General features: G+C 58.7%; 57 protein-coding genes (1 of these 57 running past the window's edge). 28 read left to right on the forward strand and 29 right to left on the reverse strand.

The window, feature by feature from the left end; all coding sequences use genetic code 11:
- The first annotated feature begins 27 nt into the window (after positions 1-27).
- Both Q0802_RS14920 and Q0802_RS14925 read left to right on the forward strand, forming a co-directional pair.
- The gene (locus Q0802_RS14920; RefSeq protein WP_298919666.1) at positions 28-1,053 is read left to right on the forward strand and encodes a PAS domain-containing protein; all 1,026 of its coding nucleotides are present in this window, start codon (positions 28-30) and stop codon (positions 1,051-1,053) included.
- A gap of 88 nt (positions 1,054-1,141) precedes the next feature.
- Entirely contained in the window at positions 1,142-1,432 is a 291-nt protein-coding gene (locus tag Q0802_RS14925; RefSeq protein WP_298919668.1) for a GNAT family N-acetyltransferase, read from the forward strand.
- On the opposite strand, the gene Q0802_RS14930 is transcribed toward Q0802_RS14925, so the two are convergent.
- Positions 1,429-2,250 carry a lytic transglycosylase domain-containing protein gene (locus Q0802_RS14930; protein ID WP_298919670.1) on the reverse strand — a complete coding sequence of 274 codons (822 nt, stop codon included), beginning with the start codon at positions 2,248-2,250 and terminating at the stop codon, positions 1,429-1,431. The genes Q0802_RS14925 and Q0802_RS14930 overlap by 4 nt on opposite strands.
- Before the next feature lie 357 nt (positions 2,251-2,607).
- On the opposite strand from Q0802_RS14930, the gene Q0802_RS14935 reads away from it, so the two are divergent.
- The 17 genes from Q0802_RS14935 to Q0802_RS15015 all read left to right on the forward strand — a co-directional run bounded on the left by Q0802_RS14935 (position 2,608) and on the right by Q0802_RS15015 (position 19,094).
- Entirely contained in the window at positions 2,608-2,820 is a 213-nt protein-coding gene (locus tag Q0802_RS14935; protein WP_298919672.1) for a hypothetical protein, read from the forward strand.
- 147 nt (positions 2,821-2,967) lie between these two features.
- A complete protein-coding gene (locus Q0802_RS14940; RefSeq protein ID WP_298919674.1) occupies positions 2,968-3,162 on the forward strand; it encodes a hypothetical protein in 195 nt (64 codons plus the stop codon).
- A gap of 262 nt (positions 3,163-3,424) precedes the next feature.
- Positions 3,425-4,273 carry a Flp pilus assembly protein CpaB gene (cpaB, locus tag Q0802_RS14945; RefSeq protein ID WP_298919676.1) on the forward strand — a complete coding sequence of 283 codons (849 nt, stop codon included), beginning with the start codon at positions 3,425-3,427 and terminating at the stop codon, positions 4,271-4,273.
- 193 nt (positions 4,274-4,466) lie between these two features.
- Positions 4,467-5,894, forward strand: a complete 1,428-nt coding sequence (locus Q0802_RS14950) for a type II and III secretion system protein family protein (RefSeq protein ID WP_298919677.1) — start codon at positions 4,467-4,469, stop codon at positions 5,892-5,894.
- A 4-nt stretch (positions 5,895-5,898) separates the two neighbouring features.
- Positions 5,899-6,291, forward strand: a complete 393-nt coding sequence (locus Q0802_RS14955; RefSeq protein ID WP_298919679.1) for a hypothetical protein — start codon at positions 5,899-5,901, stop codon at positions 6,289-6,291.
- Between the two features lie 239 nt (positions 6,292-6,530).
- Positions 6,531-7,763, forward strand: a complete 1,233-nt coding sequence (locus Q0802_RS14960) for an AAA family ATPase (RefSeq protein ID WP_298919681.1) — start codon at positions 6,531-6,533, stop codon at positions 7,761-7,763.
- A 20-nt stretch (positions 7,764-7,783) separates the two neighbouring features.
- Positions 7,784-9,226, forward strand: coding sequence for a CpaF family protein (locus Q0802_RS14965; protein ID WP_298919683.1), 1,443 nt, complete (start codon positions 7,784-7,786; stop codon positions 9,224-9,226).
- Between the two features lie 11 nt (positions 9,227-9,237).
- Positions 9,238-10,200: a type II secretion system F family protein gene (locus tag Q0802_RS14970; RefSeq protein WP_298919685.1), complete on the forward strand. Its 963-nt coding sequence runs from the start codon at positions 9,238-9,240 to the stop codon at positions 10,198-10,200.
- A gap of 12 nt (positions 10,201-10,212) precedes the next feature.
- On the forward strand, positions 10,213-11,196 hold the full coding sequence (locus Q0802_RS14975) for a type II secretion system F family protein (protein WP_298919687.1): 984 nt from the start codon (positions 10,213-10,215) through the stop codon (positions 11,194-11,196).
- A complete protein-coding gene (locus tag Q0802_RS14980) occupies positions 11,196-11,777 on the forward strand; it encodes a tetratricopeptide repeat protein (RefSeq protein ID WP_298919689.1) in 582 nt (193 codons plus the stop codon). Before Q0802_RS14975 ends, Q0802_RS14980 begins: the two co-directional genes overlap by 1 nt.
- A gap of 31 nt (positions 11,778-11,808) precedes the next feature.
- Positions 11,809-12,660, forward strand: a complete 852-nt coding sequence (locus Q0802_RS14985; protein ID WP_298919691.1) for a tetratricopeptide repeat protein — start codon at positions 11,809-11,811, stop codon at positions 12,658-12,660.
- A gap of 13 nt (positions 12,661-12,673) precedes the next feature.
- Entirely contained in the window at positions 12,674-13,171 is a 498-nt protein-coding gene (locus Q0802_RS14990) for a prepilin peptidase (RefSeq protein ID WP_298919692.1), read from the forward strand.
- 82 nt (positions 13,172-13,253) lie between these two features.
- A complete protein-coding gene (locus Q0802_RS14995; protein WP_298919693.1) occupies positions 13,254-14,561 on the forward strand; it encodes an ATPase in 1,308 nt (435 codons plus the stop codon).
- Entirely contained in the window at positions 14,558-15,343 is a 786-nt protein-coding gene (locus Q0802_RS15000) for an NAD(P)-binding domain-containing protein (RefSeq protein ID WP_298919695.1), read from the forward strand. Before Q0802_RS14995 ends, Q0802_RS15000 begins: the two co-directional genes overlap by 4 nt.
- 162 nt (positions 15,344-15,505) lie before the next feature.
- Positions 15,506-17,935: a ligase-associated DNA damage response DEXH box helicase gene (locus Q0802_RS15005; protein ID WP_298919698.1), complete on the forward strand. Its 2,430-nt coding sequence runs from the start codon at positions 15,506-15,508 to the stop codon at positions 17,933-17,935.
- A gap of 64 nt (positions 17,936-17,999) precedes the next feature.
- On the forward strand, positions 18,000-18,662 hold the full coding sequence (pdeM, locus tag Q0802_RS15010; protein WP_298919700.1) for a ligase-associated DNA damage response endonuclease PdeM: 663 nt from the start codon (positions 18,000-18,002) through the stop codon (positions 18,660-18,662).
- 12 nt (positions 18,663-18,674) lie between these two features.
- Positions 18,675-19,094, forward strand: coding sequence for a PaaI family thioesterase (locus Q0802_RS15015; protein WP_298919702.1), 420 nt, complete (start codon positions 18,675-18,677; stop codon positions 19,092-19,094).
- Positions 19,095-19,097: 3 nt separating this feature from the next.
- Here Q0802_RS15015 and folD read toward each other — a convergent pair whose 3' ends face one another.
- The 17 genes from folD to ruvC form a co-directional block, all read right to left on the reverse strand.
- The gene (gene folD, locus Q0802_RS15020) at positions 19,098-20,000 is read right to left on the reverse strand and encodes a bifunctional methylenetetrahydrofolate dehydrogenase/methenyltetrahydrofolate cyclohydrolase FolD (protein ID WP_298919703.1); all 903 of its coding nucleotides are present in this window, start codon (positions 19,998-20,000) and stop codon (positions 19,098-19,100) included.
- A gap of 12 nt (positions 20,001-20,012) precedes the next feature.
- On the reverse strand, positions 20,013-20,483 hold the full coding sequence (locus tag Q0802_RS15025) for a hypothetical protein (protein ID WP_298919705.1): 471 nt from the start codon (positions 20,481-20,483) through the stop codon (positions 20,013-20,015).
- Positions 20,484-20,586: 103 nt separating this feature from the next.
- Positions 20,587-22,263 carry a formate--tetrahydrofolate ligase gene (locus Q0802_RS15030; protein WP_298919707.1) on the reverse strand — a complete coding sequence of 559 codons (1,677 nt, stop codon included), beginning with the start codon at positions 22,261-22,263 and terminating at the stop codon, positions 20,587-20,589.
- 147 nt (positions 22,264-22,410) lie between these two features.
- Positions 22,411-23,007, reverse strand: coding sequence for an MOSC domain-containing protein (locus Q0802_RS15035; RefSeq protein ID WP_298919708.1), 597 nt, complete (start codon positions 23,005-23,007; stop codon positions 22,411-22,413).
- 116 nt (positions 23,008-23,123) lie between these two features.
- Positions 23,124-25,049, reverse strand: a complete 1,926-nt coding sequence (gene ftsH / locus Q0802_RS15040) for an ATP-dependent zinc metalloprotease FtsH (RefSeq protein WP_298919710.1) — start codon at positions 25,047-25,049, stop codon at positions 23,124-23,126.
- Between the two features lie 80 nt (positions 25,050-25,129).
- Entirely contained in the window at positions 25,130-26,404 is a 1,275-nt protein-coding gene (gene tilS, locus Q0802_RS15045) for a tRNA lysidine(34) synthetase TilS (RefSeq protein ID WP_298919712.1), read from the reverse strand.
- Complete coding sequence (gene ybgF / locus Q0802_RS15050) at positions 26,397-27,236, reverse strand: tol-pal system protein YbgF (RefSeq protein ID WP_298919714.1); 840 nt, start codon at positions 27,234-27,236, stop codon at positions 26,397-26,399. Before ybgF ends, tilS begins: the two co-directional genes overlap by 8 nt.
- 4 nt (positions 27,237-27,240) lie before the next feature.
- A complete protein-coding gene (gene pal, locus Q0802_RS15055; protein ID WP_298919716.1) occupies positions 27,241-27,759 on the reverse strand; it encodes a peptidoglycan-associated lipoprotein Pal in 519 nt (172 codons plus the stop codon).
- Positions 27,760-27,848: 89 nt separating this feature from the next.
- On the reverse strand, positions 27,849-29,165 hold the full coding sequence (tolB, locus tag Q0802_RS15060) for a Tol-Pal system beta propeller repeat protein TolB (protein ID WP_298920144.1): 1,317 nt from the start codon (positions 29,163-29,165) through the stop codon (positions 27,849-27,851).
- Between the two features lie 11 nt (positions 29,166-29,176).
- Positions 29,177-30,328 (reverse strand): energy transducer TonB, encoded by a 1,152-nt coding sequence (locus Q0802_RS15065; protein ID WP_298919718.1) that lies wholly within the window; start codon positions 30,326-30,328, stop codon positions 29,177-29,179.
- Positions 30,300-30,800 carry a protein TolR gene (tolR, locus tag Q0802_RS15070; protein WP_298919720.1) on the reverse strand — a complete coding sequence of 167 codons (501 nt, stop codon included), beginning with the start codon at positions 30,798-30,800 and terminating at the stop codon, positions 30,300-30,302. Before tolR ends, Q0802_RS15065 begins: the two co-directional genes overlap by 29 nt.
- Positions 30,801-30,803: 3 nt before the next feature.
- Positions 30,804-31,499, reverse strand: coding sequence for a protein TolQ (tolQ, locus tag Q0802_RS15075; RefSeq protein ID WP_298919722.1), 696 nt, complete (start codon positions 31,497-31,499; stop codon positions 30,804-30,806).
- A gap of 100 nt (positions 31,500-31,599) precedes the next feature.
- Positions 31,600-31,998 carry a tol-pal system-associated acyl-CoA thioesterase gene (ybgC, locus tag Q0802_RS15080; RefSeq protein ID WP_298920146.1) on the reverse strand — a complete coding sequence of 133 codons (399 nt, stop codon included), beginning with the start codon at positions 31,996-31,998 and terminating at the stop codon, positions 31,600-31,602.
- A 36-nt stretch (positions 31,999-32,034) separates the two neighbouring features.
- Positions 32,035-32,658 carry a hypothetical protein gene (locus tag Q0802_RS15085; RefSeq protein WP_298919724.1) on the reverse strand — a complete coding sequence of 208 codons (624 nt, stop codon included), beginning with the start codon at positions 32,656-32,658 and terminating at the stop codon, positions 32,035-32,037.
- A 29-nt stretch (positions 32,659-32,687) separates the two neighbouring features.
- Entirely contained in the window at positions 32,688-33,710 is a 1,023-nt protein-coding gene (ruvB, locus tag Q0802_RS15090) for a Holliday junction branch migration DNA helicase RuvB (RefSeq protein ID WP_298919726.1), read from the reverse strand.
- A gap of 27 nt (positions 33,711-33,737) precedes the next feature.
- Entirely contained in the window at positions 33,738-34,400 is a 663-nt protein-coding gene (gene ruvA / locus Q0802_RS15095) for a Holliday junction branch migration protein RuvA (RefSeq protein ID WP_298919728.1), read from the reverse strand.
- Positions 34,397-34,903, reverse strand: a complete 507-nt coding sequence (gene ruvC, locus Q0802_RS15100) for a crossover junction endodeoxyribonuclease RuvC (protein ID WP_298919730.1) — start codon at positions 34,901-34,903, stop codon at positions 34,397-34,399. Before ruvC ends, ruvA begins: the two co-directional genes overlap by 4 nt.
- A gap of 331 nt (positions 34,904-35,234) precedes the next feature.
- Here ruvC and Q0802_RS15105 point away from each other — a divergent pair, with 331 nt between their 5' ends.
- Positions 35,235-35,453 (forward strand): DUF1127 domain-containing protein, encoded by a 219-nt coding sequence (locus Q0802_RS15105; RefSeq protein ID WP_298919732.1) that lies wholly within the window; start codon positions 35,235-35,237, stop codon positions 35,451-35,453.
- Positions 35,454-35,594: 141 nt separating this feature from the next.
- Here Q0802_RS15105 and Q0802_RS15110 read toward each other — a convergent pair whose 3' ends face one another.
- The 4 genes from Q0802_RS15110 to Q0802_RS15125 form a co-directional block, all read right to left on the reverse strand.
- Positions 35,595-35,939, reverse strand: coding sequence for a hypothetical protein (locus Q0802_RS15110; RefSeq protein ID WP_298919734.1), 345 nt, complete (start codon positions 35,937-35,939; stop codon positions 35,595-35,597).
- A gap of 104 nt (positions 35,940-36,043) precedes the next feature.
- Positions 36,044-36,919 (reverse strand): 50S ribosomal protein L11 methyltransferase, encoded by an 876-nt coding sequence (locus Q0802_RS15115; RefSeq protein ID WP_298919736.1) that lies wholly within the window; start codon positions 36,917-36,919, stop codon positions 36,044-36,046.
- Positions 36,920-37,045: 126 nt separating this feature from the next.
- Positions 37,046-38,287 (reverse strand): MFS transporter, encoded by a 1,242-nt coding sequence (locus tag Q0802_RS15120; protein WP_298919738.1) that lies wholly within the window; start codon positions 38,285-38,287, stop codon positions 37,046-37,048.
- A 124-nt stretch (positions 38,288-38,411) separates the two neighbouring features.
- Positions 38,412-40,607 (reverse strand): primosomal protein N', encoded by a 2,196-nt coding sequence (locus Q0802_RS15125; RefSeq protein WP_298919739.1) that lies wholly within the window; start codon positions 40,605-40,607, stop codon positions 38,412-38,414.
- 121 nt (positions 40,608-40,728) lie between these two features.
- On the opposite strand from Q0802_RS15125, the gene fsa reads away from it, so the two are divergent.
- The 5 genes from fsa (at position 40,729) to Q0802_RS15150 (ending at position 44,647) form a co-directional block, all read left to right on the forward strand.
- Positions 40,729-41,382: a fructose-6-phosphate aldolase gene (gene fsa / locus Q0802_RS15130; protein WP_298919741.1), complete on the forward strand. Its 654-nt coding sequence runs from the start codon at positions 40,729-40,731 to the stop codon at positions 41,380-41,382.
- 151 nt (positions 41,383-41,533) lie between these two features.
- Positions 41,534-42,241: a DUF484 family protein gene (locus Q0802_RS15135; protein WP_298919743.1), complete on the forward strand. Its 708-nt coding sequence runs from the start codon at positions 41,534-41,536 to the stop codon at positions 42,239-42,241.
- On the forward strand, positions 42,238-43,158 hold the full coding sequence (locus Q0802_RS15140; protein ID WP_298919745.1) for a tyrosine recombinase XerC: 921 nt from the start codon (positions 42,238-42,240) through the stop codon (positions 43,156-43,158). Before Q0802_RS15135 ends, Q0802_RS15140 begins: the two co-directional genes overlap by 4 nt.
- Before the next feature lie 112 nt (positions 43,159-43,270).
- Complete coding sequence (locus Q0802_RS15145; protein WP_298919747.1) at positions 43,271-43,855, forward strand: cytochrome P460 family protein; 585 nt, start codon at positions 43,271-43,273, stop codon at positions 43,853-43,855.
- Positions 43,856-43,948: 93 nt separating this feature from the next.
- Entirely contained in the window at positions 43,949-44,647 is a 699-nt protein-coding gene (locus Q0802_RS15150; protein WP_298919749.1) for a CDP-alcohol phosphatidyltransferase family protein, read from the forward strand.
- 20 nt (positions 44,648-44,667) lie between these two features.
- Here the strand turns inward: Q0802_RS15150 and Q0802_RS15155 are convergent, their stop codons facing one another.
- The 6 genes from Q0802_RS15155 to Q0802_RS15180 form a co-directional block, all read right to left on the reverse strand.
- On the reverse strand, positions 44,668-45,123 hold the full coding sequence (locus Q0802_RS15155) for a methylated-DNA--[protein]-cysteine S-methyltransferase (RefSeq protein ID WP_298919751.1): 456 nt from the start codon (positions 45,121-45,123) through the stop codon (positions 44,668-44,670).
- A 119-nt stretch (positions 45,124-45,242) separates the two neighbouring features.
- Positions 45,243-48,167: an isoleucine--tRNA ligase gene (gene ileS / locus Q0802_RS15160; protein WP_298919753.1), complete on the reverse strand. Its 2,925-nt coding sequence runs from the start codon at positions 48,165-48,167 to the stop codon at positions 45,243-45,245.
- A gap of 211 nt (positions 48,168-48,378) precedes the next feature.
- Complete coding sequence (locus tag Q0802_RS15165; RefSeq protein ID WP_298919755.1) at positions 48,379-49,995, reverse strand: cyclic nucleotide-binding domain-containing thioredoxin-disulfide reductase; 1,617 nt, start codon at positions 49,993-49,995, stop codon at positions 48,379-48,381.
- A 39-nt stretch (positions 49,996-50,034) separates the two neighbouring features.
- Positions 50,035-51,039, reverse strand: a complete 1,005-nt coding sequence (locus Q0802_RS15170) for a TIGR01620 family protein (protein ID WP_298919757.1) — start codon at positions 51,037-51,039, stop codon at positions 50,035-50,037.
- On the reverse strand, positions 51,039-51,491 hold the full coding sequence (locus tag Q0802_RS15175; protein ID WP_298919758.1) for a GNAT family N-acetyltransferase: 453 nt from the start codon (positions 51,489-51,491) through the stop codon (positions 51,039-51,041). Before Q0802_RS15175 ends, Q0802_RS15170 begins: the two co-directional genes overlap by 1 nt.
- Positions 51,488-52,903: a YcjX family protein gene (locus tag Q0802_RS15180; protein WP_298919760.1), complete on the reverse strand. Its 1,416-nt coding sequence runs from the start codon at positions 52,901-52,903 to the stop codon at positions 51,488-51,490. The genes Q0802_RS15175 and Q0802_RS15180 overlap by 4 nt, the downstream gene beginning before the upstream one ends.
- A 113-nt stretch (positions 52,904-53,016) precedes the next feature.
- Here Q0802_RS15180 and truA point away from each other — a divergent pair, with 113 nt between their 5' ends.
- On the forward strand, positions 53,017-53,784 hold the full coding sequence (truA, locus tag Q0802_RS15185) for a tRNA pseudouridine(38-40) synthase TruA (RefSeq protein WP_298919762.1): 768 nt from the start codon (positions 53,017-53,019) through the stop codon (positions 53,782-53,784).
- A gap of 39 nt (positions 53,785-53,823) precedes the next feature.
- Here truA and Q0802_RS15190 read toward each other — a convergent pair whose 3' ends face one another.
- A complete protein-coding gene (locus Q0802_RS15190; RefSeq protein WP_298919764.1) occupies positions 53,824-55,059 on the reverse strand; it encodes an acyl-CoA dehydrogenase family protein in 1,236 nt (411 codons plus the stop codon).
- A gap of 94 nt (positions 55,060-55,153) precedes the next feature.
- On the opposite strand from Q0802_RS15190, the gene Q0802_RS15195 reads away from it, so the two are divergent.
- Both Q0802_RS15195 and Q0802_RS15200 read left to right on the forward strand, forming a co-directional pair.
- Positions 55,154-56,176, forward strand: a complete 1,023-nt coding sequence (locus tag Q0802_RS15195) for a phosphotransferase family protein (protein WP_298919766.1) — start codon at positions 55,154-55,156, stop codon at positions 56,174-56,176.
- Positions 56,177-56,245: 69 nt separating this feature from the next.
- Positions 56,246-56,990 carry the 5' portion of an FAD-binding oxidoreductase gene (locus Q0802_RS15200; protein WP_298919768.1) on the forward strand. Its footprint extends 449 nt past the window's final position, so only the first 745 of its 1,194 coding nucleotides appear in the window; its start codon is at positions 56,246-56,248; its stop codon lies beyond the right edge, outside the window.

The raw sequence follows: 56,990 nt of genomic DNA on the forward strand, positions 1-56,990 counted from the left end.
TACAAGGGCCGCTTAGGGATGTCTCCAATGGCAGATACACTTCAAGGTGTCCTCATGCAGGACACGTCATTCGACGGGTTTAGCCGTACGCAGGTTTCAATGGTGGTGACCGATCCGCGCCTCCAGGACAATCCGATCGTATATGTCAATCACGCTTTCACGCGCCAGACAGGTTATGCGCGCAGCGCTGTAATCGGGCGTAATTGCCGGTTTCTGCAGGGCGAAGACACAAAGAAATCTGCTGTTGATCGCTTACGGGCCGGCGTTGAAGCGCGCGAAACCGTATCCGTCGATATCCTCAACTACCGCGCAAGCGGTGAGCCGTTCATGAACCGGCTTCTCGTCGCTCCCTTGAGTGATGAGAACGGCAATCCACAGTACTTCGTCGGTATCCAGAAAGAACTTGAAACCGGCCGTCCGGGTGAAGACCCGCAAACGATCAGCCAGCATCTTGCCGAAATTCAGGACCGTGTCGAAACCGATATGTCGATGATCATTGGCATGGTTCGGCAGCAATCGACGCAAACCGCCCAACCTTCCGAATATGCCGCCCTCACCCGTCGGATCGAAACCCTGCAATTGCTCTATGAAGAGATGAAACTTGCGGATCAGCAGTCGAATCGGGACACAATCCACATCGGCAGCTATATTTCCAGACTGGCCTGCGCCATTGGCCATGTCTACGGACGCTCCGGTATTCGACTTAACCTGCAACTGGAACCTCTGGACGTGCCGATAGAAGTCGCTTCGCGGGTCGGCCTTGTGGTCTCCGAGCTTTTGACCAATGCGTTTCAACATGCGTTCGACCGCATAGATACCGGCTTGATCGAAGTGCGTATGTCGCGGCTCAGTGGCGGCGGGCTGCGGCTGACCGTCTCTGATGACGGCGTCGGCATACCGGGTTTCATGACCTGGCCGAACCCTGAGACCGTTGGCGGCAGAATGGTGAATGGCCTGATCGAAGGCCTTGAGGGCACGCTGCAATTGGGCCGCGGTGCAGCGGGCAGTTTCATCACCATCGACGTGCCAGCGGGCGCGTCGTTGACGGAATAACAGATGCCATCCAACCAGTATCGCATCTTTGCACCAATTGCCCTGAGACCGTTTTCTCAGGCTAAAGCGCTGGGGCGGGCTACAGCGATTGTCTGAACAGGACATCAGCCGCTCTGTCCAGGGCTCCAAGGGGCAATATGTTTTGCGCGCAAATGGGCATGAGGCCGATCTGACCTATTCGATCCTCTCACCACAAACCGTTATCGCCGATCATACGGAGGTTCCCGAATCCCTTCGTGGGACAGGCGCGGGGCTTGCCCTTGTCACGCAACTGGTAAGGGATGCCAGAAAAGAAGGTTTCAAGATTGTGCCACTCTGTCCCTTTGTGAACGCGCAACGTCGGCGTCATCCAGAATGGGCAGATGCATTTAATGTCTAGTTCAATCCGACGAATACGCATCCATCCGTGATCAGCTCCGGCGGCGTCAGACAAAGGCCGCGGGCGACTTGAAATGCGGCAAGGACCTTCGGCACATAGTCTCGGGTTTCGGCAAAGGGCGGAACGCCGGCATGTGTACGAACCGAGCCCTCGCCTGCGTTGTAGCCCGCCAGCACCAAAATCGGATCGCCTGCGAATTCACCCATCAACCAATCCAGATACTTAACACCGCCTGCAATATTTTCGGATGCTGCAAGGCTGTTTTCGACACCAAAGCGATCCGCCGTATCTGGCATGAGTTGCATAAGCCCCTCTGCACCGGCTCCGCTTACAGCGTCGGCCTTACCGGCAGATTCGACGGTAATCACCGCAAGAACCAATGCTGGCGATACTTGTGTTCCAATGGTGGATTTCAGGATATCGACGCCATTTTCCTGCGCGATGGTCTGCATATGCTGCAAGCGTGGCACCGGAACATCATCCGTGCCCAGGATGATATCCATCACGTCCTGCAATCGACCGGGGCCAGAATCAAAGATGGAGGGCGAAACCTTATCCCAGAACCATGCATGGCGCCCGATGGGATTATCCGGCGCAGCATCGGGGGTCTGCGGCGTGTTGACCGAGGGTTTTGGCAATGCGGCCAGCGCCGCCTGTTGCGCCTCTGGGTCAATCTGGACACGGATTCGCTTTTGGCCCGCCTGCGGGACCGACACCCGCTTGGCCTCAAAGGTGGGATAGGGATCGGGCTCTTGCGCACCCGCGTGCTGCATCGCCAATCCCGAGGCCAATAGCCCGATCAATAGAATAGAACGCATATGGACTGCTCTTTTGTTTTGTTTGCTGCGCTATCTGCTCGCAACATCGCAGAGAAATCCCTCACAAGCCAGAAAATCCGGGACCTGATCGCGGCGATACTGCCACATTCTTCGGCCACTTTAATGAAATGTAAACAGCCGTGATTTTTTTTTCATATCAAAAACAGAAGGTTACTAATTTTCTTCGGAAATTCTCGCCCAAAACGTCAAATGTCACATTTGCCGCCAAAATCATGCCCCAATCCCTTGGCTATATAGCTCCATACCAAGTCGGACGGACCCGAACGAGAGAAACGGTTTCTGAGGACGGCAAGGTTAGTAAGTGAAAATCTAAGTGATCCTTTGGAGGGACATACAATGATGAAATTTATCAAGAACTTTCGTAAAGACGAAGATGGTGCCGTAACAGTTGACTGGGTTGTGCTGACAGCCGCCGTTGTAGGCTTGGCAATCGCCGCATACCAATCCATCGAAGACGGTGCCACCGATCTGACCGAAGCAACAGAGACGTTCCTTGGTGAGCAAGAAGTTGGCAGCATCGGCGAAGCCGCAGCACCAGCTGCGCCATAATCTCTATCCTCATCCGAACCGCAAACCTGACACCAAGACGTCCTGAGTTTGCAAGGAACTGTGAAATACCGGGGCCGCCTTCACTCGCATGAAAGCGGCCCTTTTTTTCCCGGACCGATAGAGGTTCCTCAATTGAAAGCTAAACATATGTTGCGTGCTTTTAAAAAATTTAAAGACGACGAGGCCGGGGCTGTTACTGTTGACTGGGTAGTCTTGACGGCAGCGGTTGTGGGTTTGTCCACAGCGCTTGTCATCGAATTGCGGGGGGGGTCATCCGATCTGACAGACCGGACCGAGACCTTCCTCAATACACAGGTGGTCGGCGAAATCGGAGACGATTAACGCCAGATCCTTCAGATATTGGAGCTGCTCTTATCTGATAAGAGCGGCTCCTTTCTCTGATCAATAGCTTCTGGACGCCTGCTTTGGATTATTCGGTCACCTGCCGAAGGAGCCTCCAGGCATTTTCGCAGCCCCATTGTTTCGAAAATTGGAAAAAACGCGCGAAAGCCATCCGTTGATCCTGAAATTGCCACAATCAACCGGGATATTCGTTCGAAGCGGTCCGCCATCACGTCGGATTTTGGAATAACGAGGTAACATTATGCGAATGGTATTCGGATTGGTGCTTCTGGCAGGTTTAGGTCTGGCTGGCGGTGCCGTATACATGGCAAAGAACTACATCGGCGAGTATCAGGCGCAACTCGCGCGCGCGAAAGCCAACGAGCGTGCGATTGTTCCGACGGAAACGGTCTACGTAGCGACCCGTGCGCTCAAGTACGGTGAGACGTTGCAACAAGCCGATGTCCGGGCCGTCAAGTGGCCCAAAGATGCGATTCCAGCGGGCACATTCAACGACCTCGCGGTTCTTTTCCCGGAAGGAAATGAAGAAGAACGCCTGATCGTCCGTGCCATGGAAAAGGATGAAGCGCTTCTGGAAGTGAAAATCACCGAACCTGGTGAAGACATCGGCCTGACCACGCGGCTGGAAAAAGGCATGCGCGCTTTCGCAATTCGCGTCGACGTTGCCTCCGGCGTGTCGGGCTTCCTGCGCCCCGGTGACCGCGTTGACGTCTATTGGACCGGTGCCGTAGACATCGGCGAAGGCCGTGGCGATGTCACCAAGCTGATCGAATCTGCGGTGAGTTTGATTGCCGTTGACCAAAACGACAACTCCATGAACGGCACGCGCATTGCCCGTACGGTTACCGTGGCGGTCAAGCCAGAGCAGGTGGCCGCCCTCGCCCAGGCCCAATCGACAGGCAGCCTGTCGCTGTCCTTGGTTGGCGCGGGAGACGATACGGTTCTGTCTGAAATCGAAGTTGATCAGGTCTCCTTACTGGGATTGGAACAGGCCGCACCGAGTCCGGTCGCCAAGAAAGCCCCGGTTTGCACCATCCGCACGCGCCGTGGCGCAGAGATCGTAGCGGTGCCAATTCCCTGCACAAACTAAAGCGAAACCAACGCATTACGAAGGCGTCGCGTCACTCGCGGCGCCTTTTTCTATTTTGGCGTGTTGCCATTTATCCACATAAGGTCAACAGCAGAACCCATTGATTCTTGCAAAAAAAACAAAAACAACGCAGACTGCGGGCATGCGGGCAATAAGACCCGAAACCGAGGCGTGATCAAAAAGGGCAGGTCACATGAAAATTGATGGAATGTTGAAGGCGGCCCTCTTGGGGCTGACATTAAGCGCGTCGCCGTTGGCCTTGTTGGCGCCAGCGCCGGTGCAGGCTGACACCCTGCGGGTGGTTACCAAAGGCACGAACAAGACACTGGCGGTCCCGATGAATCGCGCGGTTGTCGTTGAAAGTGAAATTCCTTTCGCAGAGTTGAGCATCGCCAATCCCGGCATCGCAGATATCTCTTCGTTGTCTGATCGCAGCATCTATGTGCTCGGTAAGACACCAGGTATGACCACGCTGACTTTGCTGGACGCAACCGGACAGCTGATCACGAATGTCGAGGTTCGGGTCGCGCCGGACGTGACTGAATTCAAAGAGCGTTTGGGGCAAATCCTGCCCGGCGAGAAAATCGAAGTGCGCACGGCAAACGACGGCATCGTCCTGTCGGGTATCGTGTCCAGCACCCAAAAGCTGCAGAAAGCTCTGGATCTGGCCCAACGGTACGCGCCTGATCGTGTCTCCAACCTCATGAGCGTCGGCGGTATCCAGCAGGTCATGCTGAAAGTGCGCTTTGCAGAGATGAACCGGACGGTTTCCAAATCCCTGAGCAGTTCTCTGGCCATTGGCGGGACCGATGCCGCAATCGGCACTGGAACAGCGGCAGCTGCGGGTTTTGCCAACCAGATTCTGGCCGGTCCGACTTTCCCAACGCTTACCGAGAACGCAGGCTCCGCAGCTGTCAGCTTCGGGCTAGGTTCCGTGCAGATTGGCCTGTTGCTGGAGGCTCTTGAGAGTAAGGGCGCCGTTCGCACGCTTGCCGAGCCAAATCTCGTTGCCCTTTCCGGACAAGAGGCCAGCTTCCTTGCCGGGGGTGAGTACCCGGTGCCGGTAGCGCAAGACAACGACTCGATCAGTGTTGAGTTCAAGCCCTTTGGTGTGGAGTTGAATTTCGTGCCGCGCGTTGTTGGCGACGATATCATCAACCTGCAGCTGTCCGCAGCCGTTTCGGACATTGACCCTTCTAACGGGGTCAGCCTGGGCGGCGGTTTCGTATTGGATGCGTTTTCCCGCCGGGAAACATCCACAACCGTTGAAATGCGGGATGGTGAGAGTTTCGCAATCGCCGGTCTGCTTGAGGACAACTTCACCGATCAGGCGACACAGTTGCCTTGGATTGGCGATGTTCCTGTGCTTGGTGCTCTCTTCCGAAGCGCCGAGTATCAACGAAGCCAGACAGAGCTTGTGATTATCATCACCGCCCATCTTGTAACGCCGACACGCGGCGAGGCGCTGGCCTTGCCGACTGACCGGATCAGGCCACCAACAGAGCAAGGCCTGTTCCTCTTTGGTCGTACCGCAAGAAATGCCAACACGCCCAGAAAGGGCGCGGCCGGGGAAGTCGCCAAGCAAGACTTCAGCGGCTCCTATGGCTATGTGATGGAGTGACAAGATGCACAGCCTAACAACACGGACTTCACGCGCAATGGCTTTATCGGTCGGATTGACGTCTTTGGTCGCCTGCGGTGAACAGGGCAGCGGCGGACAGTGGTTTCGCGAAGCAGGCGCGCAAATCGATACCGGCGAATTCGGCAACGCCACGATGATCAACATGATGGCACAGATTTGCAATCAAAGCGGTGTCGCAGGCAGCGGTCGTGGCAAGATTGGTGGGACAGCGACGGATCCACTGGTCGTCCTCGATCCCGCCAGTACCGTTGCGCAGCCTATTTTCCGGGTTCATTGTGACGGCCGCCTCGACGGCAAATATGCGCGGGTGATCTATCGCGAATATGTGGAAAGTGCGACCGAGAAGCCTGTCGTCGAAGAAGCAACTGGAGAGTAGAGCCGCCCGGCTCTGCTTTACAAATCCGCCCTCAAACACGGTTATTGTGTCTAGATACCCAACAATTGGGCGGATTAAGCCCTAATCTCGCCCAAGTTCACTGCGACTTTCCTCTCAAAGGGACACTTGTGTCCGGCCAAAAGTGCCGGGCATGGGCGGTCGCAGGGGAAGTTGGGGCACTAAAATAAATAACCCAAGCTAGCTCTGCTTCGCCCTTAAACAAAAAGGAAGACGAGGCAATGAGCACCATGCCGCAACCAGATACATCTCTTATTGTCGCCTGCACAGTCAGTCGCGACGTACAAAACTTCGATCTGCTGATCGAAGACATGGAGCTCGCACTTGGCGAAAGTTGGGGAGATCTGGGGTTTGCGGAGGCCCTCGCTTTCTTCGAACAACCCGAGTCTCAAGCCCTTGAATTCATTGCACTAGCCATTGACGAATCTGATGAAGATAACCTCGCGTTGATGGGGGAAATCATCACGCAGGCGAAAGCCCGCAACATCAAGGTCATCCTGATCGCCGAAGACGTGACACCCGCGTCGCTCCACTCCTTGCTCCGGCAGGGAGCAGATGAGTTCGTACCCTACCCCCTCCCCGAGAATGAACTGGGTGAAGCCATCGAACGCGTGCGTGCAGCTGATGAAGCCGTTCCAGCCTCTGCTGCGGCGCCAACGTTACAGTCTGATAGTCAAAAAGAAGGGGCTGTCATTGTTGTGCACGGTCTTGCGGGTGGCACGGGTGCGACGACTCTTGGCGTGAACCTCGCCTGGGAACTGGCGACCGCCGACAAGGAAAACAGCCCGAGCGTCTGTATTCTGGACCTCGATTTCCAATATGGTGCCGTGGCAACCTATCTCGACCTGCCCCGTCGCGAAGTGGTCTACGACATGCTGTCCGACACCGAAGGCATGGACGATGAAATATTCGGGCAATGTCTGCTGACCTTTCAGGACAAGCTTCAGGTGCTTACCGCACCGATGGAGATGCTGCCCCTCGACATTATCGCCGCCGACGACGTAAACCGAATTCTCGCCATGGCGCGTCGGCACTTCGACTATGTCGTCATTGACATGCCCTCAACTCTGGTCAGCTGGTCCGAAGCGGTTCTGAACGCTGCGCATGTCTATTTCGCCAATGTCGAGCTTGATATGCGATCAGCCCAGAACACCCTTCGCTTCAAACGCGCCCTTCAATCCGAAGAACTGCCTGTCGAGAAACTGCGCTACGTCATCAATCGGGCCCCTAAATTCACGGATTTGAGCGGCAAGAGCCGGGTGAAACGCATGGCCGAAAGTCTTGGCATCTCCATTGATGTTCACATGCCCGACGGCGGCAAACCGATCACACAAGGTGCCGATCATGGTCTGCCGCTGGCAATTTCGGCTCCGAAAAATCCCTTGCGACGCGAGATCGCGAAACTGGCGGCATCTATTCACGAGTTAAATACCAACGACGTTAAAGCGGCCTGATCCGGCCAAAGGAAAAGCGCATGTTCTCCAAGTATAAGAAAACCTCGGCAACGCCCCCGGCAGCCGCACCAGAAAAGGCCCCGGCAGCTGATGTTGCCGCGGTCACGCCTGCCGCGGCACCGGGGGTTACACGCAAGGCACCGCAAAAAGCGGCAGCTCAAGTGACGCCGATGGACAAGGAACGCAAGCGCAAGGAACGCATGGGAGAGATCAAGCTTGATCTGCACCGGGTGTTGCTCGACAACCTCAACCTGTCCGCCCTGGAACATGCCACCGAACAAGACCTGCGCCAGGAAATCAGCGCTATTTCCAGCGAGTTTCTCGAAGAACGCAGTATCGTTCTGAACCGTGAGGATCGCCAGAACCTTACCTCCGAACTCTATGATGAGGTCACCGGGTTGGGACCGCTGGAAACCCTCCTGAAAGACGAAACCGTCAACGATATTCTTGTTAACGGGCCGCAGCAGATTTTCGTGGAACGCGCCGGTAAACTGGAACTGACCGACGTTACTTTCAAAGACGAACGCCACCTGTTGCGTATCATCGACAAAATCGTCTCTGCCGTGGGTCGGCGCGTCGACGAATCCAACCCCTATGTGGACGCCCGCCTCAAGGATGGCTCGCGTTTCAACGCGATGGTGCCGCCCGTTGCGGTCGACGGATCATTGGTTTCGATCCGAAAATTCAAAAAAGACAAGCTGGGTATTGATGATCTGGTGCAGTTCGGCGCTTTCACCGAGGAAATGGCGGCCTACCTGCAGGCGGCGGTGGCGACGCGGCTGAATATCATCGTCTCCGGCGGTACCGGTTCGGGCAAAACAACAACGCTGAACGCCCTGTCGTCCTTTATCGACAACGCCGAACGCATCCTGACAATCGAGGATACCGCGGAACTCCAGCTCCAGCAGACCCATGTGGGCCGCATGGAAAGCCGCCCACCCAACGTCGAAGGCAAAGGCGAGGTTTCTCCACGCGACTGCCTGAAGAACGCGCTTCGGATGCGACCTGACCGGATCATCGTTGGTGAGACGCGGGGCGAGGAAGTCATCGACATGTTGCAGGCGATGAACACCGGCCACGACGGTTCCATGACCACGATCCACGCCAACTCAGCACGCGATGGTGTGTCACGCCTCGAAAACATGATCGCCATGGCGGGCATCGAAATGCCTCTCAAAGCGGTACGGTCGCAAATCTCCAGCGCTGTGAACCTGATCGTGCAAGCGTCGCGCCTGCAGGATGGCTCGCGGCGCATGACTTCCATCACAGAGATCACCGGCATGGAAGGTGAGGTTATCTCGATGCAGGAAATTTTCAGATATCAGCGTGTGGGCCTGACCCCGGACAACAAGATCATCGGGCACTTCACTGCAACAGGTGTGCGCTCGAACTATGCCGAACGCTTCCGCATGTGGGGGTACGACCTGCCGCCATCCATCTACGAGCCCATCGCGGCTGAATAAGGATCAAGATTATGAGTGCAGAACCAATCATCTACGGCTTGATCTTCATCGGCGTGCTGGTGCTGGTCGAGGGCCTATACCTCGTAACCTTTGGCAAATCAATCAGCCTCAACAGCCGGGTCAACCGTCGGCTTGAAATGCTCGACAAGGGCAATGGCCGCGAAGAAGTGCTCGAAAAGCTGCGCAAGGAAATGCAGCAGCACATGAAGAGCAGATCGATACCGCTTTACTCTCTTCTCGGGGAGAAAGCTCAAAAAGCCGCGATTGCCTTTACCCCCCGCCAATTGATCATGATCATGGCGCTCCTGGCCGGTGTCGCCTTTATGGGGCTGACCGTCGGAACTCAAACCGAGGTCGGGGTCCGGGCGCTGCTTTCCGTCGGTATCGGCGTTGGCGCCGTCTATTTTTGGGTGTCGTCCAAAGCCAACAAGCGCATGAGCATGATCGAAGAACAACTGCCCGACGCGGTTGAACTGATGGTGCGCAGCCTGCGCGTCGGGCACCCGTTTTCGTCGGCCGTACAGATTGTCGCCAAGGAAGTTCAGGACCCGCTCGCATCCGAATTCGGGATGATTGCAGATGAGGCGGCGTACGGGCGCGACGTGGGTGATGCGCTCAAGGAAATGGCCGAACGTCTGGACATGCAGGATTTGCGATTCCTGGCGGTCGCGGTGACCATCCAGCAGACCTCCGGGGGTAACCTTGCAGAAATCCTGGCCGGTCTGGCCAAGGTGATCCGCGCGCGCTTCCGTCTTTTCCGGCGTGTCAAGGCGATCACGGCCGAGGCGAAATGGTCGGGCAAATTCCTGTCAGCTTTCCCCATTGTCGCCCTGATCGTCATCAATGTCTCCGACCCGCATTACTACGATGAGGTGCGCGACCACGCGCTCTTTATCCCGGCCTGTTTCACTGTCGGCATTCTGCTGGCGCTGAACCTTCTGGTCATGCGCATTTTAACCGACATCAAGGTGTAAGGACCGATTCTCATGGAATTTTTGAACTCTCTGAACGCCGCGGTTATTGATATGCTTGGCCCGTTGGGGCCGATCATCATTCTGGGGTCGATTGGTGTTATCATGATCGCCATCACGGTCACTCTGATCCTGCACCAGCCCGAAGATCCAATGGCGAAGCTGAAAAAATCTGTTCAGTCGCCCTCTTCTGCCAAGGAACCTCAACAGCGGTTGCGGCAGGGTGAACGCAACGAACAACTGCAGAAATTTGCGAGTTTTCTGGAACCAAAAGACGTCGCAACGCTTAGCAAGAAGCAGCTGCAACTGACGCAGGCCGGATACCAAAGTAAGGATGCGGTGCGCATTTTCCATTTCGCGCAATTCGCCCTTGGTATTCTTGGCCTGATTGGTGCGTTCATCTACCTCATTCTGATGGGCGGCGGCGAAGGTTTCAGCAGCAACAAGATGATGATCTACTTCATCGTCCCCGGCGCGGTGGGGTACTATCTGCCAACTTACTGGGTTACGCGACGCGTCGAGATGCGCAAGGAAGAGATCACCCGTGGTTTTCCAGACAGTCTCGATATGATGCTTGTCTGTGTTGAAGCCGGCCAATCGCTTGACCAGTCCATTGTGCGCGTCGCGCGTGAACTGCATGCCTCCTACCCCGCACTGGCGCAGGAATTCGACATGGTCGCCTATGAGATGAAGGCCGGTAAGGACAAGGTGACCGTTCTCAACGATATGGGCGAACGCTGTGGCGTGCAGGATGTGTCATCCTTCGTCACCGTTCTGGTGCAATCGGCAACCTTTGGTACATCGATTGCTGAAGCCCTTCGCGTCTATGCATCTGAAATGCGCGACAAACGCGTGATGCGCGCAGAAGAAGCCGCAAACAAGTTGCCAACGAAGATGACGCTTGCCACAATGATGCTGACCGTTCCGCCACTGCTGATCATTCTGGTTGGCCCATCGGTACACGGCATTACGAAACTGGGAGATATGGGCGCAAACTGATGATCCAAAGGGTATGGCGCGCAGGAACGCGCGCCACTTTCCTCATTGCAACGTTCGGATTGGCCGCCTGTACTGCAGGCGGCAATTCCGTTTCTGAAGGGCAGTTGGATGCTCCGGGTGTCGATCTTAATGCGGACGCTGTTGATGGGGTGGCAGTCGGGCACCGTCTGGTGGCTGCGGGCGAGTATGAACTTGCCCTCAAAGCCTTCAACCGTGCGGCTCTGGACCGGGGAAAGGTCGACGCGGAAATCCTGTCCGGCCTGGGTAGCGCAAGCCTTGGGCTGGGGCGTCTGGGTCAGGCTGAAAACTATCTGCGGCGCGCAATAAAGTCTGAAGATGCCCGGCCAGAAGACTGGAATAACCTCGGCGTCGTACTCATGGAAGCTGGCAAGACCGTGGAGGCAGGCCAGGTTTTCCGCCGTGCCTTCGCGCTCGACAATGGCGAAAGTGTCGCAATTCGGGATAACTTGCGCTTAGCACTCGCAAAATCCGAAATTTCTGCTACACAGAGTGTAGAAACCGACGACTACAAGTTGGTTCGGCGCGGCAGCAGTACTTTCGTGATACGTCCGACGCCATAATTGAGGTAAGAGCAGCAAAAGGACGCACAACATGCGCCACCCTATCCTTCTGTCCGCCTGTCTGGCGGGTGTAGTTCTCGTTGCAGGCTGCGCCGAGCAAGACGAAGATGCCGTCGAACGCGCGTTTCAGGAAGTCAACGTTGTAGACGAATCGAACCTGAATGACGTGATGTTGACGGTCGCGGATCCAAATGAGGCCGTCAATCACTTTACCCGCACGGCAAATGCACATCCCGAACGCATTGATCTCCAACGTGGGTTGGCCTTCTCACTGGTGCGTGCCAAGCGGTTCGCCGAAGCCGCCCCAGCCTGGGAAAAAGTGACCAAAATGGAAGGTGCGAGTGCCGAAGACAGTGTCGCGCTGGCGGACGCATTGATCCGTACCGGTGACTGGGCCAAAGCCGAAGCCACACTCGATGCGCTTCCACCGACGCATGAGACCTTCAATCGCTACCGGTTGGAAGCCATGCTCGCTGACAGCAACGAGGAATGGACGAAATCCGACAGCTTCTATGAAATCGCCACCGGGCTGACCACCAGACCATCAGGTGTGCTGAACAACTGGGGCTATTCCAAGCTGACGCGCGGCGATTACAAAGAGGCTGAACGTCTCTTTGGCGAGGCCATTCGCCAGGACCCTTCTCTCTTCACCGCCAAGAACAATCTTATTCTGGCCCGCGGTGCACAAGGCGACTACACGCTACCGGTCATCCCCATGGATCAGACCGAGCGGGCGCAATTGCTCCACACCATGGCGCTGTCAGCGATCAAACAGGGAGACGTGAGTGTCGGAAAGAGCCTGTTGCGGGACGCCATCGAGACGCATCCCCAGCATTTTGAACCGGCTGTTCGGGCTCTGGACGCGCTAAACACCAAGACCTAAAGGCAGGTCAGCCATGGCGATCACAGCCTATTCCGCGTGGTGGTTCTTGCCCTTTGCTTTGCCACTTTGTCTGTATGTCGCGTATACAGATCTTTCACGCATGAAAATCACCAACAAGGCTGTTCTGGCCTTGGCTGGTGTCTTCGCGGTGATCGGGCTGATCGCCATGCCCAGCCTTGATGTATACCTCTGGCGATTGGCCCAATTGGCAATCATGCTTGTTCTGGGCATCATCCTCAACGCGCTTGGCACCATGGGGGCGGGTGATGCAAAGTTCATCGCCGCAGCGGCCCCTTTTGTGGCCTTGGGCGATCTGCGCCTTGTTATGGCCCTCCTGGCAGCATCGCTTCTCGCGGCGTATGTGACCCATCGCATCGCGCGCCACACCCCCCTTCGAAATCTTGCACCGGATTGGCAAAGCTGGGAGCAGGGCAAGAAATTCCCCATGGGCCTTGCCCTTGGCATGACGCTTGCTCTCTATCTGATCCTCGGTGCCCTTAATGGTGCCTGATTTACGCCATTTTCACCCCTTAACGTTACGCTAAACGGGTGCTTTGCGCCCGATGAAGCACGGCGTTATTGAGGGCCCTCTTATGAATATGCAAACCGCCAACGTTATGGTGCCACCGCCACCGCGCACGCTGGACGACATGAAGCTGTCAACCGTTATGATGCGCGACATTATCCTCAAAACCATGTTCCGCAAGAATGTGGACATGGTCAGTGAACTCAGCAAGGCGGTCTGCTTGCCCATCCCGGTCACGCAGGAACTGGTGGATATGGCGCGTGAACAGCGTTTGCTGGAAGCGACGGGTACGCTTAATGCCAACAATGGCAACGAGATGGGTTATCAGCTGACTGAGCAGGGCAAGGCACGTGCGCTTGATGCCCTGGCGCAGTCTGAATATTTCGGCGCGATGCCAGTACCGCTTGACGTATACCGCGAACAGGTCAAACGCCAATCGGTTCGCAACATGCAGATCACACGCGATCAGCTGACCGGCGCGATGGGGCATCTTGTTCTGCCCGATACCTTGCTTGATCAACTCGGGCCCGCCGTTTCTGCAGGTCGTTCAATCCTCATGTACGGCCCTCCCGGCAATGGTAAATCGTCCATTTCGAACGGTATCCGCGACGCTCTCGGCGACAATGTCTTCGTGCCCCGCGCGATTGAATATGCCGGGCAGGTGATTACGGTCTATGACCCTATTGTGCACGCGGCCGTCCCGATTGAAGAGGACGACCCCAATTCGCTGCGTCGGGCGACGAAGTTCGATATGCGCTACGTCAAATGTGAACGGCCAACGGTGATCACAGGGGGCGAACTCTCCCTCGACATGCTGGACCTCGTCTACAACCCAACGGCGCGAACGTATCAAGCCCCGCTACAGCTGAAATCAACCGGCGGCATCTTTATCGTGGATGACCTTGGGCGTCAGGCCGAGCCGCCGCAAAGCCTTGTGAACCGATGGATCGTACCCCTCGAAGAAAGCAAAGACATCCTTGCATTGCAGTCCGGGGAAAAGTTCGAAGTTCCTTTCGACACACTGGTCATCTTCTCCACTAACTTCCATCCTAATGAAATCTTTGACCAAGCGGCTTTGCGCCGGATCTTCTTCAAGATCAAGATTGACGGACCCAATCAGGAAAACTTCCTGAAGATTTTCGCAATGGTTGCCAAAAAGCGGAAAATGCCGCTTGATGAGGCCACCCTGGTGCATCTGCTCAAAGTGAAATATCCGGAGATCGACAACATTTACGCGAACTATCAACCCATCTTTCTGATCGACCAGATGATTTCCATCTGTGATTTTGAGGGCATTCCTTACCAGATGTCCCCCGATCTGATTGACCGCGCTTGGGCCAATATGTTCGTCAAGGATGAGCATATCGTGAAATGATCGGCGTCGCCGGATGTGGACGGATGGGCGGCCCTATGTTGGTCGCCCTTCAGGCAGCCGGATTTAATGCTCAAGGTTATGACGTCAGGCAGGTCCCCTACCCCCGCTGCACAACCGATATCCCAACGATCAGAAGCAAGCTAGAAACGCTGATCACAGTTGTCCGTGACATTGCGCAAACCGAAGAGGTGCTGTTTGGCGCACAGAATTTTTCGCAGGCCCCCAACCTGCGCCGGATCATCATTTGCTCAACCCTGAGCCCAAGATACGTCAAATCCTTATCGGCGCGTGTTTCCCCCGCCGTTTGCCTGATCGACGCGCCGATGTCGGGCGCACAAATCGCCGCCGAACAGGCCAGCCTCAGCTTCATGCTTGGAGGGGACGCTTCGGACCTCGACGCCGCCCAGCCTCTTTTCGACGCGATGGGCAAACACTTTCACCGCATGGGTTCTTTTGGGATGGGCATGCAGGCCAAAGTTCTGAACAACCTGCTCGCAGCCTCCAACACCGCGATGACCCGGCTTGTCCTCGATTGGGCTGAAACGGCAGGGCTGGATGAAGGGAAGCTGCTTGGTTTGATTGAAACCTCGTCGGGTCAAAACTGGTTTGCCTCGGGTTTTGAGACAATCGAATTTTCGCGCGATGGCATGGACGCAGAAAACACCATTGGCATATTGGTCAAGGATGTTGATAGCGCACTGGATGCAGCGCCATCTGATGCGGACCTTAGCCTTCCGAAATCTGTTCAGGCCGCGATCAGGGCGCTGAAACCCAAGATATGAAACGCCTCGTTCATGGCGCGCAGGCGACCCGCTGCCTATGATCGACCGCGCTGTTTGGCAAGACCAATCCAAGAACGCTAGAAATACCGCGATTGAACCACTGACCAAATGGCTACTGCAATTAGGGCTGTCGCTTGTTTCATGTTGCGATAGGCTGCCGCCATGCAACAGCTCCCCGCAATTTTTGAAGATTGGTTCCACGCCAGAGGATGGTCAATCCATCCGCACCAGCAACAGATGCTCGCACGCGCGAATGACCCCGCGCTTTTGCTGATAGCACCGACGGGTGGTGGCAAAACACTGGCCGGGTTCTTGCCCACTCTGGTCGATCTGGCGCAGGAACCCAGGGCGGGGCTTCACACCCTCTATATCTCTCCGCTCAAAGCTCTGGCCGCCGACATCAGACGCAACCTCACCACACCGGTCACCGAAATGGGCTTGCCCATTCGCATCGAAGACCGCACTGGGGATACCCCCGCAAGTCGCAAGAAGCGCCAACGGGCTGATCCGCCACATATCCTGCTGACCACGCCGGAAAGCCTTGCCCTGCTTACCTCCTATGAGGACGCGCCGCGGATGTTCGACGGCCTCAAACGGGTGGTTGTCGATGAAATTCATGCATTGGCCAACTCCAAACGCGGCGATCAGTTGATGCTGGCGCTAGGCAGGCTGCAAAGACTTTGCCCCGATCTGCGCCGGGTCGGATTGTCTGCGACAGTCGAGGACCCTCAAGCCATTGCGCATCTGCTTGCGCGCCACCCGGACCCTTGCGAAATCCTGTTCGCCGATCCCGGACCGGCCCCCGACATTTCCATGCTCACAACAAAAGAGGCCCCTCCCTGGGCAGGTGGCAACGCGGCCTACGCGATACCGGCAGTTCTTGAACAGTTACGCCAGCACAAAACCACACTGATCTTTCATAATACTCGCGCGCAGGCTGAGATTTTCTTTCATAATCTGTGGCTTGCAAACGACGATGGTTTGCCTATCGGGATACATCATGGGTCGCTTGATCGAGAGCAGCGCGCACGTGTCGAGGCCGCGATGGTGCGGGGTGATCTGCGCGCCATTGTCTGCACGGGCAGTCTTGATCTTGGCATCGACTGGGGGGATGTCGATCTGGTGATCCAGATCGGCGCGCCAAAGAATGTCAAACGTCTGGTTCAACGGATCGGGCGCGCAAATCACCGCTATAACGCGCCGTCCAAAGCCTTGCTGGTACCGGCGAACCGTTTTGAAGTTGTGGAATGCGTCGCCGCGCTGGAGGCCGCCAAAGAGGGCGAACTGGACGGCGATCCGCGGGGCGAAGGCCCGCGAGACGTGCTTTGCCAGCATATTTTGATTGTTGCCGCTGCGGGACCGTTTGATGCAGACGAGCTTTACGATGAGGTCACAACCGTCGGCGCCTACGCGCATTTATCCCGCGCTGCCTTTGACGCATGCCTGGAATTTTGCGCCACGGGCGGCTATGCGCTGCGCGCCTATGATCAATGGCAACGCCTGCAACGCCGCGCCGATGGCAAGTGGCAGTTGCGAGACCCCCGCGCCGCCCAGAAAATTCGCATGAATATCGGCACCATTCAGGATACCGACACGCTTAAAGTCAGACTGAGGCGCAATCGCGGTGGCAAACCGTTGGGCGAAATCGAGGAAGGTTTCGCGGCCTCGCTTACGCCCGGCGACACATTCCTGATCGGTGGTCAGATCGTACGCTACGAAGGGCTGCGCGAGATGACGGTCGAGGTCAGCCGCAATGCGGCAAAAAAACCGAAGGTCGCGACCTTTGCAGGCACGAAATTCGCAACTTCCACGCAACTTTCTGCCCGCGTGGTGGAGATGTTCCAGCAGGAAACATGGCCGGACCTGCCCAGGCATACCGCCGATTGGCTCAAGCTACAGCGCGACGTCAGCAAATTGCCCGAACCAGGCCGGCTCCTGGTAGAGAGCTTCGCGCATGACGGTCGCGAACAAACGGCCGTCTATGGATTTGCGGGGCGAAACGGTCAGCAAACACTCGGCCTGCTGTTGACCAAACGCATGGAGGATCTCGGTCTTAATCCGATGGGATTCGTGGCCACGGATTATGCCACCCTGATCTGGGGTCTGAACCGCGTCGAGGATCCCGCGCCGCTCTTTGACATTGATGTGTTGCAGGAGGGTCTTGAAACTTGGTTGGCCGGGAATGCCGTGATGAAACGCACTTTCCGGGCAAGTGCGACAATCGCCGGTCTGATCCAACGCAATACACCATCGGCGCGCAAATCCGGGCGTCAGGCGACCTTCAGTTCAGATATCCTCTATGACACTTTGCAAAAATATGACCCAGAACATCTTTTGCTTAAGATCACACGCGAAGAAGCGCTGCGCGGGCTTGTCGATTTCGGCCGGATCGAAGAAATGGCCGCGCGTATCAAGGGACGTATCGATCACGTGACCCTCTCGCGTGTCAGCCCCCTTGCCGCCCCGATGTTGCTGGAAATGGGCCGGGTGCCGGTCAAAGGGGCTGCGGAGGAGAAACTATTGGCCGACGAGGCCGCGCGTTTGATGGAAAGTGCGGGTATCTCGGGGATCGCACCACCGCCATCCAGCTAAAGCCTGGGAGATATGAGCTACTGAATCGCTTGATCTCAGCGCAGCAATAGGCGATGAACAAATCATGAACTCTCACGTTTTCACCTTTGCCGGGGCAACGTTGAACGCACTGGGGTCCGGCGCATTGTGGTGGCCGGAAGAAAGCCTGCTTTGCGTCTCCGATCTGCATCTTTGCAAGTCCGAAAGGGTCGCCCGACGGAGCGGTCAGTCCCTGCCACCCTATGAAACCCGCGATACCCTGAACCGCCTGACGTCTGATGTGGCGCATACCAAACCGAAGGTGGTGGTGTGTCTGGGCGACAGTTTCGACGACCTGACCGCTGCCGCCGCCTTGTCCGAGGCCGAACGGTTGTGGATTACGCGCCTGCAAGCCGGGCGTCGCTGGATCTGGATCGAAGGCAACCACGATCCCGGTCCGATCGCCTTTGGCGGCGATCATCTGCGTGAGGCGAAATTCGGTCGCTTGATCTTTCGACACATTGCCCAGCCTGACGCGATGGCCGAGATCTCCGGCCATTACCATCCAAAGGCGCATGTTCAGGCGCGCGGACGGCGCATATCAAGGCCAGCGTTCCTGTATGATACGGAGCGGCTGATCCTGCCAGCCTATGGCACTTATACCGGCGGGTTACGCAGCAACAGCACCGTGCTGGAAAGCCTGATGGACCCAAAAGCCCTTGCCATTTTGACCGGGCCTGTGCCCACCTGTGTGCCAATGCCCCGTTAAAGCAGGTATATCATGGACGAAAGCGCCACAAACAGAATTCACAAGAGCTTCGCTGCACAAAGCATGATGACAACGCTGGGGGCGCAGATCCAAAGCGTCCGGACCGGGGAGGTTGTCATCGCCGCACCGATCCTGCCCGGCACCCGGCAACAGCAGGGATTTGGCCACGCGGGCCTGACCTTTTCGATTGGAGACAGCGCCGCAGGATATGCAGCCCTGACGACGCTGCCCCTGGATGCAGAAGTTGTCACGGCGGAGATCAAGATCAATCTCCTAGCACCGGCAATCGGGGAAGAGCTGCGCGCGACCGGTCGTGTGGTCAAACCCGGTCGCAGGCTGATTGTCGTCACCTCCGAGGTACACGCACTCAGAGACGGCGACGAGGTCCTGATCGCCGTCCTGCAAGGCACCATGGTACCGGTTGCTGTGTAGTACTCAGGCGGTCAGACCATCGGGTTCGTCTAGCCCGTTTGCACGGCAGCAGGCCGTGACCGTATTTGCCAGCAGGCAGGCGATCGTCATGGGCCCCACACCGCCCGGGACCGGCGTGATGGCGCCAGCCACAGCCGCGCAGCTGTCATAGTCCACATCACCTACAAGACGTGTTTTGCCTTCACCTCGCTCAGGCGCATCCAGACGGTTGATCCCCACGTCAATGACCGTGGCCCCGGGCTTGATCCAGTCTCCCGGCACCATCTGGGGTCTGCCAACGGCAGCCACAACGATATCCGCCCGGCGCACCACCTCGGCGAGATCCTTGGTCCGGCTATGGGCGATCGTGACGGTGCAACTATCGCCCAGCAACAGTTGTGCCATCGGTTTGCCAACGATGTTCGAGCGGCCAATGACCACCGCATCCATGCCCGAAATCGAACCATGATGATCCCGTAGCATCATCAGGCAACCCAGCGGCGTACAGGGCACCATTGATTTTTGACCCGTCCCCAGCAACCCCACGTTGGAAATGTGGAACCCGTCAACGTCCTTTTCGGGCGCGATGGAATTGATCACAAGGTCTTCGTCCAGATGCTTGGGCAGCGGTAATTGCACCAGAATACCGTGGATTTCCGGATCGTTGTTGAGCTGGTCAATCACGGCCAACAAATCGGCCTCGGATGTTTCTGCATCCAGCTTGTGTTCGACCGACTTCATGCCAACCTCGACGGTCTGCTTGCCTTTGGAGCGCACGTAAACCTGGCTCGCCGGGTCTTCGCCCACCAGAACAACCGCCAGCCCTGGCGTGATGCCGTGAGCGTCCTTGAGGCGTGTCACATGATCGGCAACCTGGGCGCGCACCTTTGCTGCGAAAGCTTTTCCGTCGATGATCGTGGCTGGCATAGCATCTTCCTGTTATCTTTTGAAATTGACCCTGTGGGCCCATGATGTTCCGTCGCTTATGACCAACTCGTCAAACTGCATCAACTGCAGAAGATCGTAGAAAGTGGCGACGTATTGAAGTTCTTCCTGTCGGAAGAATCCGCCACGCCGGACGCTGACAGTGAGCTGCGCCAAAAGCGCGCGCGCGCGGTAAAGCGTCGAAAAAATTTCATCATCCAGCGCGACAAGAACCAATGTCTTTGCACCTTCCCCCTTGGCAAAGAAGACAAAGCGGGGACTTTCCGGTGCCTCAAGTTGCGCTGCTGTGAGGACGTTCACGAAATCAATACGGACGGCTTTGCCGGCACCCTGACTGGCCCTAACAACCCGGTCGAAGTCCTCTTCCGAAGTAATTTCCGGGTAGTAATACCCAACGTAACGGTCTTCGGCAGCAACGACGCCTGCGAACAGCAGCGCGAAAAACACGGCAATCAATCTGGTCATCATGGTCTCCTTGAATGTCATGATGTTCAGCTTGGCGGCACGAAGGTCAGGGGGCAAATCATTTTCTCTGCCCCCTTCACACATCCCTGTGACAGCTTGGCCCTCAGAACAGACCTTCTACGTCACCATCCGCGTTCAGCTTGATGTTTTCCGCGGAGGGAACTCGCGGCAACCCGGGCATGGTCATGATCTCCCCGCAAATCGCGACGACGAAACCTGCACCAGCACTTAACCGGACTTCGCGCACTGGAATGTCGAAACCCGTGGGTGCCCCACGTTCGTTCGGGTCGGTGGTAAAGCTGTACTGCGTTTTAGCCATGCAGACTGGCAGATTACCGTAGCCCTGGTCTTCCCAATCCTTGAGCTGGTTGAGGATTTTCTGATCCATCTGGGCACTGTCGGCACGGTAAATGCGCGTGGCGATGGTGTTGATCTTATCCGCAAGGCTCATCTCATCGGGATAGATGGGCGCGAAATTGGCCTCCCCCGCATCAATGACCTCGGCAACTTTCGTCGCCAGATCGGCAGAGCCCTCGGAGCCCAGTTCCCAGTGACGCGACAGGACGGCCTCGGCGCCTTGCCCTGCAACATAATCCTTGACGGCTTGGACTTCTGCGTCCGTATCGGTGACAAAGTGGTTGATGGCTACGACGACCGGCACGCCAAAAGATTTGACGTTCTCAATGTGACGGCCAAGGTTGGAACAGCCATTATTGACCGCATCCACATTTTCCGCACCCAGATCAGCCTTGGCAACACCCCCATTCATTTTCATCGCGCGCACGGTGGCCACAACCACAACGCAGGACGGCGAGAGGCCAGCTTTACGACACTTGATGTTGAGGAACTTTTCAGCGCCCAGATCGGCCCCGAAGCCGGCTTCCGTGACAACGTAATCGGCAAGTTTGAGCGCGGTTGTTGTCGCAATGACAGAATTACACCCATGCGCGATGTTGGCGAAGGGGCCACCATGCACGAAGGCCGGGTTGTTTTCCAGCGTCTGCACGAGGTTGGGCTGCATCGCGTCCTTGAGCAGAACGGTCATGGCGCCATCCGCCTTGATGTCGCGGGCAAACACCGGGCTGCGATCACGGCGATACGCCACGATCATGTCGCCCAGGCGCTTTTGCAGATCGTCAAGGTTTCTGGCCAGACACAGGATCGCCATGACTTCAGAGGCCACGGTAATGTCGAAGCCCGCTTCACGGGGGAAACCGTTGGCAACACCGCCCAGCGAGGCGGTGATCTGACGCAATGCGCGATCGTTCATGTCCACGACACGGCGCCAGACGACACGGCGGGTGTCGATCTCGAGCTCATTGCCCCAGTAAATGTGGTTGTCGATCATCGCCGACAGCAGCGAATGCGCCGAAGTGATGGCGTGGAAGTCACCTGTGAAATGCAGGTTCATCTCTTCCATGGGTACGATCTGCGCGTAACCACCGCCTGCGGCCCCCCCCTTCATCCCGAAATTTGGCCCGAGGGAGGCTTCACGAATGCAGACGGCTGCTTTCTTGCCGATCCGGTTCAGACCATCGCCCAAGCCCACGGTCGTCGTGGTTTTGCCTTCACCCGCAGGTGTTGGGTTGATCGCTGTCACAAGGATCAGTTTGCCATCGGGACGGTCCTGCACCGAATTGATGAAAGATTGGCTGACCTTGGCCTTGTCATGACCGTAAGGCAGCAGGTCATCACTGGAGATATCCAGCTTTGCACCAATTTCCTGAATTGGTTTTTTCGACGCCTCGCGCGCGATTTCGATGTCGGTCTTGTAAGCCATATTAGAATCCCCATTGAAGTGCCGCGCACGGCGAAGTTGCTGGCCAATGCATACGAGTGACGCGCCAGTGGGAGAAGCGTAATTCCGACATTTCCACGACGTGTTGCGGCGGCGGTGGGGTCATTCGTTTCTTTTTGGAAACGAATGTTACGAACGGGCCTTGTCGATATGCGCCCAGGCCGGTTGATCAGGGACATGCAAGGTGACGCTATCACCAACGGCAACGGCTCCGCCCCTCTCCACCCAGGCCGTAACGCCGCGCCGGTTCTGGGCAGCCGGTTTGAAAGCCTGCCCGAAACCTGGGCGATCTTCTTCGATGACACGCCCCGGCAAAACACAGGGACGGTTTTCCATGTCCACCGTGACGCTGGCCCCGCTGGGCATTTGCAAACGCGACGACGGCGGTACATGGGTGAAATCAGGGATGCCCTTGATGACCATGGAAGCACCAACCCAGGCGGGGTCGATTTCTGACAATCCCATCTCGGAAGCGATCTGCGCAAGCTCTTCCGATGACAGAACCGAAAGCTGTCGAACGTTCCTGATTTCTGTCCCTTTGGGATATTGCGCCTTGGTACGCACACAAGAGGCGCGTGTCAGACCGCCGTGGCACTCCCCCTCAATGCCCGAAAAGGTCAGCTGCGCCGATTGCAATGCTTCGGCGCGCAGTGTGACTTCGCTTTGGGTGACCCGCCCGAGCCAAACAACCTCTCCAACAAAACGGGTGGGCAGCAGTGCGGGCATGTTTTCTCTCCAGTTGAGGTCTGCTGCAAGTCAGAGCAAATAGAGGCGCAAAAGAAAAGGCCCTGCGCTGCGCAGGGCCCTATGATCTTTTGTGAAGGAAAAATCGTTTTTCGTGATCAGACCGTTGGTTCCGGCTCCAAACCGTCTTCCGACGGTGGCGCTTTCTTGGCCTTGGCTTTGGCCTTTGGAATGCCGGTCAGGCTTGGGGCCGAGCCGCTGTCGGGTTTATCCTCTTCATCCGCAGGCGGCACAGGCGGCTCACCATTCATCACCCGCTTGATCTCATCACCGGTCAGTGTTTCGTATTCCAGCAAACCCTGCGCGAGACGTTCAAATTCAATCTCATTTTCGGTGATAATCTTAAGCGCCCAATCGTATCCGTCCTGAATGAACTTCTGGACCTCTTCCTCAATCAGCTCTTTGGTGTTGGCTGAGACCGAGAAGCCAGCGGTATTCCCCTGGTAGCCTTCGGCGGCTTCGGAATAGTCAATGTTGCCTACTTTGTCGGACATTCCCCAACGCAATACCATCGCGCGCGCAAGGCCCGAGGCCTGCATGATGTCCCCCGCTGGCCCATTGGACACGGCATCGGGGCCGTATTTATGAATTTCCGCCGCCTTGCCCGCCATGGTCATGGCCAGACGCTGGTGACATTCGTCCTTGAACATGTTCAGGCGGTCCATTTCCGGCAGGCTCATCACCATCCCCAGGGCCCCGCCGCGCGGGATGATTGTCGCCTTGTAGACCGGGTCACATTTCGGCAGCTTGATCCCCACCAGCGCGTGTCCCGCTTCGTGATAGGCGGTCATTTCTTTCTGCTCAGGTGTCATGACCATGGAGCGACGCTCTGCCCCCATCATGATCTTGTCCTTGGCACTCTCGAAATCGATCATCGTGACAAAGCGCCGACCGACGCGGGCTGCCCCAAGCGCCGCCTCATTGACAAGGTTTGCCAGATCCGCACCAGAGAAGCCCGGTGTCCCCCGGGCAATGATGCGCAAATCTACATCCGGACCCAGTGGTGTCTTGCGCGCGTGGACACCAAGGATTTTCTCGCGGCCCTTGATGTCTGGGTTGCCCACGGTCACCTGACGGTCAAAGCGGCCCGGGCGCAGCAGCGCGGGGTCGAGCACGTCTTTACGGTTGGTGGCCGCGATGATGATCACGCCTTCGTTGGCCTCAAAGCCATCCATCTCCACCAGCAGCTGGTTGAGTGTCTGTTCGCGTTCATCATTGCCACCACCGTAACCAGCGCCGCGGTGACGGCCGACCGCGTCGATCTCGTCAATGAAAACGATACAGGGCGCATTCTTTTTCGCCTGTTCAAACATGTCGCGGACACGGGACGCACCAACACCCACAAACATTTCAACGAAATCCGAACCGGAAATTGTGAAAAACGGCACGCCAGCTTCGCCTGCAATGGCACGCGCCAACAGCGTTTTACCGGTACCGGGAGGGCCCTCAAGCAGAGCGCCTTTCGGAATTTTACCGCCCAATCGACTAAATTTCTGCGGATTACGCAGAAACTCGACGATTTCCTCAAGCTCTTCCTTGGCCTCATCGATTCCCGCAACATCGTCAAAGGTGACCCGACCGTGTTTTTCGGTCAGCATCTTGGCCTTGGATTTTCCAAACCCCATCGCCCCGCCTTTGCCACCGCCCTGCATCCGGTTCATGAAATAAACCCAGACGCCGATCAATAGCAGGAAGGGCAAGAGCGACATCAGAAAGGTCTGGAAACCCGATTGCTGTTGCTGTTCCGCACGAACCGTAATGTTGTTGTCGATCAAAAGGTTCGTGATTTCAGCGTCTTCCGGCTTAATCGCGATATAGTCGGCGCCATCAGCACGGCGGAAACGAACCTGCTCGCCATCCAGTGTGACGTTGCTGACCTCTCCTGATTCAACCGCATTCACAAACTCGGAATAGCTGATCTCGCGGCTTTGCAGCGTGTTGCCGGGACCACTGAACAGATTGAACAATGCCAGGATCAGGAGGAACAAGACGACCCAGAAGGCGATGTTACGTGCGTTACCCAAGGAAATTCTCCTAAAAATGCGCGTGGTGCGGATCGCAATGATACCACCACGCGCTTAAGATAGACACTGCGCGCCGAGGTTCAATGCGATAAAAGTGCGTCAAAGAATGCTTTTTCGCCTTTCACCAACGTCGCATGCCATCGCGTGGCGGTTCCTGCAAGGGGGGCGGCAACCAATTGATCGTCTTTCCAGACCGCAGGTGTCGCCAGCAGCGCGTCGCGAGGGCAACCCAACGCGCGCCATTGCGGAAAATCCCGCAGGCCGCGCTCCCCAAGCGCCGCAATGCGCAGCCCGGCATCTGGCTGGTCGATCTCATCCGCCTTTGAGGTCAATTGCCACCGGTTGTCCCATACGTCCGCGATGTCGCAAGACAGATGCCGGACCGGGTCAAGCTCGCGATATATCCACATGGCCCCCTTGGACCGGATGACATGACATCCTTCCAGTGTGCCGTTATGACCAGCCCTGAGACCGTCCATCAGCTTTTGTACGGACCTGCCGCGCGGCGCGTATCCTGCACCGCTAATCCATTGCAAGGCGCGGATCATGATGCGGCGCGCGGTTTCAGCGGGCAAGGCGTCGAAACCGGACCAATCGACCTTAAGCGCGCCCGCCTGTTCCGTAGTAATCTTTCTCGCGGCTGAGACCGCATGCGCATTCAGGGCGATACGTGTCCGCGCCATATTGTCGGCCACTTGCGAAAGCGCGGCGGCGCTGATGCCCAGCGGTTCAAGAACCGTAAGCGCCTGACGCAGTTTGATACGATCAAACCTCAGGTCGTCATTGCTGGGATCTTCACACCAGCGGATTTCGCGGTCCTGCAACATCTCGCGTAAACTGGCCCTTGAGACCTGCAACAACGGGCGCAGCCAGGTGATCCCATCCCGCGCGCGGCTTGGACCCATTGCCGCCAGACCGTCCACACCCGCACCGCGCGCCAGCCGCATCAGAACCGTTTCGGCCTGATCATCCTGTGTATGGCCAAGGGCAACATGGGAAAGCTGTTGAGACTTTGCCCAAGCGGCGATCAGACTGTAACGCGCCTCTCGTGCCGCGTTTTGCAGATTGCCCTGCCCGGTCCAACCGTCCCAGCGAAGAACCTTGTGGGGAATATCGAGACCAGCGCAAAGCTCAGCTACAAAGGCGGCCTCAACCTCTGCTTCCGTCCTCAAACCGTGATTGATCGTCACCGCGCAAAGTTGGAGCCTCTGGTTTCGCGCAATCTCATGCAGCAGATGAAGCAGAGCGACGGAATCGCCGCCGCCCGATACCGCGACGCCCAACCGTTTTGGCAGGTCCGGCGGAAGCTGCTGCGCAACCGCCTCCCTCAGGTCTCGCGATGCGCCGTTACGCACAGCCCAGCGATTGCATCTCTGCCTGAGCCTCGGCGACAACCGGATCGGATGGGAATCGCACACCGACTTCGCTGAGCGTCACGCAGGCCTCCTGTGTTTGTCCCAGCCCGCCCAGAGATCTGCCCAGGCGAAATAGCGATTGCGCGGCAACCGGTCCTGTTGGGTCAACGCTGAAACTGCTCAGGTAGGCGCGTGCTGCCTCACGCGTATCTCCCAAGCCTTCCAGCGCTTCGCCGCGTCCCAGATCAGCGCCCGCCGCCAGTGGTCCGCCCGGATAAGTTTGCGTGAAGGTCGCAAAAAGATCTGCCGCCTGCTGGAAATTGCCCTCCGCCAAAGCAGATTGAGCTCTCTTGAAATCCTCCTCTTCCCCGACCGCAAGCTGAATACCGTTGCCAGGAAGATCAGTGGCCGCGGGCAGTGTTGCAGCCCCCGTAGTCGTCTCGGTCCCGGCAGGCAGATCACCGCCCAGAGTTGTGGTCTCACCCAATGCCGCGATGTCCCCCCCTTCAAGCTCGACCAGTCTGAACTCCAGATCGCCGATACGGTTGGTGCCATCCTCGACAATGCGGTTGATCCGGAATTCCAACTCTTCGGTTTTGGAGGTCAATCGCCGCATCTCTGCTTCGATGACATTCATGCGATCCAGCACCGACCCGCCGGAGGTTTGCACCGAGGGTGACCCAGTGGTTGACAGCTCTCGCCTGAGTTTCTGGATTTCCACATAGAGCACCGTCATCTCCTGGCGGATGTCCGCAAGTGTCTGCTGATCCTGCGCGGCCGTCTCAACCGGCTGCAACAGGATCACGAGGGCAAGGGCGGCAAAGATGCGCATCGGATCAGCCTGTCAGACCGCCCGCCAGCACAGTGACCGCGCGGCGGTTCTTGGCATAGCAGGCCTCGTTGGAACAAATCTCGATGGGGCGTTCCTTGCCGTAGCTCACGGTCCGCAACCGATTACCCGCCACCCCTTTGGAGATCAGGTATTCCCGCACGGAATTTGCCCGACGCGCGCCCAAACCGACGTTATATTCACGGGTGCCCTGTTCATCTGCGTGGCCCTCGATGATCGCTGTAAAATCGGTATTCGTCAGCAACCAACTTGACTGGCCATCCAGAACGGCGCGCCCCTCCGGCGTCAGGTCGGACTGGTCCACCGCGAAAAGAACGCGGTCGCCAATGGTCTGGTTGAAGTAGGCCGTTGAGGTCGGGTCATTGGCGCTGCCGGGGACAATCGCACCACCGCTGCCCCCTCCGACCCCGCCGGTTGATCCATCCGCCCCAAATCGGCCCGGATTGGTGCAGGCCGCCAGGGCCAGCCCGGCGACGAGAAGAAGAATTTTCGCTGTTGGTTTCATGTTCACTGCCTCATGTGTTCCGTGTTGGAATTGTTATTTTGGGGTCTTTTTACCACAGGCGCACGCCCATGGGAACGACTTCAGATGTCTTACTTCAGCAAAGGCGACCACGACGGGTCAGAGCCGCCATCAGGGGTCCGCACAGGCCGCAGATTGCGTCCTGAAATATCAACAGAATAAAGCGTGGAGCTGCCGCTGGCCCCTTGGGATTCGCGGGTAAACATTATGACCCGCCCGTTCGGTGCCCAGGTTGGCCCCTCATCGAGGAAGGAGGCGGTCAACAACCGTTCCTCGGCCCCATCGGTCCGCATCACACCAATATGGAAGCGCCCGCCGTTTTGTTTGGTAAAGGCGATCAGATCCCCACGCGGCGACCAGACCGGCGTGCCATAGCGGCCCGGTCCGAAGGATATACGGCGCGCCTCTCCACCCCCGGCGGGCATGATGTAGAGTTGCTGGGACCCGGACCGGTCACTCTCAAACACAATCTGGCTGCCGTCAGGCGAAAAACTGGGCGCGGTTTCGATGGAAGGCGCGGATGTCAGGCGTTGCGTCCCGCCGCCGCCGACATTCATCGCGTAGATATCGGTGTTGCCACCCTGGCTGAGCGAGAATACGATATTTTGCCCGTCAGGCGCAAAACGCGGCGCAAAACTCATCGTGCCTTCCTGATTTTCCAACACGCGGCGCTGGACCGATCCGACGTCCAGCAGGTAGATGCGCGGAAAGCCGGTCTCATAGCTGGTATAGATCACCCGGTCGCCATTCGGCGAAAATCTCGGGGCCAGAACGATGGCGCTGCTGTCCGTCAAAAACTGCACATTGGCACCGTCGTAATCCATGATCGCCAGGCGTTTCTGGCGAGCGTCCTTGCTGCCGGTCTCGGATACGTAAACAACGCGGCTGTCAAAATACCCCCCCTCGCCCGTGATCCGGCTGTAAACCGCATCGGCAACCTTATGCGCCATACGCCGCCAGCCCTCAGGCGTGCCGGAAAATTGCAATCCCGATCCCATCTCCGCACCGGAGAATACGTCATAAAGGCGAAACTTCACCGTAAGCTGGTTGCCCTGCACCGCCACGGCGCCGGTGATCAGCGCCTGAGCATTGATTGCTTTCCAATCGGCATATTGCACCGGATCAGCGAAATTGCTTACGGTGCTGATAAAGGCCGTCGCCGGAATTTCGCGAAAAAGCCCGGTACCCACAAGATCCCCGGAAACAACCTGGCTGATCTGCGCCGCAACGCCTGTCGCATCCCCCGTTTCGGCCTGGAAAACCGGCAAGGCGAAGGGCAAGGGTTCAATCACACCTTCGGTGATTTCGATGCGCAAGGGGCCGCTGCTTTGCGCGCCTGCAAATCCCGCCGTAAGGGACATTAGCCCCAGCGCTGCGAGCAATACCATACCCAGAAATCTCATTTGATCCGCATCCTTTCGGGATTGAAGGTCATCTCAATATCCTGCCACTGACTATATTTTTCTACGGGTAAATCGAAACCTTTTGCGCCACATCTGATAATTGCGCGGCGTGCCGCCTCAAATGCCTGACGCGCCGCCTGTTCTGTTCCACCGGAGCTTGAGTTCATCCGAATGGACGATGTTACAGGCTTGCCGTCCTGTGTCATGGCCACCGATACCACCACCGTGGTGTTCAGCGCATCAGTTGAAAGCGAGCCGACATTCCAGCAATTTGATACCGCAACCCGCAAGGCATCCTTCTCCCCGGCAGAAAGCGGCGGCCCCTGCGGTGTGGAGGGTGCGGAAGACTCCGCCGCCAGCGCCTCGGCCAGCGCCGATGCAACAGCATCTTCTGTTGTGTCCTGAGCCGGGGCTGGGGGTTCGGCGGTCTCGGTCGGCTGCGCTACCTGTTGGACCGGTGGATCAGGGCGGCGGGCAGGCGGCCGTTTGGTTGGCACCGGTGCAGCGCTTGGCTCTTCTGCTTCGGTGACGATCTCTGTCGCGGCCGCTTCCGGTGCCGTTGCCTCAACCGGATCCTGTGGTGTGTCACCAGTTTGGTCAGGCGTCACAGCTTCCTGCTCAACCGCGTCGGGTGTCGCTTCGGGCTCGGGTTGGGCAACCGCCTCAGGGGCCACACGTTCGGCGGCTTGCGGCACGGGACGGTCGCTGACTTCGGGCACCAGCACCGCCACATCGGCGGGAGGTTCAGGCAATACCGGCGCCTGGTCACTCACCTCAGCCTGTGGCAACGGCGCGAGCTCCGAGACATCCGGCGCTTCTTCGTTACTTGGCGCTTCGGTCTGTTCGGGCGGGCTTTGATCCGCAACGCTATCTTCGGTGGCCGCTATTTCGGGGGCTTCCGGCGTCACTTCCGGGCTTGAAGGTTGCGCCACTTCGGTCGTCGATTGCGGGGCCTGACCAGCCGCCACCATAGCCGCGTATTCGGCACCTGAAATCACCGAAACGGTGCTGGCCTCAAACGGCAGAGGCTCTGCCGCAAACACATCCCCAAAGATCAGCCAGCCGATCAAAGCCAGATGCCCCGCGCCTGAGATATAGTGACCGGTATGCACCGCGGCCCTACTGACCCGCACCACCGGCGGTGCCATCCTGACCGTCAAGCGTGGGTCCGCCGATATCCGTGACCAGACCGATATTGGCAAAGCCACCGGCATTCAGTGCGCCCATGACCTCCATCACCTGCGCATAAGGAACCGCCCCATCAGCCCTCAGGAACACCTGATCACTGGTCCGCTCTGCCGCAATCGCCCGCAGTTTCGGGATCAGTTCGCCCCGCGCGGTTTCCGTCGTCTGGATTTGCAAGCTGCCTTCTGCAGTAATCGTGATGGTCAGCGGTTCTTCCTGATCCGCAGGCAGCGCGCCTGCGGCGGTTTTGGGCAGTTCAACCGGCACGCCCACCGTCAACAGCGGGGCCGCGACCATGAAAATGATCAGCAGCACCAGCATCACATCCACAAAAGGCGTGACGTTGATTTCCGACATCGGCTGCGGCTTGCCGCGCCCGCGACGTCTGCGACGTGTGCCTTCGCCGCCCTGGTTCTGGATGACACCCGCGCCCATCGGTCAACTGTCCAACTGGCGGCTGAGGATGGTGGCGAACTCATCGGCGAAGGCTTCATAGCCCGACAGGATCTTGTCGCAATCCGCACTCAGCTTGTTGTAAAAGATCACCGCCGGGATCGCGGCCAACAGCCCCAGACCCGTGGCCAGCAGGGCTTCGGCAATGCCTGGTGCTACCACCGCCAGATTGGTATTTTGCTGTTCGGCAATCTCAATAAAGGCATTCATGATGCCCACGACCGTGCCGAAAAGCCCGATGAAGGGCGCGGAAGACCCAACCGTTGCCAGAACGGTCAACCCGCCACGCAGGTAATCCGCTTCCTTGTTGATCGCCACATCCATCGACCGGTCGATGCGCGAGGTCGCCCCCGCGATCAGCCCGCCGTCATCGCGGTGCGAGCGTCGCCATTCGGTCATGCCGGCGGCGAAGATTTTCTCCGAACTGCCAGAGGGCGCTGGCCCCACGGTTTCAAACAGTCCATCGAGCGGCTCCCCGGACCAGAAGGACTGGTCGAACTCGGCCGCCTCGGCGCGTGCCTTCCGATAGACAATCAGCTTCATCACGATGATCGACCATGACCAGAAGGAGGCAACAATCAACATGATCATCACAAGTTTGACGAGGAGTGTTGCGCGGGCAAACAGCCCCCAGAAGGAGAAATCAATCTCCTGCGCCAATGCTAGCGTTTCTGCTTCCATGATGCCTGCTCTTTAACTTTTCACCGCTCAGGGTCGTTTAGCCGACCTCAATTTCACGCGATTCTAACGAAGAACAACCAGGATTGCTATCACTATGCTGTCAGGAGGGGTCGCTAATCGGCATTGAGCGGAGTTTTGCTGGCAATCTGCTGGGCTTTCCCTTGGCCCCGATGCAGGCGATTGTGACTTTCGCGGCAAAAATCAGCGCCTCTTGCCGAAGCACATTCTGAGCCATGACCATGCGCGCAGGCGTGAGCTGGATCAGGCTTGTCTGCACCTCCAGCGCGTCATCAAACAGCGCGGACTGGACATAATCGGCCTCAATGCGCCTGACCGCGAAAACGTTTCCCTCAGCCTTCATCGCCAGTTGGTCAATCCCGATCTCACGCACCCAATCGCTGCGCGCGCGCTCAATATAGCGCAGATAATTGGCGTAATAGACAATGCCCGCCATATCGGTGTCTTCATAGTAGACGCGGATGGGAAAGCGGTGCATCAGATGTCCTTTGTCCGGTAATTGGGCAGTTGATCCAGGTTATTGCATTTGCCCGATGCGCGCGGCAAGGCGCAGGGCATGGCTTGGGTCCTGCGCGCAAGCGGGCAAAACCGGATCATAGGCGGCACGGATCAGCGCGGAAATTTCCGGCCGCAGGATCGTCTTGCCTCCCAGCACCGCCAGAGGTGAGGTCGTGCGAAAGGCGGTATCCGACCACAGAAGGGTGGATTGCACGATCTGGGTCAGCGCCAGTGTTTCCGCAGGTACAGCGCTGAGTTCCGCATCCATGCGCAGGAACACAAAACAGGCTTTGATGGCCCCATCCGGGTCGAAATGGAAAATCCTGTATTGATTGGCATCTGCTGCCTTGAGCTTGTCGAGCAGCGGACCGAGTTCGGGAATGAGCCGATCAAGATCGGGCACCTGGGGCAATTCATCCCATTCGCGGAAAAAGAAGATCATCAGGTTGCTGCCCAATTCAGGGTCCGTCTCGGCCATTTTGTGACCCGAAAGGACCATGACCGCCTCCAAGGCGCCCTTGACCACGGCCAGCGTTTCATCGGTCACACCGAAGACAATCGGCGCGATGGGTCTGCCCCAGCGCGCAAAGTAGTAGGCGCCGCTTTCCCGGGTGAACAATGCTTCAATGTCATCTGCTTGCATCAATGGTGCACCCTTCCTGAGAGGGTCAGTCAGCTTCCAAACAGATCGCTCTGCGATTTGGGGGGCGTCAAGCCGAGATGGCTCCAGCCTTTTTGCGCCAGCATCCGCCCGCGCGGGGTCCGCTGAATCAACCCTTGTTGCAAAAGGAAGGGCTCGATGACCTCTTCCAGCGCATCGCGGCTTTCGCTCAAGGCAGCACTCATGGTCTCAATACCCACTGGGCCACCTGCGTAGTTCTCTGCAATCAACCGCAGATACCGCCGGTCCGCGCCGTCAAGCCCCAGATGATCGACCCCGAGGCGGGTCAGGGCCATATCCGCCAGTTCGCGGGTCACCCGACCATCCCCTTCGACGATGGCGAAATCTACCACGCGGCGCAGTAACCGCCCTGCAATGCGCGGCGTGCCACGGGCGCGACGGGCAATCTCCCGCGCGCCGCTTTCATCGGCAGGCGCGCCCAGCTTTCGCGCGTTCCGCTCGATGATGATGAACAACTCATCTTCGGTATAAAACTGCAAACGCGTCGGAATGCCGAAGCGGTCACGCAAGGGCGTGGTCAACAAACCCATCCGGGTCGTTGCCCCCACCAGCGTGAAGGGCTGCAACTCAATGCGCACGGTACGTGCGGCGGGCCCCTCTCCGATGATCAGATCCAGTTCGAAATCTTCCAGCGCCGGATAAAGCACTTCTTCCACCGCCGGATTGAGCCGGTGAATTTCGTCGATGAACAGGACGTCCCGCGCCTCCAGATTGGTCAGAATGGCCGCCAGATCACCGGCCTTGGCCAGAACCGGCCCGCTGGTCATGCGGAACCCCACGCCCAGCTCGCGCGCCATGATCTGCGCCAGCGTGGTCTTGCCCAGCCCCGGCGGGCCATGGAACAGCGTGTGATCCATCGCTTCGCCACGCTGCCGGGCAGATTGGATAAAAACACGTAAATTGGCGCGCGCCTCCGCCTGTCCGACGAATTCCTCCAGCATCTGCGGACGCAGAGCGCGATCCACATCCTCTGGCAATGGTTCCGGCCGCACGGTGGGATCAATGTCGCTCATCTGCTCTCCTGCAAGGCTCAGGTCCCCTTAGTTCTTTGGTGCCAGAAGTTTCAAGGCCGCGCGGATCAGTGCCGGTGTTTGTGCATCGGGGTTTTCTCCCGCCGCTTGCGCAACGGCCCCCGCGGCATCACCGGGCGCATAGCCCAGATTGGCCAGGGCCGAGAGAGCATCGGCCTGCGACGACGCAGTTACCGGCGCTGCGGATGCCGTTTGCACCATCGTTGGTTCAATCACCTCCGCGGGCACATCGCCGGTTGCAGCCGCCAATCCCCCCGACATCGCCATAATGCCCGGAGCCTTGTCCTTGAGATCAAGCACAACCCGCTGCGCAATCTTTGGCCCGACGCCTTTCGCCGCTTTGACCGCATTCCAGTCCCCCAGAGCGATGGCGCGGCTCACACCGTCCGGACCCAACGTTCCGAGAATTGCCAGCGACGCTTTGGCACCCACCCCTTGAACGGAGGTCAGCAACCGATGCCATTCCTTTTCCGCCAGTGTTGCAAAGCCAAAAAGTTGCAGCACGTCCTCGCGCACCAGCAGGTCGGTAAAAAGCGCGACCGTCTCGCCCGCGCCGGGTAGGCTGGCCAATGTGCGCTCCGAACAATAGACAAGATAACCGACACCGCGCACGTCGACCAACAAGTGGTCCGTGCTCTTGTAATCGATGCGCCCCGCGATCTTGCCAATCATGCGCCCGCCCTTTCGATCGCCGCTCGCAGACCATCGGCGCCGCTATAATGAGCATGACAGATTGCGATCGCCAGCGCGTCAGCCGCATCCGGTCCGGCAATTTCCGCACCGGGCAATTGCATCCGCACCATGTGCAGAACCTGGCCCTTATCAGCATGCCCGACACCCACAACAGCCTTCTTGACCTTGTTGGGGGCATATTCGCCGATGACCAGCCCAGCCTGCGCCGGCACCAGCATGGCAATTCCGCGCGCCTGCCCCAGTTTCAGCGTGCCTGCTCCATCCTTGTTCACGAAGGTCTGTTCCACGGCCGCTTCCTGGGGGCCAAATTGTGCGATGATGCGGGTCAACTGCCCGTGCAATGACAAAAGCCGCTGCGCCAGATCATCTCCCTTGGAGACGCAAATGCCGTTCGCGACGTGAGAAACCTTGCTTCCCACGACGTCAACGACGCCCCAGCCAAGGTTTCGCAACCCCGGATCGATGCCGATTACCCGTATCATAGGCCCTGCCCTGACATTTTGTTTCTTATTTTACGCATTAGCACGAAAGGCGAACACGGGCCAAGCGCTTCCTTTTTTCCAGCATGCAGAGAAAACCTATGCGCTGGCAGCGTTCTTGAGGCCGGAAAACGGCATTTCCAAGTCTGTTTTCGACGCGTCGCGTCAATCTATTTCTTTTTGTTTACCATGGGTTAACCACATTCTCGACCTATGCAAATAGCGCATATCAAACATGCGTTTTCTCACCTTGCTCAACTTTCAGACAGGTCCTATCTGCCCCTCATCACACACCGGCAAGACCGGTTCACATTCAAAACTAAGGACGGCTACAATGGCTTTTTTTGACATCACCCGCACCACATACGGCACTGCATCTGTTGTAAGCCGTTTCTTCGGCTTCCTGAACGACACGATCTCTTCGGTTGTTGCCTGGAACGATGCGCGCGTTACCCGCAATGCGCTGAGCTCTCTGTCTGATCGTGAATTGGACGATATCGGGCTGAGCCGTTCCGACATCGATTATGTCGCAGACAGCAACATCATTCGCTAAGGCGCAGGTCTAAACAACCACGCGCTAAAAGGAAAAGCCGCTTCTCCGACAATCGGAGAAGCGGCTTTTTTAACAGATGAACACCTTTGGAGGGACGTTCGTTCACACACTCGAACAGCCGAGAGAGCCGTTCGTACTCATTCAGGGCAGCGCTTTGGTAATGTTCTCCGCCAGGTAGCGCGAAACGGGGTCAGCTTGCATTACCCACCCGGCTGCGCGTTCAAAAACGGTCCCGTCGGCGAGAGCTTCGACCCGGCTTTCATAGATGCCAAGACCTGTCGACGCCATCATCAGCGCTTTAAAGACCAGAACACCCGCTACGGTAAAAACGATTGCGCGGGGCCGGATCGGAAATCTCGCGCGTTTGGGTTCAACGGTGATCAACCCGTCATCACCAAGCTTTGCGACATAGCCCCGTGCCAGCTGACGGTGCTTATCACTCACCACGGCAATGCGTTTTTCGAATTGAGCGAATGTATCGGACATCACACTCTCCTGACCATCAGGCCCCCACCCGACTACGATCAAAATTGATTGGAATGCATGACAAATTCAAGGCAAATTGACCAAATGTGGCAAAACTGGGGCGATTAAGGCAGTTCTCTACTTAAAGTAAGCGTTGTCCAGTCAACAATCTCATCCCGACTTACGAGATTGATGCCAACTTGCGCATAAACCGCAATGATATCATCGGCCTGCTCATTCAGAATACCGGACAGAATCGCGTATCCGCCGGGTCTGAGATGATTTGCCATTTCCGGTGCCAGCGCGACCAGCGGACCTTTGAGAATGTTAGCAAAAACCAGATCGAAGGGACGCGCGCTCCGCAAATCCGGATGATCAAACCCGGCGGCTTCAAGGCAGGAAATACGATCCTCAAGCCCATTGGCGCTGGCGTTCGCCCGCGCTACCTCGACAGCCACCTCGTCAATATCGCTGGCAAGCACATGTATCGGCCAGAGCCGCGCCGCCGCCATGGCCAGCACCGCAGTACCACATCCGATATCTGCAACCTGCTGCCCCTGAAACCCGGTCTCTGCCAATCGGTCCAGCGCCTTCAGGCAACCCAGCGTCGTGCCGTGGTGGCCGGTGCCGAACGCCATTGCGGCCTCGATCAACAGCGGCTCAACACCCTCGGGAACCTTATCGGCATCATGCGCCCCGTAAACGAAAAACCGCCCTGCTTCGACAGGGGCGAGTTCACGACGCACATGGACAACCCAATCGGTTTCCGGCAGTTCGGATATCACGAAAGGGTTGGCGCCCATCGCCGTTGCCAGCAGGGTCAGCGCGGTGTCGTCAGGGCTTTCGGTGAAATACCCGCCCACTTCCCAAAGGCCAGAATCGTCTTCGACCTCAAAGACGCCAATCCCGGTGGGTTCCGGGTCCAGATGCTCCATTGCATCGCCCAGTTTTTCGGCGGCGGCTTTTCCGGTCACGGTGGTCAGGGCGGTGAAGGTTGGCATCAGCGTCTCCAGGATTTTCCTGATCGCCTAGGGCCAGCGCTTGCGAAGGTCAAGCAGACAACCCGCGGGTGGGCCGCGCCCGCGCATCGGAATTACCGGAGAGGCAGCTCTTGTAACGCCGGTTTTTCACTCCGCGGCAGCGGTTATCCTGCCGGAAAAGACCGTCTCATTGCCCTTTTCGGGATGGCGGGGGATCAAGGTGGCGAGCGTCAGGGACACGCTGGCCATGCCCGCCGCCAGCAAAAACACCGCAGCAGGCGAGACCAGCCACAAAAGCCCCAGCAGGACCGGTAGAAACACTGCCGCAATATGGTTGATGGTAAAGGCCACGGCAGCGGTGGGCGCGATATCACCAGGATCGCTGATTTTCTGGAAATAGGTCTTCATCGCCAGTGCGAGCCCAAAGAACATGTGGTCGATCACATAGAGAAAGGCCGCGACATGAAAACTCCAGTCATAGAAATAGACACCGCCATAGGCCAGAAAGACGCAGACAAGCCCAGTGTATTCGAAAACCAGCGCATTACGCTCGCCAAAACGGGCTACAATATGCCCTAGGAAAGGCGCCACGCACATGTTGATCACGAGGTTGATGAGATAGAGGCCGACAACTTCATGCACCTCGAAGCCGAATTTCTCGACCATCATGAAACCAGCAAAAACCATGAATATCTGCCGCCGTGCGCCGGACATGAACTGCAGCGCGTAGTAGAGCCAATAGCGTCGGCGCAGAATCATTTTCTTGATTTGCGGATGTGGTGCTTCGAACTGCGGATAGACCAGCAGGGCGAACAGACCGATGGCGCAGGTGATCCCGCCGCCCACCATGAAGACAAGGTTATAGGTCAGCCCCAGGGGCTCCCAGAGGATCATGATGATGAAATAAACGATGAAAGTCGCCGCAGAGGCGGTGGCCATGATCCAACCCAATATCTGTGGGGCACGGTCCTTGGGCAGCCATTGAAGTTGCAGCGACTGGTTGACGGTCTCGTAATAGTGAAACCCCACCGAACTGAGAAAGGTCAGGATCAGGATGCCGGTCAGTTGCGGGAACTGCGCGGTCAAAGCCGTAGCCGCCCCCAGCAGCATGAGCGATACGAGGCCCAGCACCTGTTCGCGCATGAAAATGATGACCGCGATCACGCCGACGGCGAGAAAGCCCGGGATTTCCCGCACCGTATGCAGCAACCCGATGTCCGCGCCGTCGAACGACGCCATTTCCTTCACGAAATTGTTCAGCAGCGCATACCATGTGTAAAATGCAACCGGCATAGCAAACGCCATTAAGAACAAAAGCGTCGTGGGGCGACGCCAGAGCGGCAGGCCCTGCGCCACATCCAGCGCCATGATATTACGAAGCGGAGACATATGAGAGCCTTATGCCTTTTGCCGCGCTTTGGCGAGGTGCAAAAAAGCACAATTCACAAGGCTCAACTGCACCCTTCGACAAGGCTTAGCCGTCACCTGAAGAGCCGTCAGAGTTCAATTCCGGTCAGTAGAAACTCTGCGGGTCGATATCCACGGCCAGTCGCAAATCGCCCTTCAGCGGCACCTGCGCGACCCAGCGGGCCAGCGCGTCTTGTAAGGGTGCCGATTTTTCCGCCTTGACCAGCAATCTGACACGGTGCCGCCCGCGCACGCGCGCGATGGGGGCTGGCGCAGGCCCAAAAACCTGCGCGCCGATGGAGCGCAGCGGCGCATCCTGACGGGCCAGCAGGTTGCCCGCATCAAAGACTTTCGCAACATCCGGCCCGCTGAGGATGATACCTGCCATTCGCCCGTAGGGCGGCACGCCTGCCGCTTCCCGCTCACGCGCCTCCGCCGCCCAGAAACGGTCTTCGTCACCAGCGAGAATAGCGCGGATCACCGGGTGTTCGGGCTGGTAGGTCTGCAAGAGCGCTGTGCCGGGTTTCTCCGCCCGTCCGGCCCGGCCCGCCACTTGCCGCATCAGTTGGAATGTCCGTTCCGCCGCGCGCAAATCCGACCCCTGCAGGCCCAGATCAGCATCAATGACCCCGACCAGAGTGAGTTTGGGGAAATTGTGCCCCTTGGCCACCAGTTGCGTGCCGATGATGATGTCGGCGGCCCCTTCGGCGATCCCTTCGATCTCTGCCTTCAAAGCCCGCGCGGAGCCGTACATGTCCGAACTCAATGTGGCGATCCGCGCATCGGGGAAAAGGGCGGCGGCTTCTTCGCCCAGACGCTCAACACCCGGACCGACCGGGGCCAGACGTCCTTCGGCATCGCAGGACGGGCAAATCGTGGGCATGGGTTTGGTCTCGCCGCACTGATGACAGACCAGCCGCTTGAGAAACCGGTGCTCGACCATGCGCGCGTCACAATCGTCACAGCCGATCTGGTGCCCGCACGCCCGGCAAAGCGTGATCGGCGCGTAGCCCCGGCGGTTGATGAAAAGCAGCGATTGTTCGCCAGCCGCCAGCCGCGCCTCAACCTGCGTCTTCAACTGCTCAGACACCCAGCGATCGGAGGGCAACCCCTCCGAACGCATATCAAGCGCACGCATTTCCGGCATGACCGCCGGACCAAAGCGGGAGGTCAGTTCCAGCCGGTTGTATTTGCCCGCCTGCGCATTGGCCCAGCTTTCCAGACTTGGCGTGGCTGAGGCCAACACCACCTGCGCCCCGCAGATCGAGGCACGCAGCACCGCCATGTCGCGCGCATTGTAAAGCACGCCCTCTTCCTGCTTGTAGGACGTGTCGTGCTCTTCATCGACCACGATCAGACCCAGGTTCTGAAACGGCAAAAACAGCGCCGAACGCGCGCCAATGACCAGTTGCGCTTTGCCCTGCCCCACCATACGCCAGATGCGCCTGCGTTCTGTCATCGTGGCACCGGAATGCCATTCGGCAGGTTTGGCGCCAAAGCGTTCCTGAACCCGGGTCAGGAATTCCGCCGTCAAGGCAATCTCCGGCAACAGCACAAGCGCCTGACGCCCCGCGCGCAAGGCAGCCGCGACCGCTTCGAGGTAAACTTCGGTCTTGCCCGACCCGGTCACCCCGCGCAGCAGGGTTGTGCCGTATTTTTCTGATCGTACCGCGTGCGATAGCTGTGCGGCACCTTCGGCCTGTTCGTTGGTCAATTCCTTGCCGGGAAGGTCAGGATCAAGCCGCGCAAAGGGCAGATCACGGGGGCTGTCCTCTTCCGCGACCGCCCGTTGCGCCACCAGCCCCTTGACCACCGAAGAGCCGACACCGGCCATCTCCGCCAGCTCCTTGAGTGTGAAGGCCAGATCACCATAAGCGCTGAGCGCGTCCAGAACCTTGCGGCGTGCGGCGGTCATTTTATCCGGCTCACCGGGTCCGCGACGGTAAATCTTGCGCATCGACGGTGGATCACCCAAGCCCGGCGCACGGGTTGCCAGACGCAACATCGCGGGCATGGGCGTCAGGGTATAATCTGCCGCGCGCTCCAGAAAACTGCGCATTTCCGCGCGCATGGGGGCCGCATCAAGCACCCGGATCACCGATCTGATCCTGGACAGATCATAGTCGCCCTTGCCCGGTCCCCAGACGACACCGATGACCTTGCGCGGGCCCAGCGGCACCTCTACAAATGCGCCCAGATGGCACCCGCCTTCAGGAGCGCGATAGTCCAGCGCACGCCCCAAAGGTTGCGCCGTAAGCACGCCGACCAGGTCTCCAGGATCGTAGAATTGCGGCAGACTCAACGCGGGCGCTCCGAAAAATATGGGCAATTGAGGGTTTAAGCATCGCAGATCATGCGGTAAAGCCAAGCGCAAGAGTGAAACATGTTAGCGTTCACATAACTCTTTGAAAGGAACTGCACCGATGAAATTCTTTGTCGACACAGCCGACACGCAAGCGATTAGCGAACTCAACGATCTGGGCATGGTCGACGGGGTGACGACGAACCCTTCGCTGATCCTGAAATCGGGCCGGGATATTCTTGAGGTGACTAAGGAGATTTGCGGGATCGTAGAAGGCCCCGTAAGCGCGGAAGTGGTCGCAATGGAAGCCGAAGCGATGATCGCCGAGGGGCGTAAACTGGCCGAGATCGCGCCCAATATCACCGTCAAACTGCCCCTGACATGGGACGGCCTGAAGGCCTGTAAAGTGCTGTCTGGCGAAGGTAAAATGGTCAACGTGACGCTGTGCTTTTCGGCCAATCAGGCGCTTTTGGCGGCCAAGGCGGGGGCCACATTCATCAGCCCGTTCATCGGGCGTCTGGACGATATCAACCTCGATGGCATGGACCTTATTCAGGACATCCGCACGATCTACGACAACTACGGCTTTGAGACCGAAATCCTTGCGGCCTCCATCCGCTCCGTCAATCACGTGCAGGAAGCTGCCCTGATCGGTGCCGACGTCATGACGGCGCCCCCGGAGGTGATCAAGAAACTCGCGTCGCACCCGCTGACCGATAAAGGCCTGGAACAGTTCATGGCCGATTGGGCCAAAACCGGCCAGAACATCCTCTGAACCCGCAAAACGCTGCAAGATCGGCCAACGCCTCATCGGGCGTTGGCACAGAATGGCAACACCCGAGGACAGGTTGCGCCAACTTTCCAATTTCATGGCAGATTTGAGATGAAGCCCGTGCTATAAGTCTCGAAAAAATATAGAGCATGTCATGAGCAGCAACCCAAAAATCGAAGACGCCCTGCGAGAGGCGATCATCTCGCAACCCGATGTCATTCTCAACGACAAGGACCTGATGAACGCTCTGGTCGCCGCCAACGAACGGTCCATGGGCGCAAATATTGTCGATCTGCGCGGCATCGCGATGGAGCGCATGGAAACGCGGTTGGACCGTCTGGAAGACACCCATCGCTCGGTCATTGCCGCCGCTTACGAAAACCTCGCCGGCACCAATCAGATTCACCGCGCCATATTGCGCCTTCTCGATCCAGCAGCATTCGAGGGCTTTCTTGAAAACCTCAGTGGTGAGGTTGCCGAGATATTGCGCGTCGATGCGGTCCTGCTCGTGCTGGAAACCGCTCAAGATGACATGGATCTGGTTCTGAAGTCCCTTGGGGAGGTTGTGGCGGCCACGGAACCGGGGTTCGTGGAAGATTACGTCACTCAGGGCCGCCCCGGCGGATCGCGACAGGTCACGCTGCGCCAGGTACAGAATGCATCGGCGGAGATTTACGGGGAGAAATCCGATTGGATCAGATCAGAAGCCTGCCTGAGACTTGATTTTGGCAACGGCCGCCTTCCGGGCATGCTGGTGCTGGGCGCGGAAGACCCGCATATGTTCGGGCCTCAGCAGGGCACGGATCTTCTGGTCTTTTTCACCGGCGTATTTGAAAGGGTGATGCGCCGCTGGCTGTCATGAGCCTGATCAGCCCCGCCGCCCACGATGCTCTGGCCACCTGGCTGGATCACCAACATGCTCTCAAGGGCGCATCCGAAAACACGGTGATCGCCTACCAGGGCGATGTGACAGAGTTCCTGGCCTTTATCACCGAATACAAATCTGAAAGTCAGGGACTGTCTGCCTTGGCGCGGATCAGCGTTACGGACATGCGCGCATGGATGGCGCGCACGCGCGGCGCTGGCATCGGGGCACGTTCGCTCGCCCGAAAGCTTTCTGCTGTCAAAGCGTTTTACCGTTGGCTGTCGGAGCGCGAAGGCTTCGAGCCCACTGCGGTGCTTTCCACGCGGGCGCCGAAGTTTCAAAAGAAGCTGCCGCGCCCCTTGGCGGTGTCGGCAGCAAAGGACCTGATCGACGCCATCGAAATGCAATCTGAAAAGCCATGGGTTGCCGCCCGCGACGTGGCCGTCGTCACTCTGCTTTGGGGCTGTGGGCTTCGCATCTCTGAAGCCCTGGGCTTGACCGGGGGTGACGCACCGCTGCCGGATGTCTTGAGGATCATCGGCAAGGGCGACAAGGAACGGATTGTTCCGGTTGTGCCTGCGGCTCAAAGCGCCGTGGATGCCTACATCAGGCTTTGCCCCTACCCGATGGGCGCGCAGGCCCCACTCTTTCGCGCGGTTCGGGGTGGCCCGCTGGCCCCGGGCGCCATTCAGAAGGTGATGGCACGGGCACGCATGCAACTTGGGCTGCCGGCCACGGCCACCCCCCATGCCATGCGCCACAGCTTTGCCACCCATCTGCTGGATGCGGGCGGCGATCTGCGCGCCATTCAGGAATTGCTGGGACATGCCTCGTTGTCGACAACCCAGGCCTATACAGCCGTCGACACCGCCCGCCTGATGGAAGTCTACGACCGGGCGCATCCCAAAGCTTGAAACGACTTTCACAGTATTGTGCACGAACGTTTACTGCATTCACGGCAGAAATCGTGCAACCCTCGATGCGCGGCATTCGGCCGCATGTAAAAATCATCACCTGAGGGACCTTATGACACGTTTCAGCCTAGCCATTTCCGCCATGGCCTTTTCCTTGACTGCCACAGCGGGATACGCTGCGGATTGCCCCGTAGATGTTGAAAGCGCCTTTGATCTCGATGAGACACAGGTGGTGGCCCTCTATGATTGTGTGAAAGACGCGATGGCGACAGGCTATGCCAAACAGGGTGACGAAATTGGCAGCAACTATCGCAGCTGGGCCGTGACCTCGACACGCCCCGCCGTTGCGGGCCCTCATGGCAACCGTTTGCTTCAGACATTCGCCAATGACGTTGCCGCCGAGCAATACCTCAAGTTCGCCGAGGAGGGCGTGGAAATGCCCGTCGGCTCTATTCTCGCCAAGGAAAGCATCACCATCAGCAAAAAGAAAAAGGCGGCCCGGCCCGGCCCGCTGTTCATCATGACCAAGCTGGCAGCAGGTGGAGCGCCCGAGACGGATGACTGGCTCTATGGCGGTCTGCAGCCCAACGGCAAACCGATGAAGTTCAAACAGTCCTTCTGTCACGACTGCCATACCGGTTGGGAAGATCAGGACTCGCTGGCCTATCCGCTCGAAGAAGTGCGTATCAGCCAGTAACTCAAGAGATTTTTTGAATATTCAAGGTCCATCGTTCCGCGCGGTGGGCCTTTTCCTTTTGCATCCGATCTCCGCATGCGGCAAGAACAGGACATGACACTACGACTACGCGCGCTTGGCGTGCATCTTCTTACTGCCACAGGTGCCGTCTTTGCGATGCTGGCGATGCTGGCCGCGGTCGACGCCAAATGGGATCTGATGTTCCTGTGGCTGGTGGTCGCGTTTTTCGTAGATGGGATCGATGGGCCGCTGGCCCGGCAATATAATGTCAAAACCAACGCGCCCGAATTTGACGGGGTGCTGCTGGATCTGATCATCGACTACCTGACTTACGTGTTCATTCCAGCCTTTGCGCTCTTCAAATCCGGCTTGATGGATGGGTGGACAGGCTGGTTCGCCATTATCATCATCACCTTCGCATCGGCGATGTATTTTGCAGACACGCGGATGAAAACAAAGGATAATTCCTTTTCAGGATTCCCCGGCTGCTGGAATATGCTGGTGCTGGTCATCTTTGCCCTGCAACCCAACTTCTGGGTGTCGCTGGCCTTGGTAACCGTTCTTGCGGTCGCCATGTTCCTGCCACTCAAATTCGTGCACCCGGTTCGCACGGAGAGATGGCGCCGTGTGACCCTGCCCGTCGCAATGGCCTGGACGTTCTTTGCCGGATGGGCCGCCTGGGTTGATTTTCACCCGCAAAGCTGGGCGCATTGGGGGCTGGTTGCCACGTCAGTGTATTTGCTGGGGGCGGGCGTGGCGCAGCAACTGCTCTCAAAGACCCGCGAAATCTGATTTCCGGAGCCGCTGTTGTTTCAGATCAACAGGCCCGCAGCCTTTTCGTGGCGTAGCAGCGCCACCTTTGTCTCAACGCCGCCAGCGCCGGAAAATCCCGTCAGGCCCTTCGCACCCATGACCCGGTGGCAGGGGATGACAATCGGAATGGGATTGCCGCCGCAAGCCTGCCCTACAGATTGCGCTGGCACATTCAGTGCCTTGGCAATGTCGCCGTAGGTGCAGGTATCCCCAAATGGAATGGCGTAGATCGCATCACAAACATCGCGCTGAAATTTCGAAGCTTCGACGCGCAGCGGCAGCTCGAACACCTCGCGCGTTCCCGCATCGTATTCGGCAATCTGGCGCACGGCCCTGCGGAGCAACGGCGTGTCATCGTTCCGCACCGTCTTGCCCCAGCGAATGGTGACGATGGCATCATCTTTTTCAACGACAACCAGCGTTCCGAATTGCGTATCAACACTTGCTTCAAACATGCCTCAAGTCTTTCTCAATCAGGCTCTCGCGACAACCCGGATCATGAGCCTAATGGCGCTGACTTTTCCGCAGTGATCAGGGTGCGCCGGAAGGCAGCGCGGCCGCCTTCCGATCTGACCTATCCGATTGCGCTATCACACCGTCCGCAAACACCGGCATGACCATGCTGACCGACATCGGGAAGCACTTTCCAGCATCGCGCGCATTTTTCACCCTCTGCCTTGCCAAAACTGACAGCAACCCCGGTGATTTCAGGGAGCACAAAAGCGCCATCCGGTGCCGCGTCACCACTCACCGTGATCTGGGAGGTGATGCAGATGTCCTGAAATGGCAGGCTTTCCAGTGCTGCGCGCAAATCCGCATCCGCTACATAGACAACCGGACCTGCTTCGAGGGATGCGCCGATCACTTTATTGGTCCGCTCGATTTCCAGCGCTGCTGTCACGACCCGGCGCGCCGCCCGCACGCCCGACCACTTCGTCGCCAGATCAGCGTCCAGCCAATCCGATGGGGTTTGCGGGAAATCCTGAAGATGGATGGAACTGCCCGCCTCCGGGAAACGTTCCAGCCAAACCTCTTCCATGGTGAAGACCAGAACAGGGGCCAGCCAGGTGGTCAGCCGGTGGAACAGCAGATCGAGCACGGTGCGTGCCGACCGGCGTTCCAGCGTGTTGCCATCGCAGTAAAGCGCATCCTTGCGGATGTCGAAATAGAAGGCCGACAGATCAACCGTCGCGAAGGTAAAGACTGCCTGGAACACGCCCTGGAAATCATATTTCGCATAGCCTTCGCGCACGGTTTTGTCGAGCTCGGCCAAGCGGTGCAGCACCCAGCGTTCCAGTTCCGGCATCTCAGACGCATCCACACGGTCAGCCGCGCTGAAATCATTCAGCGAGCCCAGCATATAGCGCATGGTGTTGCGCAGCCGCCGGTAGCTATCCGACACACCTTTGAGGATTTCCGGCCCGATCCGCTGATCCAGCGTGTAGTCGGTTTGTGCCACCCAAAGCCGCAGGATATCCGCGCCATATTGCTGCACGACCTTTTCCGGCACGATGGTATTGCCGAGCGATTTGGACATCTTCATGCCCTTTTCATCCAGCGTGAATCCATGGGTCAGCACCGCCCGGTAGGGTGCGCGCCCGATGGTGCCGCAGGCTTGCAGCATCGACGAATGGAACCAGCCGCGGTGCTGGTCGGTGCCTTCCAGATAGAGATCGGCCAGCCCATCCTCCGACCCATCTTCGCGGTCCCGCAGGGTAAAGGCATGGGTGGAGCCGGAATCAAACCACACATCGAGAATGTCCATGACCTGTTCATAATCATCCGGATTGGCCGCGTCGCCGATGAAACGCGCCTTGGCGCCGTCCTTGTACCAGGCATCCGCCCCTTCGGCCTCAAATGCCTCAAGGATACGCGCATTCACATCCGCATCCCGCAGCAGGTAATCCGGGTCGTCAACCTTGGCCCCCTTCTTGACGAAACAGGTCAATGGCACACCCCAGGCGCGCTGGCGCGACAACACCCAATCCGGGCGTGCTTCGATCATCGAATGCAGGCGGTTGCGGCCTGATTGCGGAGTCCAGGTGACCAACGCGTCGATTGAGCGCAAAGCCCGCTCTCGGATCGTGGTGCCATAGGTATCGTGACCATCCCCCACAGCGCGATCAATCGCGGCAAACCACTGCGGCCGGTTCAGACGGATAACCGGCGCTTTGGACCGCCATGAATGCGCGTCAGAGATCGTCAGACGTTTCATCGCGATCAGACTGCCGGTCTCTTTCAGCTTTTCGATCACCGCCTTGCTGGCCCCCCCCGGTTTGCCGTTCGGGCGGATCACCTGCTCACCTGCAAAAAACGGCAGATCGGCGCGGAATGAACTGTCATCGAGGATGTTGTAGGTCATCGGCAGCCCGTGTTTCACGCCGATGGCATAGTCATCATCACCGTGGCTTGGGGCGGTGTGTACAAAGCCGGTGCCCGCGTCATCGGTCACGTGATCGCCGGGCAACAGGGGCACGTCAAAATCCCATTCGCCCGCCGCACCCTCACAGCCGCGCAGCGGATGCGCGCAGGTCAGACCCTGCAAATCCTCTGCCGAGACATCCGCCAGACGCCGCACCATGCCATCGCCCCCCAGACGGGCCTGTTCGAAAATCTGCTCCGCCAGGGCATCCGCCACGATCAGACGTTCGCCGATACTGGCCCAGCATTCTTCGGGCCGACCGATCACCTCGTAAAGACCATAGGCGATTCCAGGCCCAAAACAGATCGCGCGGTTCTGCGGGATGGTCCAGGGGGTGGTGGTCCAGATCAGCACGCATGTCTTGCCATTGCTGAAGACGGCGTCACCCCCGACAACCGGAAACCGCACCCAGATCGCATCGGTCTGGCGGTCATGATACTCCACCTCGGCCTCAGCCAGCGCGGTTTTCTCCACCGGTGACCACATCACAGGCTTGGAACCCTGATAGAGCGTGCCGTTCATCAGGAATTTCTGGAACTCTTCGGCGATCACACGTTCGGCGTGAAAATCCATGGTCAGGTAGGGTTTTTCCCACTTGCCCGTCACCCCAAGGCGCTTGAATTCGTCGCGCTGGATATCGACCCAGCCTTCGGCGAACTTGCGGCATTCCTGACGGAAATCGACCACATCAACGTCATCCTTGTCGCGCCCCTTGGCCCGGTATTGCTCCTCGATCTTCCACTCGATGGGCAACCCGTGGCAATCCCAGCCGGGGATGTAGCGCGCATCAAATCCCATCATCTGCTGGGAGCGCACCACCATATCTTTCAGCGTCTTGTTCAGCGCGTGCCCGATGTGCAAATGCCCATTGGCGTAGGGCGGCCCGTCATGCAGCGTGAAAGAGGGACGGCCTTCTTTTTCCCGCAAACGGTCATAGATGCCGATTTCCTCCCAGCGCGCCAGCCAGTCGGGTTCGCGCTTGGGCAGGCCCGCGCGCATCGGAAAATCCGTCTTTGGCAGGTTCAGCGTGGCTTTGTAGTCAAGTTTCTCGGCGGTTTCGGTCGTGTCGGCGCACATTGCGGGCGTCCTTCGGATGGGTCTTGGAACAGGAAAAAGCGGTCGGTGCGAGCGGCTCAAACACCTTGGCCCGGCGTCTCAAATCTCAGAGCGCCGGGGATATAATTCGGATAATGATCGCGCTGACGTAGGTCATGGCCGACTTATAGTCAGAGCTTTGAGGGGGAACAAGTCCCAACAGAATGCGCACACCTTACGCCCGCTGGCCGCATCAGCCATTCACATGGTCCCAGGTCGCCGACATGACAACAGACCCCTCCCCCACCGCGGAGGCCACGCGTTTGACCGACCCCGCACGCACATCGCCAACGGCGAATACACCGGGGCAGGACGTCTCGTACTGTGTCCGCCCTCCTGCATCTGTGCCCGTCAGCACAAAACCCTTGTCATCCAGCCTGATCAACCCGGAAAGCCAGTCGGTATTGGGCTCAGCCCCCACCATGACAAAGAGTGCCGATGTGCGCAGCTGCCAATCCTGACCGGAATTCCTGTCGCAGATGGTAATCTTTTCCAGCGTTTCCTGCCCGTGCAGTTCAGTGACTTCGGTGCGGGTATGAATGGTGATGCGCGGGTGCGTGTTCAGGCGCTGTAACAGATAGTCGGACATCGACGAAGCAAGAGAGGTGCCCCGGATCAGCACATGGACGTGCCGTGAGGTACGCGCCAGGAACATCGCCGCCTGACCCGCAGAATTGCCGCCACCGATCACGGCCACGTCGCTGTCACGGCAATAACGTGCCTCCACTTCGGTTGCGGCATAATAGACGCCCGCGCCTTCGAGCCGTTCCAATCCTTCCAGTGGCAGCCGGCGGTATTGAACCCCGGTAGCAACGATCAGGGCCTTGGCGCTGACCTCCTGCGCGTCATCCAGCGTCGCATGGAACCATTTTTCATTGCACTGGCGCAGAGCCGTGGCGCGGCGTGGGACAGAAAAGCGCGTGCCGAACTTCATCGCCTGCACCTCACCACGTCCGACCAGATCGCCCCCCGAAATACCGGTGGGAAAACCCATGTAATTCTCGATGCGGCTCGACGTGCCTGCCTGCCCGCCTATGGCCATGTCTTCTAGCACCAGCGCGCTCAGCCCTTCGGCGCCGGCGTAGACCCCGGCGGCCACACCTGCAGGGCCCGCTCCGACGATCAGCACGTCAAAGGCATTTTCCTTCTCGGTTTCAATATAAAGCCCCAGCGCCTTGGCCACGCCCTGCGGCGTTGGCGGTTCGATCTTCTGCTCGCGCCCGAAGATCACGCCAGGCTGCGCCTGATCGATGCCGCATTGCGCCGCCAGTGCGATCGCCTCATCCGAGGTCACCTCGATTTCCTTGAAAGGGATGCGATTGCGCGCCGCGAAACTGGCCACATGGCGGATATCGCGGCTGATTTCCGATCCGATCAGCGTGAGAGCGGAATCCGACTGCTCCACCGCGCGGCGGCGGCGCGCCGCCATCACCGTGACGATGATGTCGCTCATCTCCGGCATATCGGACATTAGTTGCAACACGTCCTCTCGCGGCACGCAGAGCACTTTGCTGTCACATGTCGCGCGCGCGCCAACAAGGGACACACCACCCGACAGGAATTGCAGGTCACCAAAAAACTGGCCGGGCCCAAGGGTCGCCGCCCCGACACGTTGCAGGCTTTTGGGATCAACAGCCTCCAGCTCGCCCTCAATGACGAAATGAAACAGCGTTGTCGCACTGCCCGGTTCCTGCACGAAGTCACCCGCTTTGAACTCAAAGAGCTTGCCGCATTTGTGCATGGCGGCGATGTGCTCAGGCTCCAACGGCCTGCGAACCATGGTACTCAGATCAGCGGCAAAACTTTCCATTCAACTCTCCCGGCGGGTGCCCGCGCATGATTGATGCCATCAGGAGTTTGACGTTGAGAAAAATCCGCCAAGGCTCCTTTTGATGATATCGCGCACTTTTGGTTTTTTTCCAGCCGCAAGGGGCAAAGGACGGCACACTTCCATGGCCGCCACGCCAACGCGGGCTGTCAAAGCGCCGTTGACAAGACCCTCGCCGAAGCGGCGTGAGAGCTTGCCAAGGATCGACCCCCCAAGAACCGGTTCCAGCAGATCGTCTCCGACGGCAACGGCTCCGGTGGCCACAAGATGCGCCATCACCGCGCGGGTCAGTCGCCAGCCGCCCAGAAACCCCGATCGTCCCCCGTAGATCTCGGCAATCCGCCGGATCATGCGCAAATTCGCGGTCAGGGCTGCGGCAACATCCGCCAGCGCCAGAGGCACAAGCGCTGTGACGGTTGCGACCTGACGGGCTGCGGCTTCGACCTCACGCGCTGCCGCCGCATCCAGCGGGCCCAACACCTCGTTATCCGCAAGCTGCAACAGGCTTGCCGCATCCATCTGATCGCCGCGCAATTCCGCAAAGCGGTCGCGGCCCCACCCTGTGTCTTCGCGGTTTTTGTAAAGCGCCGTCAGCCGATCCGAAACGGCTCGGGCCGCGCCAAGATCATCCGCCGCCAGCGCCTCATCCGCCGCGCGGCGCAATCCGTCCAGACGACCGAGGCGACCCAAAGCTGCAATCTCGCGCAGACAGATCACCAAAAGCGTCAGCAGAAACACCGCGATCAATCCCGTAACGCCCCACCCCAGCACCGGGTTGCGCGCCACAAGGCCCGTGACGAAATCCCATGCCGCGATGGCGACAACAGCCCCGACAAGCGCCAGAGCGGACGACCAAAACCAGCGCAGCAACCGCGAGGGTTTGCGCGCCGCGATACCGGCAGCCATCTGCATGGCGTGGCCCGCAGGCACGCGCGGGCCGTCGTCAGGCACCGGGGGCGCGTCGCTCACCGCAACTTGGGCCGGATCGTCGGGATCGATTTCAATGAGAACCGGGCCCTTGGCCATCAAAAGGCCCCCTTGGCCCACTCAAACCGGATATCGGGCAGACCCACGTCGTTTTCGCTGCCATCCGTGCGCGCGGTCTCGATAAAGCCGCGCAAGCCGTAAAACCGGGTCGCGGGCGTGTTTGCCTGATAGCTCCAAAGCGCCAGAAAATCGGTTTCCGATTTGGCATCGTCCAGCAACGCGGTGCCAACGCCCTTGTCCTGCGCGTCCGGCAAAACGTAAAGCGCGTGCACGTCACTTTCCCAACGCGCAATGAACCCGACCACCTTGCCGTCCAGCTTGGCCACACGCACCCAACCGGCTTCGATCATGTCACCTGCGTACATGATCTCCTCGGCAGCCGAATGCAGACGCGGCAGCCAGGGCATGGCATCATTGGACACGGACAAAATGTGCCCCACAGCCCCCGCATCCAGAGTGCGCGCAGGCGTTATCGTGATCGTCGTCGTCATAGCCTATCCCCTAAAAGGAATTGGGCTGCCTTATCAAGCCGGATATGCGGTGGACCGTCGCCGGGGCGCAAAGTAAGCGGTGAGGGTGCGAAATTCATCACACGGTAATCCTGATCCAGCCAGCTCTGTGCGCCTGCGCGCGCGGGCGTCAGCAGATGGCCCGGGTCTTGCGGCAGATCACCGGGGTAGAAAGCCGCCGCCTTGCCGGTATCCAGCAAAATCCCGCGGACCACGTCGAGTTTTTGCCCCTCGTGGGTCACGCTGTCTTCGGTTGTGGCACGCAGTGACGCGATGGCCATGGCCGCCGTCCCCGCCCCGGCAAAACGCGCCCTGTCCGCCGCACCGCGTAACAGCGCCTCCATGATCGCCGTCAGTTTGGCATGCTGGCTGTGGTGCAGATGATCGGCCTTGGTGGCGGCAAAGAGGATTTTCTCCACCCGCTTGCCCTGAAAAATCTGGCTGAGAAAGGCATTCCTGCCCGGTCGGAAACTTCCCAGAATATCCGCCATGGCGCCGCGCATGTCTTCAACCGCGCGTGGCCCTTTGTGGATCGCCCCCAACGCGTCGACCAGCACCACCTGCCGGTCAATGCGCGCAAAATGATCGCGGAAAAAAGGGCGCACCACCTCGCGTTTATAGGCCTCATAGCGGCGGTTCATTTCGCGCAGCAGGGACCCGCGCGGCCCGGTTCCCTCTCCTTGCATCGGGGCGAAGGTCAGCACAGGTGAGCCTGCAAGATCCCCCGGCAGCAGGAACCGCCCCGGTGTGCAATCATAGTAGCCCGCATCCCTTGCGGCTGTCAGATAAGTGGCAAACTGCTCCGCCAGCGCTTTGGCATCCGGTTCGTGCAATTTGGTCGCCGGGTCGGTTTCCGCCAGCCGGGCAAGATAGTCTTTGGCCTCCGGGCGACCGGCCAGACGGCCCAGAACCTCCCTGGACCATTCAGCGTAGGATTTGTCCAACAAGGCCAGATCCAGCAGCCATTCGCCGGGGTAATCCACGATATCCACATGGATGGTGCGCGGTCCTTGAAGCCCCGCCAGCAGCCCCGCGCGTTGCACCCGCAGCGACAGGCGCAGCTCTGACACAGCACGGGTGCTGTCGGGCCAGACGGGTGCGCGGGCGGTCAGGTTCGACAGATGTGTCTCGAAATCAAAGCGCGGCACCGTGTCATCCGGCTGCGGTTGCAGAAACGCCGCCTCGATCCGGTTTTCGGCGGCCGCGACAAGATGCGGCATGCGCCCGCGATCCAGCAGATTGGCCACCAGCGAAGTGATGAAAACCGTCTTGCCGGAGCGTGCCAGCCCGGTCACGCCAATGCGGATCACCGGCTCGAACAGGGTCTCGTTGACCGTGTCCTGCACCGTTTCAATCTGGCGCAGCACCGTATCGGCGAGTGATGAAATGACCAAAGCCTGAGTGCCCCTGCGGTTTCTTTTCACACTACATAAGGCGTGCGCTGCGGGCATGCCAGACCCAAGAAACCCGTTTGACGCAAAGCGCGCCGCAGGCTAGGGGCAGCGCCATGCCTCGCTATGCGTTGAAAATCGAATATCACGGTGCGCCTTTTGTCGGATGGCAGAGGCAAAAGGGTCAGACATCGGTGCAGGGCGCGGTTGAGACCGCGCTGGACCGGCTGGAGCGGCGCGATCACACCATCGCCGCCGCCGGGCGCACGGATGCGGGTGTGCATGCTCTGGGACAGGTGGCGCATTGCGATATGGAAAGCGAGTGGGATCCGTTCCGGCTCTCTGAAGCGCTGAATTACCACCTTAAACCCGCCCCCGTGGCGATTGTGGCCTGCGCGCCTGTGGCAGAGGGCTGGCACGCGCGGTTCTCCGCGCTGGAGCGGCAGTACCTGTTCCGCATCCTGATGCGCCGGGCCCCTGCGACCCATCAGGACGGGCTCGTCTGGCAGGTCAAACACGATCTTGACGTGCAGGCCATGCGGACGGCTGCCGCACATCTCATCGGCCGTCATGATTTCACTACTTTCCGGTCAACCATCTGTCAGGCCGAAAGCCCAGTCAAAACGCTGGACCAACTGAACGTGACCCGAGTGGAGACCCCGCAGGGCCCGGAGGTGCATTTCGATGTGCGCGCCCGCTCCTTTCTGCACAATCAGGTGCGCAGTTTCGTGGGCACCCTGGAACGTGTGGGGGTCGGATCGTGGCATCCCGAGCAGGTGACTGAGGCGCTTGCCGCGCGGGACCGGGCCGCCTGCGGGCCGGTCTGCCCGCCACAGGGGCTGTATCTGGCGCATGTCACTTACGACGCTGACCCTTTCAGATAGGGTCAGCCCCCCCTAAACCTGCGATCTCTATCGAAACGTTCAGATCTTTTCCTGCGTGTGTTTGCGTAGCTCGGCGCGCGCCACCTGACGGCGGTGCACCGCATCTGGCCCGTCGGCAAAGCGCAGCGCGCGCTGCCAGGTCCAGGCCATGGCCAGCGGGGTGTCCTGACTGATGCCCTGCCCACCATGCATCTGCATCGCCTCGTCGATCACCTTGAGCGCCATGCGCGGGGCCACAACCTTGATCTGGCTGATCCACGGCGCCGCGGCCCGCGCATCCCCCTGATCCATCATCCAGGCCGCTTTCAGGCACAAAAGCCGCGCCTGCTCGATCTCGATCCGCGCCTCAGCGATGATGTCGAAATTGGCGCCCAGCTGCGCCAGTGGCTTGCCGAAAGCTTCTTTCTGTAGTGACCGTCGGCACATCAGGTCCAGCGCCGCTTCGGCCTGCCCCACTGAGCGCATGCAGTGGTGGATGCGCCCCGGCCCCAACCGGCCCTGCGCGATCTCGAACCCGCGCCCCTCGCCCAGTAGCATGTTTTCCGCAGGCATCCGCACTTGCTCAAACCGGATATGCATATGCCCGTGCGGCGCATCGTCATGGCCAAAGACCTTCATGGGGCGCAAGACCTTGATGCCCGGTGTGGCGGCATCCACCACGATCATCGAATGGCGCTGGTGTCTGGGCGCATCCGCATCACCCGTGCGCACCATGACGATATAAACCGCGCAGCGCGGGTCCCCCGCGCCAGAGGCCCAGTATTTCTCGCCATTCAGGATGTAATCATCGCCGTCACGTACACAGGACATGGCGATATTTGTGGCGTCGGAGGCCGCAATATCCGGCTCCGTCATCAGATAGGCGGAGCGGATCTCGCCCTCCAGCAGCCGCGCCAGCCATTTCTCTTTCATCGCGGGCGTGCCGTAGCGTTCAAAGACCTCCATATTGCCGGTATCGGGGGCGGAACAGTTGAACACTTCAGCGGCCAGGGGGGTCTTGCCCATTTCCTCGGCAAAATAGGCGTATTCGACGGTGCTGAGCCCAAAGCCCTTTTCGCTGTCCGTCAGCCAGAAGTTCCAGAGTCCCGCCGCTTTGGCCTTTGCTTTCAACCCTTCGAGGATTTCGGCCTGCCGGTCGGTGTATTCCCAGCGATCGCCCTTGTCGATTTCAGCGTGGTAGTCGGCCTCCATGGGCATGATCTCATCGCGGATCATCGTGGCCACCCGGTCCAGCAGCGCGCGGTTTTTCTCCGACATCCCAAAATTCATCTCCACACCGTGCCTCCCTGATGGCAATCGGGGCTTTCCCCGCCGTCGCAGACTTGCTTAGATCGGCGCAACTTGTCCATGGGCCAAAAGGGAATTCGCGATGCACACCTACGACCCGCGCGCATTGGAAACCTATCTGGCCACCCATGTGCCCGGATTTGGCGGGCTGGATGAAGTGACGAAATTTTCCGACGGGCAATCGAATCCGACCTATCGGATCACCAGCGGCGCGACCCGGTTCGTGCTGCGCGCCAAACCCCCCGGCAAGCTGCTGAAATCCGCCCATGCGGTGGACCGGGAATACCGCGTGATGCAGGCCTTGGCAGACACGGATGTGCCGGTGCCGCAGGTCCTGCACCTCTCGGGCGATGACACGCCCATGGGCACGCAGTTCATGGTCATGCAGATGGTCGAGGGGCGGATTTTCTGGGACCCGGCTCTGCCGAAACTGGACCGGGCCGCACGGGGCCGGGTTTATGCCGCGATGAACCGCGTTTTGGCCGATCTGCACGGGCTCGACCCGGCTGCCTTGGGTCTGGCGGATTACGGCAAGCCGGGCAATTATTTCGCCCGTCAGGTCACGCGCTGGTCCGGCCAGTATCGCGATACCGCCACCGACGCGCTGGCGGATGCGGATTGGCTGATGGGCTGGCTTGGTGAAAACATGGTCGCCGATGACGGTGCCAGCAGCATCGTGCACGGCGATTTTCGCATTGATAACATGATCTTCGCCCCGGACCGCGAAGAAGTTGTGGCGCTTCTGGACTGGGAACTCAGCACCTTGGGGCATCCGCTGGCCGATCTGGCCTATCAATGCATGCACTGGCGTCTGCCGCATGAGGGGCATTTTCGCGGCCTTGGCGGGGTGGACCGCGCTGCCCTCGGCCTGCCGGACGAAGACAGCTATGTCGCCGCCTATTGCGTACACCGCGGCATCACACAGCCCGACAACTGGACCTTCTATGTGGTATTCTCCTATTTCCGCCTGCTGGCGATCCTGCAAGGTGTGCTGCGGCGCGGTCTGGAGGGCAACGCCTCCAACCCCCGCGACACCAGCCGACTACGCGAGGTCATCGCCCTGATGGCCCGTGACGCCCGCGCTCTGGCCGATGCGCGCACCTGAGAAATCACAAAGCTTGACGAACCCATATTGGCCATGCTCCAGAGGCAGGGCAGGTTTTTCGGGGGGACTATGACCCAGCAACATTCATCCTATGACGTGGTCATCATTGGCGGCGCGATCTATGGCTCCAGCGTCGCCTGGTGGCTGACGCAGATGTCCGGTTTTCAGGGCCGCATTCTGGTTGTGGAAAAAGACCCGACTTATGAATTCGCAGGCACCAGCCACACCAACAGCTGCATCCGCCAGCAGTTTTCCAACAAGGTCAACATCGGCGTGTCGCAATTCGGGGCGGAATTCATCAAGAATTTCCAGCGCTTGATGGGCGACGACCCAGATGTGCCGGAACTTCTGCTGCAAAGCTACGGCTACATGTATATGGCCGACACGCCGGAATTTGCCGACACCCTGCGGCAAAGCCAGAAAGTTCAGGAAAGCCTTGGGGCGGGCACAAAATTCATGACCGCCGATGAGATCGCGGAAAAATATCCCTTCTATATGCTCGACGACATTCTGGGGGCGAACCACAACCTGATCGACGAAGGCTATTTCGACGGTGGTACGATGTTTGACTGGTTCAAACGCATGGCGCGCAAGAACGGCGTGGAATATCTGGCCGACGAGGTTGTGGGTATCACACGCGCGGGCAACAGCATTACCGGCGTGACGCTGAAATCGGGGGGTGACGTTGCCTGCGGGACGGTCGTGAATGCCTCCGGTACACGCGGGGCGCTGACCGCGCGGATGGCGGGCCTCGACATCCCCATTGAGCCGCGCAAGCGCTATACCTACATCTTTGACGCCGCCCACCCGCTGG

This window comes from uncultured Roseobacter sp. (genome assembly GCF_947495275.1).
GTDB lineage: Bacteria > Pseudomonadota > Alphaproteobacteria > Rhodobacterales > Rhodobacteraceae > Roseobacter.

Bases quoted from the DNA above. Each gene is read 5' to 3' on its own strand.
- Q0802_RS14920 (WP_298919666.1), top strand. From the start codon at position 28: ATGGCAGATACACTTCAAGGTGTCCTCATGCAGGACACGTCATTCGAC.
- Q0802_RS14930 (WP_298919670.1), bottom strand. From the start codon at position 2,250: ATGCGTTCTATTCTATTGATCGGGCTATTGGCCTCGGGATTGGCGATG.
- Q0802_RS14935 (WP_298919672.1), top strand. From the start codon at position 2,608: ATGATGAAATTTATCAAGAACTTTCGTAAAGACGAAGATGGTGCCGTA.
- Q0802_RS14940 (WP_298919674.1), top strand. From the start codon at position 2,968: ATGTTGCGTGCTTTTAAAAAATTTAAAGACGACGAGGCCGGGGCTGTT.
- cpaB (WP_298919676.1), top strand. From the start codon at position 3,425: ATGCGAATGGTATTCGGATTGGTGCTTCTGGCAGGTTTAGGTCTGGCT.
- Q0802_RS14950 (WP_298919677.1), top strand. From the start codon at position 4,467: ATGAAAATTGATGGAATGTTGAAGGCGGCCCTCTTGGGGCTGACATTA.
- Q0802_RS14955 (WP_298919679.1), top strand. From the start codon at position 5,899: ATGCACAGCCTAACAACACGGACTTCACGCGCAATGGCTTTATCGGTC.
- Q0802_RS14960 (WP_298919681.1), top strand. From the start codon at position 6,531: ATGAGCACCATGCCGCAACCAGATACATCTCTTATTGTCGCCTGCACA.
- Q0802_RS14965 (WP_298919683.1), top strand. From the start codon at position 7,784: ATGTTCTCCAAGTATAAGAAAACCTCGGCAACGCCCCCGGCAGCCGCA.
- Q0802_RS14970 (WP_298919685.1), top strand. From the start codon at position 9,238: ATGAGTGCAGAACCAATCATCTACGGCTTGATCTTCATCGGCGTGCTG.
- Q0802_RS14975 (WP_298919687.1), top strand. From the start codon at position 10,213: ATGGAATTTTTGAACTCTCTGAACGCCGCGGTTATTGATATGCTTGGC.
- Q0802_RS14980 (WP_298919689.1), top strand. From the start codon at position 11,196: ATGATCCAAAGGGTATGGCGCGCAGGAACGCGCGCCACTTTCCTCATT.
- Q0802_RS14985 (WP_298919691.1), top strand. From the start codon at position 11,809: ATGCGCCACCCTATCCTTCTGTCCGCCTGTCTGGCGGGTGTAGTTCTC.
- Q0802_RS14990 (WP_298919692.1), top strand. From the start codon at position 12,674: ATGGCGATCACAGCCTATTCCGCGTGGTGGTTCTTGCCCTTTGCTTTG.
- Q0802_RS14995 (WP_298919693.1), top strand. From the start codon at position 13,254: ATGAATATGCAAACCGCCAACGTTATGGTGCCACCGCCACCGCGCACG.
- Q0802_RS15000 (WP_298919695.1), top strand. From the start codon at position 14,558: ATGATCGGCGTCGCCGGATGTGGACGGATGGGCGGCCCTATGTTGGTC.
- Q0802_RS15005 (WP_298919698.1), top strand. From the start codon at position 15,506: ATGCAACAGCTCCCCGCAATTTTTGAAGATTGGTTCCACGCCAGAGGA.
- pdeM (WP_298919700.1), top strand. From the start codon at position 18,000: ATGAACTCTCACGTTTTCACCTTTGCCGGGGCAACGTTGAACGCACTG.
- Q0802_RS15015 (WP_298919702.1), top strand. From the start codon at position 18,675: ATGGACGAAAGCGCCACAAACAGAATTCACAAGAGCTTCGCTGCACAA.
- folD (WP_298919703.1), bottom strand. From the start codon at position 20,000: ATGCCAGCCACGATCATCGACGGAAAAGCTTTCGCAGCAAAGGTGCGC.
- Q0802_RS15025 (WP_298919705.1), bottom strand. From the start codon at position 20,483: ATGACCAGATTGATTGCCGTGTTTTTCGCGCTGCTGTTCGCAGGCGTC.
- Q0802_RS15030 (WP_298919707.1), bottom strand. From the start codon at position 22,263: ATGGCTTACAAGACCGACATCGAAATCGCGCGCGAGGCGTCGAAAAAA.
- Q0802_RS15035 (WP_298919708.1), bottom strand. From the start codon at position 23,007: ATGCCCGCACTGCTGCCCACCCGTTTTGTTGGAGAGGTTGTTTGGCTC.
- ybgF (WP_298919714.1), bottom strand. From the start codon at position 27,236: ATGCGCATCTTTGCCGCCCTTGCCCTCGTGATCCTGTTGCAGCCGGTT.
- pal (WP_298919716.1), bottom strand. From the start codon at position 27,759: ATGAAACCAACAGCGAAAATTCTTCTTCTCGTCGCCGGGCTGGCCCTG.
- tolB (WP_298920144.1), bottom strand. From the start codon at position 29,165: ATGGTATTGCTCGCAGCGCTGGGGCTAATGTCCCTTACGGCGGGATTT.
- Q0802_RS15065 (WP_298919718.1), bottom strand. From the start codon at position 30,328: ATGGCACCGCCGGTGGTGCGGGTCAGTAGGGCCGCGGTGCATACCGGT.
- tolR (WP_298919720.1), bottom strand. From the start codon at position 30,800: ATGGGCGCGGGTGTCATCCAGAACCAGGGCGGCGAAGGCACACGTCGC.
- tolQ (WP_298919722.1), bottom strand. From the start codon at position 31,499: ATGGAAGCAGAAACGCTAGCATTGGCGCAGGAGATTGATTTCTCCTTC.
- Q0802_RS15085 (WP_298919724.1), bottom strand. From the start codon at position 32,658: ATGCAAGCAGATGACATTGAAGCATTGTTCACCCGGGAAAGCGGCGCC.
- ruvB (WP_298919726.1), bottom strand. From the start codon at position 33,710: ATGAGCGACATTGATCCCACCGTGCGGCCGGAACCATTGCCAGAGGAT.
- ruvA (WP_298919728.1), bottom strand. From the start codon at position 34,400: ATGATTGGCAAGATCGCGGGGCGCATCGATTACAAGAGCACGGACCAC.
- ruvC (WP_298919730.1), bottom strand. From the start codon at position 34,903: ATGATACGGGTAATCGGCATCGATCCGGGGTTGCGAAACCTTGGCTGG.
- Q0802_RS15105 (WP_298919732.1), top strand. From the start codon at position 35,235: ATGGCTTTTTTTGACATCACCCGCACCACATACGGCACTGCATCTGTT.
- Q0802_RS15110 (WP_298919734.1), bottom strand. From the start codon at position 35,939: ATGTCCGATACATTCGCTCAATTCGAAAAACGCATTGCCGTGGTGAGT.
- Q0802_RS15115 (WP_298919736.1), bottom strand. From the start codon at position 36,919: ATGCCAACCTTCACCGCCCTGACCACCGTGACCGGAAAAGCCGCCGCC.
- Q0802_RS15120 (WP_298919738.1), bottom strand. From the start codon at position 38,287: ATGTCTCCGCTTCGTAATATCATGGCGCTGGATGTGGCGCAGGGCCTG.
- fsa (WP_298919741.1), top strand. From the start codon at position 40,729: ATGAAATTCTTTGTCGACACAGCCGACACGCAAGCGATTAGCGAACTC.
- Q0802_RS15135 (WP_298919743.1), top strand. From the start codon at position 41,534: ATGAGCAGCAACCCAAAAATCGAAGACGCCCTGCGAGAGGCGATCATC.
- Q0802_RS15140 (WP_298919745.1), top strand. From the start codon at position 42,238: ATGAGCCTGATCAGCCCCGCCGCCCACGATGCTCTGGCCACCTGGCTG.
- Q0802_RS15145 (WP_298919747.1), top strand. From the start codon at position 43,271: ATGACACGTTTCAGCCTAGCCATTTCCGCCATGGCCTTTTCCTTGACT.
- Q0802_RS15150 (WP_298919749.1), top strand. From the start codon at position 43,949: ATGACACTACGACTACGCGCGCTTGGCGTGCATCTTCTTACTGCCACA.
- Q0802_RS15155 (WP_298919751.1), bottom strand. From the start codon at position 45,123: ATGTTTGAAGCAAGTGTTGATACGCAATTCGGAACGCTGGTTGTCGTT.
- ileS (WP_298919753.1), bottom strand. From the start codon at position 48,167: ATGTGCGCCGACACGACCGAAACCGCCGAGAAACTTGACTACAAAGCC.
- Q0802_RS15165 (WP_298919755.1), bottom strand. From the start codon at position 49,995: ATGGAAAGTTTTGCCGCTGATCTGAGTACCATGGTTCGCAGGCCGTTG.
- Q0802_RS15170 (WP_298919757.1), bottom strand. From the start codon at position 51,039: ATGGCCAAGGGCCCGGTTCTCATTGAAATCGATCCCGACGATCCGGCC.
- Q0802_RS15175 (WP_298919758.1), bottom strand. From the start codon at position 51,491: ATGACGACGACGATCACGATAACGCCTGCGCGCACTCTGGATGCGGGG.
- truA (WP_298919762.1), top strand. From the start codon at position 53,017: ATGCCTCGCTATGCGTTGAAAATCGAATATCACGGTGCGCCTTTTGTC.
- Q0802_RS15195 (WP_298919766.1), top strand. From the start codon at position 55,154: ATGCACACCTACGACCCGCGCGCATTGGAAACCTATCTGGCCACCCAT.